The following is a 57,671-nucleotide window of genomic DNA, read 5'->3' as shown; positions in this document are numbered from 1 at the left end:
CGGGCCATGATCGGCACCTTCGCCGAACTGGTGCGCGCGACAGGCAACCCGCGGGTCGCGGACGTCGGGTGCGGGCCCGGACATCTGACGGCCATGCTGCACGAACTGGGCCTGGACGCCTTCGGGCTCGACCTCTCCTCCGGCATGGTCGACCACGCCCGGCGGGCCCATCCGGCGCTGCGTTTCCAGGAGGGGCGGATGGAGTCCCTGCCGATCGAGGACGGCGCGCTCGGTGGCGTACTGGCCCACTACTCGATGATCCATACCCCGCCGGTGGAACTCCCGGCGCTGCTCGCCGAGCAGGTACGCGTCCTGGCACCGGGCGGCCTGCTCCTCGTCTCCTTCTTCGGAACCGACGGACCGGAACCGGTCCGGTTCGACCACAAGGTGACGCCCGCCTACAGCTGGCCGGCGGACCGCCTCGCCCAACTGCTGACCGACGCCGGGCTCGTGCCCTTCGCCCAGCTGCTCCACGACCCCGCCTCCGAACGGGGCTTCCTCGACGCCCACCTGCTGGCCCGCCGTTCGTAGGACCCTGTCCCGCGATGCCCGCCGCGTCGTCGGCCCGGCGGGCACTCGCTCGTACTGCGGCGGGGGGAGTCCGGGGCGCCCGGGTGGCCACGCCCCGACACGGCGGTGGCACTTCGCACCGCGTTCGGGCCGGGTCCTGAACACTCGGGGCTCACGTCTCCGCCGGGGCATCCGGCGAGTCTGGACGTATCGGAGGACCCGACGGACCGCCGAGGCCTGCCCAGGACAGCGGGGCTCACAGGGTTTCCGTGACCGCGGCGGCCAGCCGGGCGGCGTCCTTCGCGTCATGGGCGCCGACGGTGAGCGCGCGCGGGGTGGCGCCGCGGTAGGCGGCCCGTCCAGGCTTCGGGTCGTCGACGACGCGGATGACGGGCCGGACCGCGGCTTCCGGGCGCTGGCCCAGCAGCTTGCCGAGAACGGCGGCGGTGATCCTCATGCCCCTGCCGACCTCACCGGCGAGGCTGGTGCGCACCAGACGGGCCGGCCCCCAGGTGAGGTAGGCGAGGTCCGGGTTGTCGTCGGTGGCGAGGATGCCGAGGAGTTCGTTGGCGCGGCGCTGCTGGGCGTTGGAGCGTTTCAAGGTGAACCCATGTGTCATCTCCAGGTCCGCGAAGTCCACGGCATCGGGCCGGGCGCCAGGGACGGCGGTGTTCACGATCACCGGCCGTCCGGACGCGCGCAGCAGCGGCGCGAGCCCGGTGACGAGCAGGTACTTGCTGAGGAAGAACAGCGCCCAGGACGCCTCATGTCCTTCGGCCGTGACCTGCCGGTGCCGCCGGATGAACGACGCGGCCAGCACCAGGGCGTCGACGCGCTGATGGTGCGCCCGCAGGTGACCGGTCACGCGGCGTGCGTCGGCGACCAGGGACAGGTCGGCCGCGATGAACTCGGCCCGCGCCGCCGCGGAGGGGTCCTCGCCGGTCACGGCCGCGACCAGCGCGTCGAACTTGCGGCGGCTCCGGCCGACGACCGTGACGCGGTCGCCCGCGGTGAGGTAGTGGCGGGCCAGGGCCGCGCCCATGCCGTCGGTGCCGCCTGTGATCACGATCGTTCGCATCATGGCTGTGCCTCCTCATACCGGAACACCTGTTCCGTTTGAAGATAGCAGCAACCGGAACAGGTGTTCCGAATCGCTATAGTGGAGGGATGCCACAGGACCGCAAGCAGCGGCGGGACGCCGCCGCCAACAAGGAACGCATCCTGGCCGCGGCGGGCGAGGCGTTCCGCCGGTCCGGCATGGCCGTGGACATGCGGGCCGTGGCCGCCGCGGCGGGTGTCGGCGTCGGCACCCTCTACCGGCACTTCCCCACCCGGGAACACCTCGTACGGGCCGTGACCGGAACCGACCTCGCCGCGCTCGCGCACGCGGCCCTGCCCGCCGGCAAGTCCGCGACGGACGGCCTCCGCGCGTTCTTCACCGCCACACTCGACGGCCTCGCCGCCAACCAGGCGATGATCGACGTACTGGCCGGCGGACCACCGTCGGACGCCGACCTTGAGCGATGCCTCACCCACCTCACCAAGATCGGTCAGGACGCCGTCGACCGCTCCCGCACCGACCGGACCCTCGCCCCCGATGTGACTCCTGAGGACATCGCCTACCAACTCCTCGGGCTCATCCGCATCGTGCAGCTGATGCCCGACGGCGGGCCGAGCTCGATCGACCACCAGGTGGAACTCGCACTCCGGGCACTCGCCGCGAACTGACCGCTCCGCGTCCCACGGCGTGGCCGGTGCGGCCGTCCCTCACACCGTCCGCACCGGATCGTCCAGCCACGCGGTCCCGCCCTCGGGGGTCACCGTGATCCCGAAGCGTTCGGCGGACGGGGAACCGTGGCCGGTCCACCAGCGGTGGGCGCCGGTGAGTTCGTCCCACAGGTGGCGCGGGTCGCTCTGGTGCACGGTGCTCCGGGCGACGCCGTCGGTGAGCAGGGCCGCGGCCCATGAGCGGTCGGTCAGTCCGTAGAGCCAGACGCTCACCGTGTCGCCCCGGCGGTCGCGGAGCAGCAGGCAGTCGGGGACGAGGAGACCCGCGACCGTCAGGAACGGATGCGACCACGGTTCCTCGAACCCGGCTTCCGACGCGGTCAGTCCGGTGGACGACGCGGTGGCGCCGCCCGGGAACCCGTCGGGCAGATACGCGCCCTGGTCGACCTGGACGCGCTGGGAGCGTGCCTTCATGAACTCGACCGGGGTGGTGAGATGGCCGCAGGCGGTGCGGCCGTCCTCGGCGACGACGAGGCGCACCAAGCGGTCGGCGGTGGTGAGGGACGAACCCCAGGGCATCACGATCAGCCCGCCGGGGACGGTCTGCTCCACCAGCGCGTACGGGACTTGGCGCAGTCCCGCCGTGATCACGGTCCGGTCGTACGGGCCTTGGTCCGGGTGCCCGAGGAGGCCGTCGCCGGTGAGGACCGTGGGATGCCGTCCCGCGCGGTCGAGGGCGGCCCGGGCGCTCGCGGCCACCGTCGCGTCGACCTCCACCGTGACGACGCGGTCCCCGCCGAGCCGGTGGGTGAGGAGCGCCGCGGCCCAGCCGGTGCCGGTACCGATCTCCAGGACCCGGTGGCCGTCGCGCACATCGAGGGCGGCCAGCATCTCCATGACGACGCTGGGCATGGACGACGACGAGGTCGGTACCCGTCCGGGGGCGGTCCCGGTGTGCCTGCCGTCGTCCCACTGGGTGGTGATGGGCACGTTGGTGGCCGCGGCGGCGTACCAGCGCGCGGGGTCGGCGTTCCGGTCGCACACGGCGCTCGTCCGGGACCCCATGTCGTACGGCCACATCACCTCGGGCAGGAACCCGGCCCGGGGGACCGCTTCGAAGGACGGCGCCCAGTCGGCGGTCAGGACGCCGCGTTCACGCAGTGTCCGGCCCAGCGCCGTCCAGTCGGAGCGGGCCCGCCGTTCCGACTCGTCGCCGGTCACTCGCCGTCGGCATCGGGGTCGTCGCCGACGTGTGCGTGGTGACCCATGCCGCTGCCCACTCCGTACCGAACCGTGCTGATCCGTCCCCCCTCACGATTCCTGGGCCCGGGGGATTCACGCTACGGAAGCCGGTGCCGACGGGACAGGGCGCGCGGAAGCACTTCAGCGCGGCGTACCTCACGCCCCACGACACCGTGCCCGAATCGCGGAAGGCGCACCGCCCCGGTCACCCGCCGCCGCCCCGGGCACCCGCCCCCGCCTCGGCCGCCCGCCGCCGCCCCGGTCACACCGCCCCGTCACCCCCCACCACCCGGTCACCGGGTGGTGCCGAGGCGGCCGTCCCGCAGCGCCGTGACGAAGCCTGTCGTCGGCAGACGGCTCAGCAGCAGCGCGGGGCCGAAGGGGTTCTTGCTGTCGCGTATCGCCGTGGTGTCGGGGGCGAGGACCGCCAGTTCCACGCAGTTCGAGCCGCTGTCGGAGTACGAGGACCTCCGCCAGCTCACAGCGAGCGCGGCGGCGTTCTCAGCATGGCTCATGGCCCTTCCTTATCTCGGCGATGAGCCCCACGGACGCCTCGACCGACTCGGCGGCGGACGTGAGCCGCTGCACGGCGTCCCGGTACATGGCCACCTTGTCCGGCTCCTCGATGTACAGGGCGGCCGTCAGGCTCTCCGCGTGGACCACGTCGAGATCGGCGTGCGTACCGAAGCCGAGGATGCTGAACGAGCCCATCTGGCCCGCGTGCAGGGGCGCGTCGGACCGCAGGATCTGGATGTTGACGTTCGCCCGGCGGCCCATCGCGAGCAGCTTGCCGAGCTGCTCGTACATCACGCCGTTGCCCGGGACGCCGGAGCGCAGGGCCTGTTCCGAGATGATCGCCCACAGGGCCAGCGGCTGATCGCGGGTGAGGACGGCCTGCCGGGCGAGGCGTACCTCGACCAGCGCGTCCACCCGGGCCTCGATCGCCTCGGTCATCGCGGTCGCGCGGATGATCTCGCGGGAGTACTCGGCGGTCTGGAGCAGCCCGGGAATCACCCCCAGATGCCAGGTCGAGACGGACTCCGCCTCCGCCTCCAGACTGATCAGGTCCTCGTAGACGGGGGACAGCACGCCCCGGTAGGAGTGCCACCAGCCGCGCTGGGTGTTGTCCTTCGTGAGGGTGACCATCGCGGCGCGCAGCTCGTCGGTCACGTCCCGGCCGAGCGTCGCGTAGAGGTCGAGCAGGGCTTCCACGTCGGTGGCCTTCGCCGAGCTGCGGGCGGTCTCTATCCGCGACAGCTTCGAGGTGATGAACCCGCCTTTCGACCGCTCCGCCACCTCGTCGAGGGTGAGATCACCGCGCAGGGCACGCAACTTCGCTCCGAGCCTGCGCCGACGCACCGTGGGCGCACTCACAGGGCCCCCTTCCGTCCGGTCGATTGCCGGACAGTGTGCCGTGCCCCGTGATCCCCTGTCATCCGGCGTACCCCGGGCCGGGACGACCGCGGCGCGCGCCGTGCGGATGCTTCCGCGCGCTGGTGCGCCGGGGGTTGGCGGACGGTGATGGTTCGGAGCGTGACGGTTCAGACGGTGACGGCGGGGCGCGAGCGGCGGAAGACGAAGGCGGCGAGGACACCGCCGACGAGCCCGAACAGATGACCCTGCCAGCTGACGCCGGAGTCGGTGGGCAGCACGCCCCACAGGAGTGAGCCGTAGAACACGGCGACGACCACGCCGATCACGAGATCCCACGGTCTGCGGTCCACGAAGCCGCGCACCACGAGATAGCCGAAGAGCCCGAAGACGACACCGGAGGCGCCGAGCGTGACGGTGTTCTCCGGGGAGGTCAGCCAGACGCCCAGCCCGCTGGTCACGATGATCGTGAGGACCACGCCCGCGAAGACGCCGAGCCCGGCGAGGGCGGCGAGGAACCCGAGGATCAGCAGCGGCACGGTGTTCGACGCGAGATGGTCCCAGCCGCTGTGCAGGAACGCCGCCGGGACGACGTCCCACAGCTCGCCCGCCGCACGCGGGGATATGCCGTGATCGTCCAGGGAGTGGCCGAGCGCGGTGTCGACCGCTTCCAGCAGCCACAGGAACGCGACCCATACGGCCATCAGTTTCACGGCGGACACGGTGCCGCGCGCGGAGCTGTTCCGTAGTGCGCCGAGTGCCATGACGGCCTCCCCGTGTTCGTCGTAGTTCGTCGTGGTCCGCACCCCGCCCGCCCACCGCGAGCTCCCCAGCCCCTCCAACGCGCGAGGACCCCCGGGTGTTCCGCCGACCTGCGCCGACCTCCGTCCGCGCCCGCCGACAGGACCCGCGCCGGGACGGCGCCCCGGGGCACGCCCCGGGACCGGCCGGGCGGCCGGCGGGGAATCCGGGGGAGAGCGGGGGCGCCGGTGGGTACGGAATGTGCCACGTGCCGCTTCGCGAAGGGAACATCCGTGCCTGCATCGCAAGCAGTTCCACCCACGCAGTCCGTTCTGTCGCCCCTGACCGCGTCCGCCCTGTTCCTCGTCGTCACCGTCGACGACGGGGGCGAGGAAGCCGTACGGGAGCTGCTCGCCGACCTCGCCGGACTGGAGCGTTCGGTCGGCTTCGGGTATCCGGGCGGGGGCCTGAGCTGTGTCGCCGGGATCGGGTCCGCCGCCTGGGACCGGCTCTTCGACGGGCCGCGCCCCGCCGCGCTGCATCCGTTCACCGAGCTGGCGGGCCCCCGCCATCACGCCGTCGCCACCCCGGGCGACCTGCTGTTCCATCTGCGCGCCACCCGCCAGGACCTGTGTTTCGCGCTCGCCGCGCTGATCATGGAGCGGCTGCGGGACGCGGTCACCGTCGTCGACGAGACGCCCGGCTTCTCCTACTACGACAACCGGGATCTGCTCGGTTTCGTGGACGGTTCGGAGAACCCGGTGGGCCTGGCCGCGGCCGACGCCGTCGTCGTCGGGGACGAGGACCCGGACTTCGCGGGCGGCGCGTACGTGATCACCCAGAAGTATCTGCACGACCTGGCCGCCTGGAACGCGCTGCCGGTGGAGACCCAGGAGCTGATCGTCGGGCGGCGCAAGTTCGACAACGTGGAGCTGGATCAGCCCGGTTCCCATGTCGACCTCAACACGATCACCGACCCGGACGGCACCGAGCGGGAGATCCTCCGCGACAACATGCCCTTCGGCCGCCCGGGGAGCGGGGAGTTCGGTACGTACTTCATCGGGTACGCGCGGACCCCGGAGGTCACCGAGCGGATGCTGCGGAACATGTTCCTCGGGTCCGGGCCCACCAGCCACGACCGCATCCTCGACTTCTCCACCCCGGTCACCGGGAGCCTGTTCTTCGCCCCGGCCGCGGGCTTCCTGGAGGACCCGCCGGGACCCCCGGCGAAGGGGGCGGGGGCGGATGCCCCGCCGGAGCGTTCCCCGGGCGGCTGAGCGTCCGCGCCCCGGCCGGTGGGGGCGGGTCCGGGGCCGCGCGCCCCGGGCCCGTACCGCGCACACGGCGTCGCCGGGCGCCGGATAGGCTCGAAGGTGTGGAGCAGCTTGAGAAGAACCGGCGCCGCCCGTGGATCGTGGGTGTCTCGGGCGCGTCGGGCACGCCGTACGCCGCGTCGCTGCTGCGGGCCCTGCTCGCGGCGGGCGAGAGCGTCGACCTCGTGGTGTCACGGGCCTCCCGGCTGACCCTGCTCGACGAGACGGGGATCGCGTTCCGGGACGCCCACTGGCGCACGGATCTCACCCAGTGGCTCGTGCGGGGCGCCGACGGCAAGCCGGACACGTACCCCCCGCCCGCGCTGGACGACGTACGGTACTGGGCCGCCGGTGATCTGGCCGCCGGGCCGTCCTCGGGGTCGTACCCGGCCCAGGGGATGATCATCGTGCCGGCGTCCACCGCGTGTGTCGCGGGGGTCGCGCTCGGGCTGTCCAAGGATCTGCTCCAGCGGACGGCGAGCGTCACCCTCAAGGAGGGCCGCCCCCTGATCGTGGCGGTCCGGGAGACCCCGCTGAACGGCCAGACCCTGCGTCATCTGGTGACCCTGGACGACGCGGGCGCGGTGGTCCTGCCGGCGTCGCCCGCGTTCTACGCGGGCGCCACCCATATCCAGGACCTGGTGGACTTCGTCGCCGGCCGGGCCCTCGACGCGGCCGGGGTGCCGCACGGGCTGTACCGGCGCTGGGAGGGACAGCTCGGGGGAGGCACGCGCACCTCCTGAACCCCGGGCCCGCCGGACCGGCGCCGGGCGTACGCCGGGCGCGCCCCCCGATCCGCGCGTCCCGTCCCGGTGCCCCGTCCCGCCGCCTCACTTCGCCCAGCCAGTGGGATTCGCAGGGTGTCTGGCCCGCTTACCTTTGATGTTGGACATAAACTCGCGGCACTGCTGAACAATGAAAGGCTCGGATCTATGGACGCCGTGGACAGGCAGCTCATCCAGGCCCTGCGGGAGAACGGCAGGGCCTCGTACGCCGAACTCGGCCGGCTCGTCGGCCTCTCCGGCCCCAGTGTGACCGACCGGATCAACCGGCTGGAGGCCGCCGGGGTCATCACGGGGTACCGGGCGACCGTCGACTCCGCCTCGCTCGGTCTCGGGGTCACCGCCCTGATCGGTATCTCGCTGTCGGACGCCGCCGACCACGAGGACGTGGCCCAGCGGCTGCGGGACCTCGGCGAGATCGAGGACTGCTGGTTCATCGCGGGCGACGACTCGTTCATGCTCAAGGTCCGCGTCGGTGACGTCGACGGCCTGGAGAAGACCATCCGGCGGCTCTCGGGCACCAAGGGAGTGTCCCGGACCCGCACCACGATCGTGCTGTCCACCAAGTGGGAGAACCGGGTCGGGGACCTCCCCGAGGAGCTCTAGGCGTACGGTTGAGCGCGTCCGCGAGGAAGACGACCGAGGCACGGCAGGGAAGAGGCAGAGGCAAATGGACGTGGGCCTGAAGCGCGAGCTGGAGGCGAAGGTCTTCGCCGGGGAGCGGCTGAGCCGCGAGGACGGCATCGCGCTGTACGCCTCCGACGACCTGGCCTGGCTCGGCGGGCTGGCGCACGAGGTGCGCACCCGCAAGAACGGTGACGTGGTCCACTTCAACGTCAACCGGCACCTCAACATGACCAATGTGTGCACCGCGTCCTGCGCGTACTGCTCCTTCCAGCGCAAGCCGGGGGAGAAGGACGCGTACACGATGCGCATCGAGGAGGCCGTGAAGCTGGCCAAGGCGATGGAGGGCGAGAACCTCACCGAGCTGCACATCGTCAACGGCCTCCACCCGTCGCTGCCCTGGCGGTACTACCCGCGTTCGCTGCGCGCCCTCAAGGAGGCGCTGCCGAACGTCGGGCTGAAGGCGTTCACGGCCACCGAGATCCATCACTTCGAGACGATCTCCAAGCTGACCGCGAGCGAGATCCTGGACGAGCTGATCGACGCGGGCCTCGAATCGCTGACCGGCGGCGGCGCGGAGATCTTCGACTGGGAGGTCCGCCAGCACATCGTGGACCACCGCACCCACTGGGAGGACTGGTCCCGAATCCACCGGCTCGCCCATGAGAAGGGGCTGAAGACGCCCGCGACGATGCTCTACGGGCATATCGAGGAGCCGCGTCACCGGGTGGACCATGTGCTGCGGCTGCGGGAGCTCCAGGACGAGACCGGCGGCTTCCAGGTCTTCATCCCGCTGCGCTACCAGCACGACTTCGTGGACATGAAGGACGGCAAGATCCGCAACCGGCTCCAGGCGCGCACCTCCATGGCGACCGGCGCGGAGGCGCTGAAGACCTTCGCGGTGTCCCGGCTGCTGTTCGACAACGTGCCGCACGTGAAGGTCTTCTGGGTCATGCACGGTGTCCAGACCGCGCAGCTCGCCCTCCAGCACGGCGCCGACGACATGGACGGCTCGGTCGTCGAGTACAAGATCACGCACGACGCCGACAACTTCGGTACGCCGAGCAAGCTCACCCGTGACGATCTGCTGGAGCTGATCCGGGACGCCGGGTTCCGGCCGGTGGAGCGCAACACCCGGTACGAGATCATCCGCGAGTTCGACGGCCCCGAGGCGGACCGCCGGGAGTCCCCGCAGCCGATGCGGGTGTGAGTCCCGGGCCGGACAGAGCGGTGTTCCGGCGGCGCGCACCCGGCTGAGGGCGCGCGCGGCCGGAGTGCTTCACTGATATGCGGCCATTGTCGGAACGGAAGAGTGGGATACATGCTCCGCTACACACTGATGCGCCTCGGGATCTTCGCGGGCTGCTTCGCGGCGGTCTGGGGGCTCAGCTACGCGGGTCTGCTGCCGCAGGGGCTCGGCAGCTCCAACGGGCTGTGGCTGCTGCTGCTGGCCATGGTGCTGTCCGCGCCGATCAGCTTCGTGGTGCTGCGCAAGCAGCGGGACTCCGCGTCCGTGCAGATCGCCGCGCGGGTGGACCGGGCGAAGGCGGGGTTCGGACGCAGTGCGAGCCAGGAGGACCTGGCGGACGAGGCGGGGTCCGGCCCGGGCGGTGCCCGAGCCGGAGGGTGAGCCCTCCGGGGGCGGCCGTCCGAGTCCTACCGCCGCCCACCCCTCCCGGCCCCCTTCGCCCGCGCCCGTAGGTTTCCTGTACTGGACGTACCTGTCCCCGCACAGGCGGTTCGTGGGTGCGCAGTTCCCCGCGCCCCTGGATGCTGCCCCCTTGCGGTCGCTCTTCGGGTGCGTGCCGGCCCTCGTCTTTTGCGCAGTTCCCCGCGCCCCTTTGGGGCGCCCCTTGCTGTCGTCCGTTGTCTGCGGACCATCCTCCTCGTGCAGTCGCCCTGCCCCGACCCGAAGGACCGACAGGGTGCGCCCCAAAGGGGCGCGGGGAACTGCGCGAAAACGGCGAGCGACGGCACAGGAACGAAGTGCGTCCAGCCGGACGGACCTGGGAAGCGCAAGCGAAGGCGACCCGCGGGGAACTGCGCACCCACGAACGACCCGCACAGGGACAAGCGCGTCCAGCCGGACGGAGCTCGGGAGCGCGAGCGAAGGCGATCCGCGTGAGGTGGGTCTCAGTCCCGGCGGGGGGATCGGGGCTCCGGGCGGTGGACGGGGCGGGGGCGGCTTGAATCATGTGGTGTGTGTCCGGGGGGTGTTGGGGACCATGAGGGCATGACAACGAGAGCGGGGACCCCTCCATCGGGGTCAAAGCGGGTCTTTGAGGGCCTCAAAGTACAAGTGTTAACGTGCTCGGCATGAAGTCCGCAGCCGCGCGCCCCTCCGTCATGGGATCCGTGCCCATGACCGCCCTGAGCGTCCCGCTCGTGGCGCGCCTGCATGTCGACCTCTGCCGCTGTCTGTCGGCGGCCTGTCGCCGCCCCCCGCGCGCGGCCTGCCGTCGTTCCTGACCCCCGGACCGGACCACCGTCCCACCCGTCAGGACCCGCACCACGACGCGTCCCGCGCCCTTCCCCCGAAGGCTCCCGGGATCTCTCCGTACCGCCCCAGGGCCACGCCGCACCCTGATCCGTCCCGCACCCCCCGTTCACCCCCCTATGGAGTGTGTCCACGTGTCCGTCCCCGCCACGAACACACAGCCGAAGCCGGCCCGCCCGGCCACACGGCTGCTCAAGGTGCCCTTCTGGGCGCAGATACTTCTCGGTCTCGTCCTCGGTGTCGTCCTCGGCTGGGTCGCCCGCGAGTTCGACGTCTCGTGGCTGCTGACCACCCTGGAGAAGGTGGGCGGCATCTTCATCGGGCTGCTGAAGCTCGCCGTCGGCCCGCTGGTGTTCTTCGCCATCCTGGTGTCGATCACCAACCTCCGGAAGGTCAACAACGCCGCCCGGCTGGCCTCCCGCACACTCCTCTGGTTCATGATCACCTCGCTGATCGCGGTGGCGATCGGCCTGTTCATCGGCCTGGTGACCAACCCCGGCTCCGGCACCGGCCTCACCGCCGACGACGGTGGCAAGCCCAAGGTCACCGGCTCCTGGATCGACTTCCTGACCGGTATCGTCCCGACCGACGTGATCACGCCGTTCACCGACCTGAACGTCCTCCAGATCGTGTTCATGGCCGCCGTCGCCGGTATCGCCGCCCTCAAGCTCGGTGAGCGCGCGCAGCCGATCCTGAGCCTCAGCGAAGCCGTCCTCGAACTCCTCCAGAAGGCCCTGTGGTGGGTCATCCGGCTGGCCCCGGTCGGCACCGTCGGCCTCATCGGTGTCGCCATCGCCACCTACGGCTGGGACCTGATCGGCGACTACGCGGTCTTCACCGCCGACGTCTACATCGGCTGCCTCATCGTGCTGTTCGGTGTGTACCCGGCGCTGCTCGCGCTGGTCGCGAAGGTCAACCCGGTCCACTTCTTCAAGGGTGCCTGGCCCGCGATCCAGCTCGCGTTCGTCTCCCGCTCCTCCGTCGGCACCATGCCGCTCACCCAGCGCGTCACCGAGCGGCTCGGCGTCCCCAAGGAGTACGCGTCCTTCGCGGTGCCGTTCGGCGCCACGACCAAGATGGACGGCTGCGCCGCGATCTACCCGGCCATCGCCGCCATCTTCGTGGCCGAGATCTTCAAGGTCGACCTGACCATCGCGGACTACCTGCTCATCGCGTTCGTCTCGGTGGTCGGTTCCGCCGCGACGGCCGGTCTGACGGGCGCCACGGTCATGCTGACCCTCACCCTGTCCACCCTGGGCCTGCCCATGGAGGGCGTCGGTCTGCTCCTCGCCATCGACCCGATCGTCGACATGATCCGCACCGCCACGAACGTCGCGGGCCAGGCGCTCGTGCCGGTCCTGGTCTCGGCGCGCGAGAAGATCCTGGACCACGACGCGTACACCACGGCGTCCGCGTCCCCCATCGACGAGGACCTCTCCTCCGACGCCCCGGCCGACCGCACCCCGGCCCCGGCCGTCGCCTGACCCACCCGGCCACCAGCCACTCACCACACGGGGCCCGCCGTCCACGGCGGGCCCCGCGCGGTGTTTCCGGGGGCGATTTCCGGCCACCTGTACAGCCCGGGAACGATACGGACCAAGATCGTAGGCTTGGCTGCGCGAAGCCGGTGGGGAGAGGGCGGGCATGGAACGAGAAGGCGGACACAGCACCGGTACCCGTACGGGCCCGAGCCTCGGTACGGGCCCGAGCCTCGGTACGGGGCCGAGCCTCGGTACGGGGCCGAGCCTGGCTACGAGGCCGAGCCTCGGTACGGGGCCGGTGGGCCGGCCGGGCGTGGGCACCGGTGCCGGTGCCGGTGGGACCACAGGTACGGGTACGGGGGCCCGGGCTTCGGCGGCGCGTGCCGGTGAGGCCGGACCCGTCCGGGGCGGAGGCGCGCTGCCGTCGGGCCCGACCGCGCCGAACCGGCGGGGCAGACGGATGCCCCGGGCCGTCCGCGAGCGGCACATGCTCGACGCCGCCGTGCGGGTCTTCGGCCGCCAGGGGTACCGCGCCGCCGCGATGGACGACATAGCGGAGCTCGCCGGGGTCCCCCAGCCGCTCGTCCACCTCTATCTGCGCTCCAAGGAGGACCTTTTCGTCGCCTGCGTCCGCCGGGAGGCGGGTGCGCTGCTGGCCGCCGTGCGAGGCGGCGTACGAGCCGGTGATCCCGCGGAGCGGCAGCTGCGGGACGGGTTGCACGCCTTCTTCCAGCACACCGTCCGCCACCCGGAGGGCTGGGCCGTCCTCCACCTTCACGCCCGTGCCCAAGGGGAATCCTCCGCGGACCAGGTCGTGGCGCTGCGCACGGAGCTCGTCGGGCTCGTCACCCGGCTGATCGTCTCGGCGGCGCGGGACGCGGGGGGCGCCTCGGCGCTCGGACGGCGTGAGGCCGTGGGGCTCGCCCAGGCGCTGGTGGGTGCGGCGGAGTCGCTCGCGGTGTGGGCGGGCGGTGACCCGTCCGTCACGGCCCGCGAAGCGGTGTCCACCCTGATGGACCTCACCTGGCCGGGCCTCGCCCCCCACCTCTCCCCGATACCCCCTTCACCCCCACACCCCCACCCCTGACGGTCCGCCTTCGCTGGCGCTTCCGAGGTCCGTCCGGCTGGACGAACTTATCCCTGTGCGGGTCGCCCGTGGGGTGCGCAGTTCCCCGCAGGTCGCCTTCGCTCGCGCTTCCGAGGTTGCCTGTGCTGGGCGTACTTGTTCCGGCACAGGTCGTTGGTGGGTGCGCAGTTCCCCGCGCCCCTGGGTGGTGCCCCCTTGCGGTCGCTCTTCGGGTGCGGGCCGGTCCTCGTCTTCGCGCGGTTCCCCGCAGGTCGCCTTCGCGTGCGCCTCTGGGTTCCTTGTGCCTGGCGTACTTGTCCCTGTGCCGTAGCTCGTGGGGTGCGCAGTTCCCCGCGCCCCTGGATGCTGCTCCCTTGCGGTCGCTCTTCGGGTGCGGGCCGGTCCTCGTCTTTTGCGCAGTTCCCCGCGCCCCTGGGGGTTCCCCACCTGGGCGTACCTGTTGCCGTGCGGGTACGTCCGTGGGTGCGCAGTTCCCCGCGCCCCTGGGTGGTGCCCCATTACGGTCGCCACTTCGGGTGCGGGGCTGTCCTCGTCTTCGCGCGGTTCCCCGCGCCCCTTTGGGGGCGCCCATCTGGGGCTGTCGTCAGGGTGCGGGCTGTCAGCAATCGGGGCCGGGGTTCAAACCTCCCTCCTCGTGCAGTCGCCCGGCTGCGGGAGGGGGTGGGCGGGAATCTCTGCCCGCAGACTCCGATGCTCTTCAGTAGGGCAAGGGGGACGTCGTACCGAGCGCGTTGGATCGAGGACGGAGAATCCCGACCGGCACCGACCCGAAGGACCGGCAGAACGCGCCCCAAAGGGGCGCGGGGAACTGCGCGAAAACGACGAGCGACGGCACAGGAACGAAGTACGCCCAGCCGGACAGACCTCGCAAGCGCAAGCGAAGGCGACCCGCACAGGAACGGAGTGCGCCCAGCCGGACAGACCTCGGGACCGCAACCGGGGGCGACCCCGGGCGACCCACCAGGCGGGGTGCGCCCCCGCGACCTATCGTGGAAACGAGTGCACCTTCTCCAGAAGGGGCGCACCATGCGCGTACGCTCAGCCGCGGCCACCCTCACCGTGACCGCCGCCCTGCTGGCGCCGGCCCCCGCCGTCTCCCCCTCCGCCTCGTCCGCCCAACCCGACCTGCGGCCCTTCTACAGCCAGCACCTCAGGTGGACCCCCTGCGCCGACCTCCCGATGAACCCGGAGGACATGCGCTGCGCGCACGTGACCGTCCCCCTCGACTACGCCGCCCCCGGCAAGGGCACGGTCAGCATCGCCCTGGCCCGTATCGCGTCCACCTCCGCCCACCCCCGGGGCTCGGTACTGCTGAACTTCGGCGGGCCGGGTGACCCCGGCATCGTCACCCTCGCCGGGTTCGGCCGGACGTTCAACGACCTCACCGACGCGTACGACGTGGTCACCTTCGACCCGCGCGGGGTGGGGCGCAGCTCACCCGTGACCTGTGGCAACGTCCCCCGTCCCGTTTTCACCGGCACCGATCCGGCGGCCCTGCTGAAGAAGGCCGACACGTACTACGACGAGTGCCTGCGCGCCTCCGGCCCCGTCCTCCCGTATGTCGGCACGATCAACGCCGCCCGGGATCTCGACGTCATCCGCGACGCGCTGGGCGACGACAAGCTCAACTATCTCGGCTTCTCGTACGGGACCCGGCTCGGCGCCGTGTACACGGGGGAGTTCCCGCACAAGGTGGGGCGGATGGTCCTCGACGGTGTCGACACCCTCACCGAATCCCTCGCCGAACAGGGGCTGGTGATCGCCGAGGGCCGGCAGACCGCGCTCGACGACTTCGCGACCTGGTGCGCGGGCCGGTCGGACTGTGCCCTCGGCACCAACTCCCGTACCGCCAAGGAGAGCGTCGTCCGGCTGCTGCACCGGATCGAGGAACACCCCATCACCCTCTACGACGGCTCCCTGTTCACCGCGGAGGTTCTGGTCTCGGCACTCAGCGCCACCCTCTACAGCCAGGCCAACTGGCCCTCCCTGAACCGTGCCCTCACCACGCTCATCGACGACAACGACCCGATCCCCCTGCTGGCGACCTCGATGCCCGTGCCGGTCGCGTCGCTCCGCCCCCGGGACGTCGTCCCCGCCGACAACTCGCAGGTCGCGCTGACCGCCGTCAACTGCGCCGACGACCCGGACCGCCTCACCGCCGCCCAACTGTCCGATCCGGTCGCGTACGAACGTCTGCGTGCCGCCTACCTCAAGGCATCGCCCGTCTTCGGTCCCGCCCAGCTCGATCAGCTCCTGTTGTGCGCGGGCCATCCGAAGGGCAGCGACTACGTCCGGTCCGTCCATGACGTCGACACCCCGAAGTTCCTGCTCGTGGGCACCCGGGGCGACCCGGCCACCCCTTACCGGTGGACCGAGGAGACCGCCCGGCGTCTCGGTGACTCCGCCGTCGTCCTCGACAACCGCGGCGAGGGGCACGGCGGATACGTCTCCTCGAAATGCGTCAAACGGACCGTCGACACCTTCTTCCTCGAAGGTGACCTCCCGTCCTCCGGCCAGTCCTGCTCCGCCGAGCCCGTGCCCCCGGACGGCCCCACCGGCTGACCCGTCCGCCCCGGCCCGCGGGACGGTCCGGGACCGATGGGCCCAGCCGTCACGGGACACCGAACGCCCGCAGCACCCCGGTGGCGACGGCCGCGGTGAGCACCGTCACCGCGAAGGGCGCACCGCGCCACGCGAGCACCGCCGCCGCCCCGACCCCCAGCGGCCGGGCCCAGCCCGCGAAGGCCCCGGCCTCCAGGAGGGTGCCGGTCGCCAGCAGGGCCACGAGCAGGACCGCCGCCCCGCGCGCCAGCAGGGTCCTGGTCCGCTCGGACAACTCCACCCGGCCACGCAGGACCGGGCCCACCAGCCGGAAGGCGTAGGTACCCAGCCCGAGGGCCAGCACCGCCACCAGGGTCCCGCTCATCCGCCGCCCTCCTCACGGACGCCGGTCACCGCCGGGCCACCCCCTCCGGAGCCGCCCCCTTCGGCACCGGTCCGCTCCGTACCGGCCGCGTCACCGTTCCGCCCGTCGCCCGGGTCCTCCGGACGGGCCGTGCCGCCCTTGCCGCTTCTGCGGCGCGATGCCAGCAGCCCGGTGAGGGAGAGCAGAACCGGTATGCCCGCCGGGAACAAGGGAGTAGCCGCCAGGGCGACGGCGGCCCCGGCAGTCGCCGCCCTGGCCCCTGACCTGTCCGCGCGCAGGGCGGGAAGCACCAGGGCGAGGAGTACCGCGGGGTACGCGGCGTCCAGTCCGAGACGACCGGGGTCGCCCAGTGCCGTGCCCGCGAGGGCGCCCATGAGGACACCGGCGTTCCACACGGCGAACAGGGCGACGCCGGATATCCAGAACGCGGCCTTCCTGGCCTCCGGGCTCCGCTGGGACAGGGCGAAGGCGGCCGTCTCGTCCGTGACCAGATGGGCGCCGACGAGCCGGGCCGGCCAGGAGCGGCCCAGGGCGTCCGCGACCGCCAGACCGAACGCCGCCGTACGGGTGTTGAGCAGCAGGCCCGTGGCCACGGCGGAGACCGGGCCGCCGCCCGCGAGCAGGATGCCGACCGCGCTGAACTGGGCCGCGCCCGCGAAGACCAGCAGGGACATGGCGACCGGCACCCACAGCGGCAGCCCACCGGCCACCGCGATCGCGCCGAACGACATACCGACCACGCCGTCGGCCAGGCAGACCAGCGCGATGTCCCGCAGGAGCCGGGGCTCGGCGGTCGCGAGCCCCGTTCGGCCCGCACTGCTGAGTGTTCGGTATAGCGAACGCATGTCCCCATCGTGAGGGAGAGGTGTATCGTTCGTCAAGTCGAACGGGCGACTTTTTTGTCGAACGCCGAACGCCGAACGCCGAATGCCGAACGCCGATGCATCGAAGTACCGAAGTACCGAGCGCCTTGGAATCCCCCGGGCCGGTACGTGGAGGAAGACGGAGGCGTCAGCGCCATGGCCCAGCAAACCCCCACGCCCGCCGACGCCCCGCCCCCCGGCGCCCCCACCGGCACCCCGGTCCCCGCCGCACCTGCCTCCGCCTCCGCCCCCGCTCCCGCCGCCCCCGCCGCCCCCGGCCCCCCGCGTGCCCCCCTCGCGCACATCGCCGAGGCCCTGCGGCGGGAGCGCACCCGGCTGGAGGTGTCCCTGTCCGAGTTGGCCAAGCGCGCCGGGATCGCCAAGTCCACGCTGTCGCAGCTGGAGTCGGGCAGCGGCAACCCGAGCGTCGAGACCCTCTGGGCCCTGAGCGTCGCCCTGGACGTGCCGTTCAGCCGTCTCGTCGAGCCGGTCCGGACGACGGTGCAGGTCATCCGGGCGGGGGAGGGCCCCGCCGTACCCTCCGAACGTGCGGACTACGTCGCCACCCTGCTGTCGTCCAGTCCGCCGGGCGTCCGCCGTGATCTCTACTTCCTCCAGGTGGAGCCGGGCTCCCCCAGGGAGTCGGCGCCGCACATGTCCGGCACCGTCGAACATCTCGTCGTGGGCGCGGGCCGGGTCCTCGCGGGCCCGCGGGACGCGCCGGTCGAGCTGGGGCCCGGCGACTACGTCTCGTACCCGGGTGATGTACCGCATCTCTGCGAGGCGCTGGAGCCCGGCACCACTTGTGTGATGGTCATGCAGCACGGCTGACGGCCCGCGAGAAACACGAAAGGGCCGGGGCATCCCATGCCCCGGCCCGGCATGTCCGGCGGTCCGGTCCCCCGGCCCGCCGGTCGGTCAGACCCTCGCGAACCGCCACTCCTGCTGCTCCTTGCCGGAGCAGTGGGACTGGACGGCCTGGGCCCCGTCGCGCGGGTCGTCCCGGAGCACGGCGAGGCAGTGGCCGCTGTGCTCGACCTGGAGGGCGAACGTGTCGCCGGGGCCGGGGACCATGCGCCAGCGCTGGTTGGAGGAGCCCGTGCAGTCCCACTGGATCAGCTGGGCCTCCTCGGCGAGCGCGGCGCCGCGTACGTCCAGGCACTTCCCGCTGTTCACCGAGCGGATCTCGAACATGTCCGGGGCGGCCGGGGACACCGCCACCTCCCACGCCTGGTTGGGGGCGCCCAGACACGTCCACTGGACGACCGGGGCGTCGTTCTCGTGGGCGGACTCGGCGACGTCCAGACACTTGCCGCCGAAGGCCGACCGGATCTCGTAGGGGCCGGGCGGGACCTCGGCCGCCGACACGGGGGCCGACACCGCGGTCACCAGCGCTCCCGCCGCCAGAACTCCGCACAACAGGGAACGCACCCTCATACCGATCCTTCCGCTGAAACACGCCGGTCCGCCCCGCCCTGCCGGCGGAACGGACGTCTACCGGAGTGAATCTGGCACACCGGTGCCCGGCACAAACCGAAGGCGGACCCGGGGCGGAAGCGCGGGCCGGTGATGGCGCGGCGCGGGGCGCCCGCGCGCCGGTGCGGGGGGCCGCCCGCACGCCCCCGGCATGTCCCCGGGCACGCCGGAGCGGTACGGATACGTCCAGAGGCCGCCGGGGACCGCCCGCCCGGGGAGCTCCCGCGGACCCGCCCCCGGAGGGCCCGCCCTGACCGGGCCGACCGGAGCCGGGCCGACCCGGCGCCGCCCGGAAACGGGCAGGAGCCCCGCTTCCCGCCGCAGGCTGCGGGGGAGCGGGGCTCCTTGGGTACTGCTATCCGTTCCGAAGATCAGCTCCCGAGTGGCCTCGGGACCCCGATTTACAGCGGGGTGACGTTCTCCGCCTGCGGGCCCTTCGGGCCCTGCGTGACGTCGAAGTTCACGGCCTGGTTCTCCTCAAGGGAGCGGAACCCAGCCGCGTTGATCGCGGAGTAGTGGACGAAGACGTCGGGGCCTCCGCCTTCCTGGGCGATGAATCCAAAGCCCTTTTCGGCATTGAACCACTTCACGGTTCCGGTAGCCATAAGCCCTCCTTGGGCCAAAGGGTTGCCCTGCTCCAGAACCTGCTGTTGTAACAACTGCAAAAGTCTGAAAACGACAAAAGCCTGCGGGTCACATGCTCCGCAGGCTTTGTACTGCAAGGGAAACCAAACTGCAACTTGCGGCGAGCTTAGCACGAGGGCGCCCGAAAGCGATAGAGGCCAAGATCACGGCACCGGGATGTTTGAACCGGGGTGCCGACTCGGCGTACATGGCCGCCAATCGGCGGCAAACCGCCACGGCATAAGCCTGGCGCACACTCCGGGATAACGCCCCGGGTGCCGTCACCGTACCCGCTCGCCCCACTGCGTCCCGTACGGCGCCCCGGGAGCTAGCCTCACGATGTGGACAATTCTCCCGCGGAACCCCTGTCAGGCCCGGACGCCGCCGCTCGACGGGACCCTGACCGCACCCGGCCCCGGGTCGGACACATCCAGTTCCTCAACTGCGTACCCCTGTACTGGGGGCTCGCGCGGACCGGCGCGCTCCTCGATCTGGAGCTGACGAAGGACACCCCGGAGAAGCTCAGCCGGCGGTTGATCGAGGGGGATCTGGACATCGGTCCGGTGACCCTCGTCGAGTTCCTGAAGCACGCGGACGAACTGGTCGCGCTGCCCGACATCGCCGTCGGCTGCGACGGGCCGGTGATGTCCTGCGTGATCGTCTCCCAGGTGCCGCTCGACCAGCTCGACCGGGCCCGGGTCGCCCTCGGTTCCACCTCGCGGACCTCGGTGCGCCTGGCCCAGCTCCTGCTCTCCGACCGGTACGGCGTGCGGCCCGACTACTACTCCTGCCCCCCGGACCTCGGGGTGATGATGCAGGAGGCCGACGCGGCCGTGCTGATCGGCGACGCCGCCCTGCGCGCCCATCTGCACTACGCGCCCCGGCTCGGACTGGAGGTCCACGACCTGGGCGCGATGTGGAAGGAGTGGACGGGACTGCCGTTCGTGTTCGCGGTGTGGGCGGTGCGCCGGGACTATCTGGAGCGGCGGCCCGACATCGTCCGCAAGGTGCACCAGGCGTTCCTCGCGTCGCGTGATCTGTCGCTGGAGGAGGTCACGAAGGTGGCCGAGCAGGCGGCCCGCTGGGAGGCGTTCGACGCGGAGGTGCTGGAACGGTACTTCCGTACGCTCGACTTCCGGTTCGCCGGGCCGCAGCTGGCGGCGGTCGGTGAGTTCGCCCGCCGGGTGGGCGCGACCACCGGCTTCGCGCCGGATGTGAAGGTCGAACTCCTGACTCCGTGACGCCGCGTGTACGGACCGTGCGATGTGCGCGGTCCGATGTGCGCGGTCCGATACGCGTCGTGCGCGGTGTGTCGTGAACCGTGTGCCGTGCGTCGCGGCCGTCGGCGGCGGTTATCGGCGGGCGCCGACGGCAATGGCGGAGGGCCTCTATTCCCGGCCTTCCAAAGGTCACGCACAACGTCACGCACAACGTCACGGACAAGGCCACCGACAAGGTCACCGGCAAGGCCCGGCAGGTCACCGGCATGGTCGTCGGCCGTCGCGCCCGGGACGTTCCCCCGGTACCCGCCCGTGCCCTCCGTCGGGGTCACGGGCGGGCGTGATTCACGGACCCGCCCTGACGGCGGGGAATTCACCGGGACGGCGCCGGGCAATTACCTTTCCCGTTCCGTACGGGGTGCGGGAGCGGCGTCCGGGCCGGAATGCGTCGGGATTCCGGGGCGACCGGTTCGCGGCATCTGACCGGCTTACCCGGAACCGGCGGTGAGGGCGCGTCAGCGAAGGCCCGTCCCGTCGAGCGGTGGGGCCCGGACCGCCCGCCGGGGGCGGACGCCCGTCGTACCGGGGCCGGGCGCACTACCCTGCTTGGGGCGTAGCCATGTGTTTCTGGGGGGAGGCCACCGCCGTGCAGCCGGACACCGTGCGACCACTGGATTCCGACGAGCCGACCACCATCGGCCCCTACCGGCTGCTCGGCCGGCTGGGCGCGGGCGGGATGGGCCGGGTCTATCTCGGCCGCAGCGCGGGCGGGCGGACCGTCGCCGTCAAGGTGGTGCATCCGCACTTCGCGCTGGACGAGGAGTTCCGCGCCCGGTTCCGCCGGGAGGTGGAGGCCGCCCGGCGGGTCGGCGGCGACTGGACGGCGCCGGTCCTGGACGCGGACCCCACCGCCGCGGTGCCCTGGGTGGCGACCGGGTATGTCGCGGGGCCCTCGCTGGCGAGTGCCGTGGACGGACCGGACGGACCCGTCCCGCTGCCCCCGCACACGGTGCGGGTCATGGGCGCGGGGCTCGCCGAGGCGCTGGCCCGGGTGCACGGCCTCGGGCTGGTGCACCGCGATGTGAAACCGTCGAACGTCCTGCTCACCCTCGACGGTCCCCGGCTGATCGACTTCGGTATCGCCCGCGCCACCGACGGCACCGCGTCCCTCACCTCGACCGGTGTCTCCATCGGCTCACCCGGCTACATGGCCCCCGAACAGATCCTCGGCCGGGGTGTCACGGGCGCCGCCGACCTGTTCTCGCTCGGCGCGGTCCTCGCGTACGGCGCCACCGGCCGCTCACCGTTCCCCGGGGACTCCTCGGCCTCGCTGCTCTACCACGTCGTCCACGGCACCCCGGAGCTGTCCGGGGTGCCCGACGGGCTGCGGGACGTCGTCGCCGCGTGTCTGGCCAAGGACCCGGCCGACCGTCCCGGCGCCGGGGAACTCGTACGGCTGCTCACCCCGGAGGGACCCGCCCGGCCCGTGGCGGCGGGCTGGCTGCCCGGACCGCTGGTCGCCCAGGTCAGCAGGGCGGCCGTACGGCTGCTGGATCTGGAGGCGGCCGAGGTGGCCCCGCCCGCGACACCCATGGGCAGCCCGGCCTCGGGCGCCTCGTACGCGGGCCCACCGCCCGTCGGCGGGTCCGGGCCCGTGCCGTTCAGCAGCCCGTCCTTGGGCGCGCCCACCGGCGGCGGACCCGTCGCCCTCGGGGAGTTCGGCCCGCCGGACCCCTCGCTCATGGCCCGCCCGCCCGGTGCCGGAGCGGGCGGGGACGGGACCGCGACCCCCGGCCGGTTCTCGCTGACCCTGGCCGCCGCGCGGACCCGTGGCGCCGACGGCCGCGGCCGTCGGCTGAGCTGCTCGGTCGCGCTCGCCGTCGCGGGGGCCCTCGCCGCGGTGACGTTCGGGGCGCTGCTCATGCCCGGACTGCTGCCCGGCGACGACGGCGACCGCAAGGACGGCGGTATGGCCGATGGCGCGCGGCCGAGCGCCGCGGACCCTGCCGTGCCGGACCGTTTCCTCGGCACCTGGGAGGGCAGCGGGACGGGCCTGTCCGGCACCCTGCCGATGGGCACTTTTACCGTGACGGTCCGTCAGGGCGCCGAGGGGGCAGCGTTCGGTACGTTCCGGCAGGTCGACCCGATCGGCGGGATCTGCGAGAACGTCCTGATCCTGCGTGAGGCCGGGCCGGAGCGCGTCGTCGCGACGGGCCGCCCCAAGAAGTCCAACCCGCCCCAGTGCACGACCGGCGACCACGAGGTACGGCTCGAACCGGTCGGCGAGGGCGGCTTGTCCTACGCGTCGGACAACGCCCGCGCGGGCAACCCGACGGCCCGGCTCTCGAAGATGTCGTGACCCCCTACGGCCCGTGATCCCTGCGGCCCGTGACCTCCGCGACTCATGCCCCCTGCGGCCTGTCACCCCCACGACCCGTCACCGTGGGGTCCGTCACCGTCGGGTCCGTCACCGTGGGTGGTCCGTCAGGACGCGCAGGTGTCGACGCCGCGTCGCGTGGCCAGCTCGTACGTCTGCCACACGCCTGTGTCGCTGAGCCGCAGCCGGGTCTCGTAGTGGATCTGCGCGTCGGCGCCCGCCGGGGTGCGGTCGACCGCGCCGGTCGCGCGGTCCTCGCGGAACAGTTCCGACTCGTCGGCGCAGAACGACAGCGCGGCCGTGCCCTTCCCGGGGGCGTCCACGCGCGGGTCGGGCATCGCGAGTTCGGGCCGGTGGTAGCGGACGAAGCCGCTGCGGGACTCCCCGGCCCCGGCGACGCCCCGTACATGCGCCTTGGCGGCCGACAGGGCCCGGCCGGTGAAGTAGAACGCCAGCGCGTCGGTGTCGGTGCCCCCGCGCGCGATGGCGTCCAGTACGACGGTCTGCGCGTGGCCCGCGTCCGCCATCGCCCGGTCGCGGTCCGGGTCGTGGGCGCGCCAGAGTTCGAACCGCTCCACGAGGCCGGCGGGCAGGGTGAGGTCCGGCCGGGCCGTGGCACCCGTGCCGGCAGCGTCCTCGGCGGGGGTGACCGTGGCGGGTGCGGCTGGTGCCGAGGGGCGGTCCGACGGGGCCGGTGTACCGCTCCGGGCCGGGGCGGCGCGCTCACCCTCGTCCGTGGCGCCGCTCCCGCACCCCGTCAGCGACAGGGCCGCCGCCACGCCGAACGCGGCGGTTCCCCGCAACGCGCGGCGCTGTCCGCCCGGACCGGTCCCGGCTAACGTACGCATCTCTTGTGGCCCCGTTCCGAAGGGCTCCGGTACGGACCGGAGCGTGGTGGTCGATCTCGTGCACGGTGACGTCCCGTGGACGGCACCGGTTCCCGCGAGCGCGGTGGAACCGGTGGGCGGCGGGGTACGGGGCGTTCGGGCGTACGGGACGCCCGCGCGGGACGGTACGGACGCGGCACGCGCGCGTGCCGGACGGAGCACGACGAGCGGACCGGGGGTGGGGCGGGGTGAGCGGGGGGACCGTGCTGGTGACGGGGGCCGCGGCGGTGTGGGGACTGGCCGTCGGGGCGCTGCTGCCCCGGCCCGCCTACCGGCTGGCGGTGGACCCGGACGACGACTGGCACGACCACTGCCCGCACGGCGGTCCACTGGCCTCCGGCGGCCGGGGCTGGCTGGGTCCGGCGCGCTGCGCCGACGGCTGGTTCGGCCCGCGGACCCCGCTGGTCATGGCGGTCACGGCGGCGCTCTGCGCACTGCTCGCGGGCGCCACCGGGGCGCGGCCGGAGCTGGCCGTGTGGCTGCTGGCCGCTCCGGTCGGGGTGCTGCTCGCGCTGGTCGACCTGTCGGTCCGGCGGCTGCCCGATGTGCTGACCCTGCCGCTGGCCGGGGGCGCGGTGCTGCTGCTGGGGGCCGCCGCGCTGCTGCCGGGGCACGGGGGCCACTGGCTCGGCGCGGTCCTCGGCGCGGTGGCCGTGGGCGCCGGGTTCCTCGTCCTGTTCCTGGTGAACCCGGACGGGCTGGGCTTCGGCGATGTGAAGCTCGCGCCCGCCCTCGGGGCCGTCCTCGGCTGGTACGGCTGGGGCGCCGTGTTCGTGGGGACGTTCGCGGGGTTCCTGTTCGCCACGCTGTACGGGGTGGTGCTGGTCGTCCTCGGCCGGGCGACCCGCCGTACCCCCGTCCCGTTCGGCCCGTTCCTCCTCGCGGGCGCGCTGGTCGGCGTCCTGCTCGGCGGGTACGCGGGGTGACCGCCGCGCCGGACCGGGCCGACCGCCGCGCGGGACCGGGGTCGCGTCCCGTCCGGACCAGCCGGTACGAAGCGCTGTCACCGGCCTGACGTACGCTGGATCGGACCACCCACCCCCTGCCGAAAGGGACGACCCCGGTGACCGAGAAGGCCGGCCTTCAGCCCATCCTCGACCGCGCCGCGGCGGGTGGCCGTATCACCCCCGAGGAAGCCCTCGACCTGTACCGGGACGCTCCGTTGCACGCCCTGGGCTCCGCCGCCGACGCCGCCCGCCGGCTGCGCTACGCGGGGACCGAGCACATCGCGACGTACATCATCGAGCGGAACATCAACTACACCAATGTGTGTGTGACCGCCTGCAAGTTCTGCGCCTTCTACGCGGCCCCCAAGGATACGAAGAAGAGCTGGACGCGCGATCTCGACGACATCCTGCGGCGCTGCGCGGAGACCGTCGAACTGGGCGGCACCCAGATCATGTTCCAGGGCGGGCATCACCCGGACTTCGGCGTCGAGTACTACGAGAAGCACTTCGCGGCCATCAAGCAGGCGTACCCGCAGCTCGTCATCCACTCGCTGGGCGCCTCCGAGGTCGAGCACATGGCCCGGATCTCCGAGGTCTCCGTGGAGGAGGCCGTCACCCGTATCCACGCGGCCGGTCTCGACTCGTTCGCCGGGGCCGGGGCGGAGCTGCTGCCCGCGCGTCCGCGCAAGGCGATCGCCCCGCTGAAGGAGAGCGGCGAGCGCTGGCTGGAGATCATGGAGATCGCGCACGGCCTGGGCGTGGAGTCCACCTCCACGATGCTCATGGGCACCGGCGAGACCAACGCCGAGCGCATCGAGCACCTGAGCATGATCCGCGACGTACAGGACCGGACGGGCGGCTTCCGCGCCTTCATCCCGTACACGTACCAGCCGGAGAACAACCGGCTCAAGGGCCGCACCCAGGCCACCCTCTTCGAGTACCTGCGCATCATCGCCGTGGCCCGGCTCTTCTTCGACAACGTCGCCCATATCCAGGGCTCCTGGCTGACCACGGGCAAGGAGGTCGGCCAGCTGTCGCTGCACTACGGCGCCGACGACCTCGGTTCAATCATGCTGGAGGAGAACGTCGTCTCGTCGGCCGGGGCCAAGCACCGCTCCAACCGGCTGGAGATCATCGACCTGATCCGCAAGGCCGGACGCGTCCCCGCGCAGCGCGCCACCACCTACGAGCACCTGCTCGTGCACGACGACCCGGCGAACGACCCGGTCGACGACCGCGTCCAGTCCCACATCTCGTCCACCGCGATCGCCGGGGGCACCGCGCACCCCGAGCTCAAGCTCCTCGCGCCCAACTGACCGCCCGTGCTCACCCTGCACACCGGCCGGGCACTGGTCCTCTCCTGGGACGGCGGTACGCCTCTGCCCGGCGGCGCGGTCGCCGTCCAGGGGGACCGGATCGCCGCCGTCGGCACCCTGGACGAACTGCGCGCCCGGTTCCCGCAGGCCCGGGTGCGCAGCTGGCCCGGCGTGCTCGGGCCCGGCCGCACGCACGGCGGGGCGCTGCCCGCCGCGCCCTCCCCGCGGGAGCGGGTGCACGCCGTACTGAAGACGGGCGGTGTCGCGGTGACCGCGGGCGCGGTCACCGATCCGGCGCTGCGGGCCGCCGCCGCGCGCGCGGGTGTGCTCGTGCTCCCCGCCGAACAGCCGGTCGCGCTCGCGGAGTCCGGGCGCGCGGACCTCGCGGTGTTCGACGCGGACCCCGGCGCCCCCGGGCGCCCCGCCGCCGACGCGGAAGCCGTGGTCACGGTCTGCGCGGGCCGGATCGTGCACCGCAGACACTGAGCACCCCCGCCGAGCCCTGGGGGCGGCCCGGGCCGGAGCGGTCCCGGGGCTGCTGCCACAATGGGCCCGTGACCCGCGCATCCCTGGACAAGCAGCCGCACGAAGTCGCTTCGATGTTCGACGACGTCGCGGAACGGTACGACCTCACCAATGACGTCCTGTCCCTGGGACAGGACCGGATCTGGCGCCGCGCGGTCGCCAAGGCGGTCGACGCCCGGCCCGCGCAGCGGGTCCTCGACCTCGCCGCCGGTACCGCCACCTCCTCCCTGCCGTTCACCAAGGCCGGGGCGTACGTCGTGCCCTGCGACTTCTCGCTGGGCATGCTCCAGGTCGGCAAGCGGCGCCACCCCTGGCTGCCGCTCACCGCGGGCGACGCGACCCGGCTGCCCTTCAAGGACGACACCTTCGACGCGGTCACGATCTCCTTCGGGCTGCGCAACGTCCAGGGCACCGAGCGGGCGATGCGCGAGATGCTGCGGGTCACCCGGCCCGGCGGCCGGGTCGTGATCTGCGAGTTCTCGCACCCGACCTGGGCCCCCTTCCGCACCCTGTACACCGAGTACCTGATGCGGGCGCTGCCGCCGGTGGCCCGCCGGGTGTCGTCCAACCCCGACGCGTACGTGTACCTCGCCGAGTCCATCCGTGACTGGCCCGACCAGGCGGAGCTGGCGTCGATGCTGGGCGACGCGGGCTGGTCGCGGGTCGCGTGGCGCAATCTCTCGGGCGGTATCGCGACCCTGCACCGCGGCTTCAAGGACAGCTGAGCCCGTCCGGTTCCGCCTGTTCCGCCCGGTCTTCGTCCCCGCACCGCGCCTTCTCGCGCCGTTCGTCCGAACTTCCCGCCGCCCAGGGCTGTCTGAGGGGAACCGGTCGGCCGGAAGATGTGTCCGTTGAGTACGTGATGGCGCCCGACCACGGGCGCCGCACCTCTCGGTCCCGGACGACGGAGCGTGCTTTCATGGCGGCGTACTGCCCCTATTGCGGAACACCCGGCCCTGATGACGCCCGCTTCTGCATGAGCTGCGGTCGCGAACGCCCCCCGGTGCCCGGCGCACCGCCCGCCCCGTCCGCGCCACCGGGCCAGGCCCCGCCCACCGGAGCGATACCGGTACCGCCCCCGCCTACGGCCGCCCCGCCCGAGCCCGTCGCCCCACCAGCACCCACGACCCCGCCCGCACCGTCGTCCCCTCCAGCCCCGAAGTCCCTCACCGCCCCCACGACCGCACCACCCCCGGCGACCCAGCCCGCCCCGGCCGCCCCGGCCGTCCCGCCCGCTGCTCCGGCCCCGCAGTCACCGCCCGCACCCTCCGGCCCGCCCTCACCGTCCAGCCCGCCCTCACCCCCCGGCCCGCCCCCGCCCTCTGGTCCGCCTCCGTCGGGCGGACCGGCGACCGGACAGCACACGTACACCGCCTTCCCGCCCGGCCATGTGCTGCCCCCGCCGCCGCCCCCGCCCTCGAACGGCGCCGCGTTCCTGCGGCGGGCCCTCTCCGGGGACTGGAGCGGCGCGCTCCGGGCCGCCGTCTGGCCCCTGGTGTTCCTGACGGCCCTCGCCTTCGCCCTCGCCGTCCCCGGCTACGGACAGGACATGTCCGACGACGACGCGGTGGGCTTCGGCGACCGGTTCCAGATCACCCTCGCCCTCGTCCTCCAGGGGGTGGGCGGGGAGCTTGAGGCCGAGACCTCCCGGACCGACCGCTCCGACGACATCGGTCCCGGCGAGGACTGGGACAGCGCACAGCCCGGCGAGGACTCGTACGGCTACGAGCCCACCCTGTCCGAACAGTTGGGCGTGGCCACGAGCTCCATCGAGCTGATCCCGTTCACGGTCACCGTGGGCTGGCTGCTCACGCTCTACGCCGGACTGCGGCTGCTGCGCAACCGCGACCGGCGGCGGCTCGCGGCCGGCGCGACGGGGGCCGCGGCGCCCGGTACGGGACCGCCAGCCGGTCCCTGGGCCGGTGCCGCGCCCTGGACCAAGGGCGCCACCTCCGGACTTGAGGCGGCCCTGCGGGTCGGGCTGCTCGTCACCGCCGGAGTCCTCGTCCTCGCGCTGTTCGCGCAGCCGACCATCCAGGGCGTCGAGCTCTCCTCCGGGGTGCCGTTCGCCGTGCTGGGCGCCCTGCTGATGTCGGTCGTCCTGTCCGCCGTCGTGCTCGCCCGCGACGAACACACCGGCTGGCTCGCCGCCCGCCCCGGCCTCCAGGCCCTCACCCGGGCCTGCGGCACCGCCCTGCGGGCCATGACGTTCGCCCTCGCCCTCTGCTCGGTCGTCCTGCTGATCGTCTACACCCAGCTCGACGAGTTCGACGAGGGCGGCTCCCTGTACGGGGAGGACTTCCCCGCCACCCTGACCGTCCTCCTGCTCCTGCTGAACCTCGGCGTCGCCGGACTCGGACTGTCCTGGGGCGCCCCGGTCGAGGCGGAGTTCAGCTCCCGGCTGCGCCCCGAGGAGGAAGCGCTCGGGCTCTCCGAGCTGGGGGACCTGGTCGGTTCCTGGGCCGTCGCCGGGACCCTCGCGGTCGGCGCGGTGTCCGTACTGTTCCTCGGAGTGCTCGCCGCGCGGCGCCATGAGCGCCGCGCGGAACAACTCCTCGCGGGGGGACTGTTCCTGGGCCTGTTCCTGCTGCTCGCCGGGATCGGCGGCTACGGGATGACGCAGGGCGGGTCCTACCGGGGCGGGGAGACGATGCACGTGGGTACGGCGATTCCGGACGCGCTGCTGTTCGGCACGGTCTGGGTGGCGGGTGGGTTGCTGGCGGGCGCCCTGCTGGTCACCCTGCTGCGCCCCCCTACGGCTCCCCGCTGACGGCTGCGCCGCGCCTTCGCTCGCCCTTCTGAGGTCCGCCCGCCTGGACGCACGTGTCCCTGTGCGGGTACGTCCGGGGGTGCGCAGTTCCTCGCGCCCCTGGGGTTCCCCGCCTGGACGTACCTGTCCCTGTGCGGGTACGTCCGGGGGTGCGCAGTTCCCCGCGCCCCTGAGGTTCGTCCGGCTGGGCGCACTTGTTCCTGTGCGGGTCGTCCGGGGGTGCGCAGTTCCCCGCGCCCCTGGGGTGCTGCCCTATTACAGTGGCTTTTCGGGTGCGGGCCGTCCTCGTTTTTGCGCGGTTCCTCGCGCCCCTGAGGTCTGTCCGGCTGGGCGTTCTTGTTCCTGTGCGGGTCGTCCGGGGGTGCGCAGTTCCCCGCGCCCCTGGGTGGTGCCCCGTTACGGTCGTTTTTCGGGTGCGGGCCTTCCTCGTTTTGCGCAGTTCCCCGCGCCCCTTTGGGGGCGTCCGCCTGGGGCTGTCCGTCAGGTTGCGGGTGGGGTCAGGCTGCGGGGCGGCGTCAACCGGGGGCGGGGTTCAACCACACTCCTCGTGCAGTCGCCGGACTCAGCGAAGGGGGCGGGCGGGAATCTCTGCTCGCAGACTCCGATGCTCTTCAGTCGGACCACTGGACGTGTTACCGAGCGTGTCGGATCGAGGACGGAGAATCCCGACCGGCACCGACCCGAAGAACAAGCAGAACGCGCCCCAAAGGGGCGCGGGGAACTGCGCACAACCACCGAGCGACGGCACAGGAACGAAGGGCGCCCCGCCGGACCGACCTGGGAAGCGCAAGCGAAGGCGACCCGCGGGGAACCGCGCACCCCACGAACGACGGCTCAGGAACGAAGTCCGTCCCGCCGGACGGACCTGGGACCCACCCGGTCAGGGGATTGCTTCGACCTCGACGCCTCCCGGGGCCGGGTCGGGCCGCCGCGGCTCCCGTACCCCCGCACCGCCGTCGCCCTCGCCGGACGCCAGGTCGAACCATACGGTGACCGTCGCGCCCCGCGGCACCTCCACCCCGGCCGGCGGATACTGCCGCACCACGTACTCGACCACCGTCGAGACAAGATCGGGCCGGTCCGCCGCGGCGAGCAGCAATCCCTCGCTCTCCGCGACCTCACGCGCGTCCACCGCCATCAGACCGACGAAACGGGGCACACGTACATCCCGCGTTCTGGGTGCAATGCGCACATACTCACCCCCAGTCGTACCGGAAAGGGTAGCTCCAGCACCCGGCGCACCGGAACCGCCGCGACCCCCCGTACGCGGAGCGTGACCCCGCGTACCAAAGGGCGCGCGCGCCCTGGACGACGCGCGCCCTCGACCCTCCGTACGCCGCCGGTCACCCGCCCCCGGGCACCGCGCCGGAGGGCCGGGTCACAGCTCCAGCCGGAAGCAGTGCCCCCGCCGCCCCGTGGGCGTCGCGAAGGTCTCCACCCGTTCCATCCCGAGCCGCTCGGTCACCGCGAGGGAGCGGGCGTTGCGCGCGTCGACCATCGCCACGACGTGCCGCACCCCCGTGGCCCGTACCTCGTCGAGCCCGGCGAGCGCCGCCTCGGTCGCGTACCCCCGGCCCCAGTGGTCCCGCCCGAGCCGCCAGCCGATCTCCACCTCACCCACGGGCCCCCACGCGTGCGGCCACGGCTGCGCCCCGGTGAACCCGATGACCTCACCGGTGACGGGGCCGTCGGGGGCGTCGGGGGCGACCATCGTCCACAGGCAGAAGCCGAGTTCGGCGTGATGACGCCGTTGCCGGGCCGTCAGCTCCTCGTACACCGAGACCTCCGCCGACGCGCCCCCGTGGAACTCCATCACCTCCGGGTGGTCGAACACCCGGTGCCAGTGGTACGCGTCCTCGTGGGTGGGCACCCGCAGCCGTACGGCGGGCCGCGGGCGGTCCGGCGCGGCGGGCGCGGGAACCGCGGACCGGGAAGGGGCGGAGATGACGGACGCGGAGGGTGTCGCGGTGGTCGCGACGGGGTGCACGGGTTGGCTCACAGGGCGGCCCTTCAGCTCGCTGATCAGTACCGCCTCCTAGACTGCACTTGTCCAGTGCCGGTCGGCACGCAGAATTCCGAGTCCCGGGAGAACCCGTCGTGACCGAGCCCCTCTCCGAACACCACGCAGATGTGATCGTCGTCGGAGCCGGACCGGCGGGATCGACGACCGCGTACTACCTGGCCAAGGCGGGTCTGGACGTACTGCTGCTGGAGAAGACCGCCTTCCCGCGCGAGAAGGTGTGCGGCGACGGCCTCACGCCCCGCGCCACCAAACAGCTCGTCGCCATGGGCATCGACATCTCCGAGGAGGCGGGCTGGCTGCGCAACAAGGGCCTGCGGATCATCAGCGGGGGCGTACGGCTCCAGCTCGACTGGCCCGAGCTGGCCACCTTCCCGGACTACGGTCTGGTGCGCAAGCGCGACGACTTCGACGACCAACTCGCCCAGCAGGCGCAGAAGGCGGGCTCGCGGCTGTACGAGCGCTGCAACGTCGGCGCCCCGATCACCGACGACCGGACCGGCCGGATCACCGGTGTCGAGGCCAAGCTCGGCGAGGAGAAGACCCCGGTCACCTTCCACGCCCCGCTGGTCGTCGCCGCCGACGGCAACTCCACCCGGCTGTCGCTGGCGATGGGCCTGCACCGCCGGGAGGACCGCCCGATGGGCGTCGCCGTCCGGACGTACTTCACCTCGCCCCGGCACGAGGACGACTATCTGGAGTCCTGGCTGGAACTGTGGGACCGGCGCGGCCCGGTGGACCGGCTGCTCCCCGGCTACGGCTGGATCTTCGGGATGGGCGACGGCACGTCCAACGTCGGCCTCGGGGTCCTCAACACCTCCTCGTCCTTCAAGGAGCTGGACTGGCGCGAGGTACTCAAGGCGTGGTGCGCGTCGATGCCCGAGGAGTGGGGCTACACCGACGAGAACATGACCGGTCCGGTCCGGGGCGCGGCGCTGCCCATGGCGTTCAACCGCCAGCCGCACTACACCCGCGGACTGCTGCTCGTCGGTGACGCGGGCGGTCTGGTGAACCCGTTCAACGGCGAGGGCATCGCGTACGCGATGGAGTCCGGGCAGATCGCCGCCGATGTCATCGTGCAGGCGCACGCCCGCTCGACGGACGCCCAGCGTGAACTCGCGCTCCAGCGCTACCCGAAGGTCCTCAAGGACACCTACGGCGGTTACTACAACCTGGGCCGTGCCTTCGTGAAGCTCATCGGCAACCCGAAGATCATGCGGCTCGCGACCGAACGTGGCCTCACGCACCCCGTGCTGATGCGCTTCACCCTCAAGATGCTCGCCAACCTGACCGACCCCACCGGCGGCGACGCGATGGACCGCATCATCAACGGCCTCAGCAAGGTCGCTCCGCGCGCCTGACCCGCCCGCCCGGAGACCCGGCACACGGAAGGGCCGCCACCCCGAGGGGTGGCGGCCCTTTCCGCTGTACGAATCGTGCGGCGGTGCGGTGCTCAGAGCACCCGGACCGCGCCGTCGGCGGGGTAGCCCGACAGGTCCTGGATGACGACGCCCTTCGACGGGTTCGCCGCGTCCAGGTACTGGCCGTTACCGATGTAGACACCGGTGTGGTACGCGGAGCCCGCGCCACCCCAGTACAGGATGTCGCCGACCTGGAGGTTGGACGTGCCGACCTGGGTACCGGCCGTCGACTGCGTCTGCGAGGTGCGCGGGAGGTCGATCCCGGCCTCCTTGAACGCGGCCTGGACGAGGCCCGAGCAGTCCCACGAGTTCGGGCCCGTGCCGCCCATGACGTACGCGTCGCCGACCTGCGCCTTGAGGAAGGCGATGACGGAGCCGAGGTTGCCGCTCGCCGGCGCGGTGGTGCTCTCCGAGGAGGAACCCGTGGACGGGGCGCTGGTGCCCGTGGAGTCCGACGTGCCGGTGGACGGCGTGTCCGACTGCGGCGTGGACGTCGACGCGGGCGCGGCGGCCGTGGTGGTGGTGAGCGGGGCGCGCTCGGCGGTACGGGAGGCCCGCTCCGTCTCGGCGCGGCGCTCGGCCTCGGCCTTCGCCGCGCGCTCCGCGGCCTTCTTCTCGGCCTCGGCCTTGCGGACGGCCTCGGCCCGGTCCTTCTTGGCCTGCCCGGACGCCTTCTTGGCGGCCTGGTCCTGCTCGGCGCGGAGCTGCTCCTGCTGGGCCTGGAGCTCGTAGGCCGCGGCGGTGAGCTGGGTGGCACTCGCCGAGCGGGCGACCTGGGCCGAGAGGTCGGAGGTGAGCGTGGGCATTTCGATGGTCTCGGTCACGGGTGCGGCGGCGCTGGCCGATCCCGAAGCACCGGCCACGGCCAGGGTGCTGAGGACGCCACCGGCGACACCGGCACGCAGCTTGTTGCTGCCGCTGCGGCGGGGCTTCCGGTGGCTGGGTATGTGAGCGGTGTGGGACATGGGACAACCGCTATCAGGGTGCCACCGTTACCTTCAAGAAACGTGGTCTGCGCCACAGTTGCGGGCCACCCTGCGTGAATCCCGGGCGTGTCGGCTCTTATTGACGCCGTAACGGACAATACGGGCGTTGGTGATCATGCGTGTGATCACGGCTTTTCGTGGTTACGTCCGTATTGCCCCGCACCTACCACCCATCGATACGGTTGGCCAAGCCCGGCAATTCCCCCGGCCCCGCCGGTGTGGCGGAGGTCACGAGGGGATATCGCTACGGGCGGTTAGCGCCCAATGGGACCTTTTGTAGAAGTCTGCGCCAAAAAATGCGATACGAAACCTGACACAGCGTCACGCCTTCGCTCGCGCTTTCGAGGTCCCACCACTGGACGTACTTGTCCCCCCCCCACAGGCCACTCGTCGGGTGCGCAGTTCCCCGCGGGTCGCCCTTCGCTCGCGCTTCCCAGGTCTGTCCGGCTGGGCGCATTTGTTCCCGGTGCCGTCGCTCGGTGGGTGCGCAGTTCCCCGCGCCCCTGAGGTCGCGCCCCTTGCGGTTCCCGTGCGAGTGCGGATGGCCCGTGGTTGCTCGCGCAGTTCCCCGCGCCCCTGAGGTGCTGCCCCATCACGGTCGCTTCTTCGGGTGCGGGTCGCCCTCGTTCTTGCGCAGTTCCCCGCAGGTCGCCCTTCGCTCGCCCTTCGCTCGCGCTTGCCAGGTCTGTCCGGCTGGGCGTAGTTGTTCCCGGTGCCGTCGCTCGGTGGTTTCGCGCAGTTCCCCGCGCCCCTTAAGTGCTGCCCTCTTGCGGTCGCTTCTTCAGGTGCGGCTCGCCCTCGTTCTCGCGCAGTTCCCCGCGCCCCTGACGGGGCACCCCTCTCCTCGCGCAGTCGCGTTGCTGCGGGAGGGGGTGGGCGGGAATCTCTGCCCGCAGACTCCGATGCTCTTCAGCAGGGCAAGGGGAGCGTCCGACCGAGCGCGTTGGAGCGAGGACGGAGAATCCCGACCGGCCCCGACCCGAAGAACAAACAGAACGCGCCCCAAAGGGGCGCGGGGAACTGCGCAGAACCACCGAGCGACGGCACAGCAACGAAGTACGCCCAGCCGGACGGACCTGGGAAGCGCAAGCGAAGGCGACCCGCGGGGAACTGCGCAAAACCCACGAGCGACGGCACAGCACCGAAGTACGCCCAGCCGGACGGACCTAGGAAGCGCAAGCGAAGGCGACCCGCGGGGAACCGCGAAACCACCGAGCGACGGCACAGCACCGAAGTACGCCCGCCCGGGCAGACCTCGAAAGCCCAAGCGAAGGCGGATCGTGAAAACGGGCACGCACTCCCACCCCCGTCCACACGCACCTCACCCCCGTCCACACCCCACAGCCCCGCCGGCGAGGTGTGAACGCTCCACTATCAGCGCCCCGCGTCCAACGCGAATTTGCTGCACGCGCCCGCTCCTTGATATTGCAAACGCCCTCCCACCTGCACCGACGAGGCAACTTGTCACGTCTCGTAACCACCCCACCGCTTCGCGTACGAAGATCACCCCTCATCCGGCTTGGTGATCCTTCGCCGGGTGGTGGAGATCACAAAGGCGATCATGGACCCCGTGTCGCAGATCACAGACCCGCAGGCATAGGATGCACGGCAGTTGGGCTTGTGACCTGCTTCACATGAACACGATCTTGGGAACCGATCCGCGAGGGCTGCGGAGCGCCCCCCAAGGCCGGTGAGGCTCATGAGGCGCACGGAACCGAGGAGTTCCGTGGGGCTCATGGGACGGGTGGGGCGGGTGACGGGTTCGACGCCTCCCCGGCCCCGAGGCCGCGGGGGGACCGCCGAAGCAGTCAGTGCCGACTGAAGGGAGCGAGGAGCGGTGAACGCTTATGCGCCCATCCTCGTACTGGGAGCCCTCGGGGCAGGCTTTGCGATCTTCTCCGTGGTCATGGCCACGCTTATCGGTCCAAAGCGTTACAACCGAGCGAAGCTCGAAGCGTATGAATGCGGGATCGAGCCGACACCAACGCCTGCGGGCGGCGGACGGTTCCCGATCAAGTACTACCTCACGGCGATGCTCTTCATCATCTTCGATATCGAGATCGTCTTCCTCTACCCCTGGGCCGTCAGTTTCGACGCCCTCGGGTTGTTCGGGCTCGTGGAGATGCTGCTCTTCGTGCTCACCGTCTTCGTCGCGTACGCGTACGTATGGCGGCGCGGCGGCCTGGAATGGGACTGAAACCCGCGAGGGACAGAAGGGTCTAGGGGCCACCAATGGGACTCGAAGAGAAGCTGCCGAGCGGTTTTCTGCTGACCACCGTCGAACAGGCCGCGGGCTGGGTGCGCAAGGCGTCCGTCTTTCCCGCCACCTTCGGCCTCGCGTGCTGCGCGATCGAGATGATGACGACGGGCGCGGGTCGCTACGACCTCGCCCGCTTCGGCATGGAGGTCTTCCGCGGTTCACCGCGCCAGGCCGACCTCATGATCGTCGCCGGACGGGTCAGTCAGAAGATGGCGCCGGTACTGCGGCAGGTCTACGACCAGATGCCGAACCCCAAGTGGGTCATCTCGATGGGCGTCTGCGCGTCCTCGGGCGGCATGTTCAACAACTACGCGATCGTCCAGGGCGTCGACCACGTCGTCCCCGTCGACATCTATCTCCCCGGCTGCCCGCCGCGGCCCGAGATGCTGTTGGACGCGATCCTCAAGCTCCACCAGAAGATCCAGAGCTCCAAGCTCGGCGTGAACGCCGAGGAAGCGGCCCGCGAGGCGGAGGAGGCGGCGCTCAAGGCGCTCCCCACCATCGAGATGAAGGGGCTGCTGCGATGAGCGAGGGCAATGGCGTGAACCCCGACCGGGACCTCAACGAACAGAACCTGCCGGGGCAGCGCGGCGACCACGGCGAGGAGATCCGCGTCCAGCGCGGCATGTTCGGCGCCTCGGGCGGCGGTGACACCTCCGGCTTCGGCGGGCTGGTGCGCTCCGTGCGGCTGCCGGGCGCGGCGGTCCGCCCGTACGGCGGCTGGTTCGACGAGGTCGCCGACGAGCTGGAAGGGGCCCTGGAGGAACAGGGTCTCGTCCCGGAGAACGCGATCGAGAAGACCGTGGTCGACCGGGACGAACTGACCTTCCACGTCGAACGCGGCTACCTGGTGCGCGTCGCGCAGACCCTGCGCGACGACCCGGCGCTCCGCTTCGAACTGTGCACCGGGGTCAGCGGGGTGCACTACCCCAGCGACAAGGGCCGTGAGCTGCACGCCGTCTACCACCTGCGGTCGATCACCCACAACCGGCTGATCCGGGTGGAGGTCTGTGCCCCTGACAGCGACCCGCACATCCCCTCGCTGGTGCGGGTCTACCCGACCAACGACTGGCACGAGCGTGAGACGTACGACTTCTTCGGGATCGTCTTCGACGGCCATCCCGCGCTCACCCGGATCATGATGCCGGACGACTGGCAGGGCTTCCCGCAGCGCAAGGACTACCCCCTGGGCGGTATCCCCGTCGAGTACAAGGGCGCCCAGATCCCGGCTCCCGACCAGCGGAGGTCGTACTCCTGATGACCACTTCATCTGCGTTTCCCAGGGAAACCACCGAGGGCACCGTCTACACGGTCACCGGCGGCGACTGGGACGAAGTCGTCCAGACGGCGGCCAAGGCGGACGACGAGCGCATCATCGTCAACATGGGCCCCCAGCACCCCTCCACCCACGGGGTGCTCCGGCTGATCCTGGAGATCGACGGCGAGACGGTCACCGAGGCCCGCTGCGGGATCGGCTACCTCCACACCGGGATCGAGAAGAACCTCGAATACCGGACCTGGACCCAGGGCACGACCTTCGTGACCCGGATGGACTATCTGACGCCGTTCTTCAACGAGGCCGCCTACTGCCTCGCCGTGGAGCGGCTGCTCGGTATCGAGGACGAGATCCCCGACCGGGCGACGATCGTCCGGGTGCTCCTGATGGAGCTCAACCGGCTGTCGTCGCACCTGGTGTGCATCGCCACCGGCGGGATGGAACTCGGCGCCACCACGATCATGATCTACGGCTTCCGGGACCGGGAACTCATCCTGGACCTGTTCGAGTTGATCACCGGTCTGCGGATGAACCACGCGTACATCCGGCCCGGCGGACTCTCCCAGGACCTGCCGCCCGGCGCGGTCCAGCAGATGCGGGACTTCGTCAAGACGATGAAGAAGAACCTCCCCGAGTACGACAAGCTCGCCACGGGGAACCCCATCTTCAAGGCCCGTATGCAGGACGTGGGACATCTCGACCTCACCGGCTGCATGGCCCTCGGCGCCACCGGGCCCGTGCTGCGCTCCGCCGGACTCCCGCACGACCTGCGCAAGACGCAGCCCTACTGCGGGTACGAGACCTACGACTTCGAGGTCCCGACCACCGACACCTGCGACTCCTACGGACGCTTCCTGATCCGGCTGGAGGAGATGCGCCAGTCGCTGCGCATCGTCGAGCAGTGTCTGGACCGGCTGGAGCCCGGTCCGGTGATGGTCGCCGACAAGAAGATCGCCTGGCCCGCGCAGCTCGCGCAGGGGCCCGACGGACTCGGCAACTCGCTCGACCACATCAAGAAGATCATGGGCACCTCCATGGAGGCCCTGATCCACCACTTCAAGCTGGTGACCGAGGGCTTCCGGGTCCCCGCCGGCCAGGTGTACGCCGCCGTCGAGTCCCCCAAGGGCGAACTCGGGGTGCACGCCGTGTCCGACGGCGGTACCCGCCCGTTCCGGGTGCACTTCCGCGACCCGTCGTTCACCAACCTCCAGGCCATGGCGGCGATGTGCGAGGGCGGCCAGGTCGCCGACGTCATCGTCGCTGTCGCGTCCATCGACCCCGTGATGGGAGGCGTCGACCGGTGAGCGCCACACCTTCCGAGGTGAGCCTCGGGATGCCCCAGCTCCCCGCCCCCGACTACCCGGCCGACGTCCGTGCCCGGCTGGAGGCGGACGCCGGGGAGCTGATCTCCCGCTACCCGGACTCCCGCTCGGCACTGCTGCCGCTGCTGCACCTCGTCCAGGGCGAGGAGGGCCATGTCACCCGGACCGGGGTGCGGTTCTGCGCGGAGGTCCTGGAACTGACGACGGCCGAGGTCACCGCCGTCGCCACCTTCTACTCGATGTACCGGCGCAAGCCGGGCGGGGAGTACCAGGTCGGCGTGTGCACCAACACGCTGTGCGCCGTCATGGGCGGTGACGCCATCTTCGACACCCTCAAGGAACATCTGGGTGTCGGCAACGGCGAGACCACCGAGGACGGCAAGGTCACCCTCGAACACATCGAGTGCAACGCGGCCTGCGACTTCGCGCCCGTGGTGATGGTGAACTGGGAGTTCTTCGACAACCAGACCCCCGGCTCCGCGATCCGCCTCGTCGACGACCTGCGCGCGGGCGCCACCGTGGAACCCACGCGCGGGGCGCCGCTGTGCAGCTTCAAGGAGACCTCCCGCATCCTCGCGGGCTTCCCCGACGAGCGCCCCGGAGCCGTCGAGGCGACCGGCGGCGCCGGACCCGCGTCCCTCATCGGGCTGCGGCTGGCCAAGGGCGAGCCCACCGCGAAGGTCGTCTCACCGCGCACCGGCGGACCGGGCGGCCGGACCGCCGACGACCGGGCCCCGGAGGGCCGTACCCGCGCCGCCGAGCACCTCAGCTCGCACGACGCACCGCAGGACACCTCGGCGTCCGACCCGTCCCATCCGTCGGGTCCGGTCACCGGGAATGCCGGGGACCCCGGCATCACCGAGGAGGGGGAGTGATGACGTTGGCGCCGGAGATCAGCCACCACAATCCGGAGAAACTGCTCTCACCGGTCCTGTCGGCCTTCTGGGACGAGGAGAACTCCTGGTCCCTGGACGTCTACCGGCGGCACGACGGGTACGAGGGACTGCGCAAGGCCCTCGCCATGTCACCGGACGAACTCATCGCCTACGTCAAGGAATCCGGCCTGCGCGGCCGGGGCGGCGCGGGCTTCCCCACGGGCATGAAGTGGCAGTTCATCCCCCAGGGCGACGGCAAACCCCACTACCTGGTGGTCAACGCCGATGAATCGGAGCCCGGGACCTGCAAGGACATCCCGCTCCTCTTCGCCAACCCGCATTCCCTCATCGAGGGCATCGTCATCGCCTGCTACGCCATCCGCTCGCAGCACGCGTTCATCTATCTGCGCGGTGAGGTCGTCCCCGTGCTGCGCAGACTGCACGAGGCCGTGCGTGAGGCGTACGACGCGGGCTATCTCGGCAAGGACATCCTCGGCAGCGGACTGGACCTCGACCTCGTCGTCCACGCCGGCGCCGGCGCGTACATCTGCGGCGAGGAGACCGCGCTGCTCGACTCGCTCGAAGGCCGCCGCGGTCAGCCGCGACTGCGTCCTCCCTTCCCGGCCGTCGCGGGCCTCTACGCGTGCCCCACTGTGGTGAACAACGTCGAGTCCATCGCTTCGGTTCCCGCGATCCTGCACCGGGGCAAGGACTGGTTCCGCTCGCTCGGCAGCGAGAAGTCCCCGGGCTTCACGCTGTACTCGCTCAGCGGCCATGTCGCGGGCCCCGGCCAGTACGAGGCACCGCTCGGGATCACCCTGCGCCAGCTGCTCGACATGAGCGGCGGGATGCGCCCCGGCCACCGCCTCAAGTTCTGGACCCCCGGCGGCTCCTCGACCCCGCTGCTCACCGACGAGCACCTGGACGTCCCCCTCGACTACGAGGGTGTCGCCGCCGCCGGGTCGATGCTCGGCACCAAGGCGCTCCAGTGCTTCGACGAGACGACCTGCGTGGTGCGGGCCGTCACCCGCTGGACCGAGTTCTACGCCCACGAGTCCTGCGGCAAGTGCACCCCCTGCCGTGAAGGCACCTACTGGCTCGTCCAGTTGATGCGGGACATCGAGGCCGGCAAGGGCGTCATGAGCGATCTCGACAAGCTCAACGACATCGCCGACAACATCAACGGAAAGTCCTTCTGCGCCCTCGGCGACGGAGCCGCGTCGCCGATCTTCTCCTCGCTCCAGTACTTCCGTGACGAGTACGAGCAGCACATCACCGGTCGTGGCTGCCCGTTCGACCCGGCCCGGTCCACCGCCTGGGCCGACAACCCCGCCGACACCACGGAGGTGAACGCATGACGGTCACCACTGGCGCTCCCTCCGGGAGCTCGGGGGCGGCGGTCCCGCCCGAGGACCTCGTGTCCCTGACGATCGACGGCGTCGGCATCAGCGTGCCCAAGGGCACCCTGGTGATCCGTGCCGCCGAACTGCTCGGCATCGAGATCCCCCGCTTCTGCGACCACCCCCTCCTCGACCCCGCGGGCGCCTGCCGCCAGTGCATCGTCGAGGTGGAGGGCCAGCGCAAGCCGATGGCGTCCTGCACGATCACCTGCACCGACGGCATGGTCGTGAAGACCCAGATCACCTCGCCCGTCGCCGAGAAGGCCCAGCGCGGGGTGATGGAGCTGCTGCTCATCAACCACCCGCTGGACTGCCCGGTCTGCGACAAGGGCGGCGAGTGCCCGCTCCAGAACCAGGCCATGGCGGTCGGTTCGGCGGACTCCCGCTTCGAGGGGAGGAAGCGCACCTTCGAGAAGCCCGTACCGATCTCCACCCAGGTGCTCCTCGACCGTGAGCGCTGTGTGCTGTGCGCGCGCTGCACCCGCTTCAGCAACCAGATCGCGGGCGACCCGATGATCGAGCTGATCGAGCGCGGCGCCCTCCAGCAGGTCGGCACCGGCGAGGGCGACCCCTTCGAGTCGTACTTCTCCGGGAACACCATCCAGATCTGCCCGGTGGGCGCGCTGACCTCGGCGGCGTACCGGTTCCGCTCCCGGCCCTTCGACCTGGTGTCGTCGCCGAGCGTGTGCGAGCACTGCTCCGGCGGCTGCGCCACCCGCACCGACCACCGGCGCGGCAAGGTCATGCGCCGTCTCGCGGCGGACGACCCCGAGGTCAACGAGGAGTGGATGTGCGACAAGGGCCGCTTCGGGTTCCGCTACGCGCAGCGCCCCGACCGGCTCCAGCAGCCGCTGGTGCGCGACGCCGCGTCGGGTGAGCTGGAGCCCGCGAGCTGGCCCGAGGCACTGGACGCGGCGGCCCGCGGGCTCGCCGCCGCCCGTGGCCGTACCGGTGTGCTGACCGGTGGCCGGCTGACCGTCGAGGACGCCTACGCGTACAGCAAGTTCGCGCGCGTGGCGCTCGACACCAACGACATCGACTTCCGCGCGCGCGTGCACAGCGCCGAGGAGGCCGACTTCCTGGCCGCCCGGGTCGCGGGCCACGGCCGGGACCTCGACGGCGACGGTGTCACCTACCGCACGCTGGAACAGGCGCCCGCCGTGCTCCTCGTCGGCTTCGAGGCCGAGGAGGAGGCGCCCGGGGTGTTCCTGCGGCTGCGCAAGGCGTGGCGCACCCACGGACAGCAGGTGTTCGCGCTCGCCACGCACGCCAGCCGGGGTCTGAAGAAGGCCGGCGGCACGCTGCTGCCCGCCGCGCCCGGCACCGAGACCGAGTGGCTGGACGCGCTCGCGAGCGGGGTCGGTCTGGAGGCGGGCGGTGAGCGGGCCGCGGAGGCGCTGCGCGCCGAAGGGTCCGTGCTGGTGGTCGGGGAGCGTCTCGCCGCCGTGCGGGGCGGTCTGACGGCCGCCGTGCGGGCCGCGACCGCGACCGGCGCGCGGCTGGTGTGGATTCCGCGCCGCTCCGGTGAGCGGGGCGCGATCGAGGCGGGCGCGCTGCCGTCGCTGCTGCCGGGCGGCCGTCCGGCGACCGACCCGCGCGCGCGGCAGGAGATCGCCGTCGCCTGGGGGGTCGCCGAACTCCCGCACCGTTACGGCCGTGACACCGGGGAGATCGTGGAGGCCGCCGCCGGTGGTCTGCTCGGCGCGCTCCTGGTGGGCGGGGTCGAGGTCGCGGATCTGCCGGACCCCACGCGCGCGCGCGGCGCGCTCGACGGGGCGGGCTTCGTGGTCTCCCTGGAGCTGCGGCCCAGCGAGGTCACGGACCGCGCGGACGTGGTCCTGCCGGTCGCCGCGGTCGCGGAGAAGGCGGGCACGTTCCTCAACTGGGAGGGCCGGGGCCGTCCGTTCGAGGCGGCGCTGAAGCCCGAGCAGATGACGCGGCGGGTCGCGCCGACCGACGCGCGGGTGCTCCAGATGCTGGCCGACGCGATGGACGTCCATCTGGGTCTGCCGGATCTGCGCACCCTGCGCGGGGAGCTGGACCGCCTCGGCGGCTGGGACGGCCCGCGCGCGGGCGACCCCCTGGAGTCGGGGACGGCCCTGCCGCGACCGGCCGCCGGGGAGGCGGTCCTCGCCGGGCACCGGCTGCTGCTGGACCAGGGACGTCTCCAGGACGGCGACGACGCCCTGGCCGGGACCCGGCATCCCGCCGTCGCCCGGCTGTCGGCGACGACGGCGGCCGAGGCGGGCGTCAAGGACGGCGACGTCCTCGCGGTGACGGGTCCCGCCGGGAGCACGGCGCTTGTGCTGCGGGTGACCCGGATGCCGGACCGGGTGGTGTGGCTGCCGCTGAACTCGGCGGGCGCGGGTGTCACCGGTGACACCGGAGCGCGTCCCGGCGAACTCGTCCGTATCGGTCCGGCGGTGGAGCCGGTGTCACAGGAGGCCACGGAGGTGGAGTCATGACGCCCTCGACTCTGACACCGCTCGCCCTGGAGGACCTGTCGATGTTCGGCCGGGACCCCTGGTGGCTCGTGCTGATCAAGGCGGTGTTCTGCTTCGCGTTCCTGATGGTGACCGTGCTGTTCTCGATCGTGTGGGAACGCAAGGTCGTCGCCTGGATGCAGCTGCGGATCGGTCCCAACCGGCACGGCCCCTGGGGCATGCTCCAGTCGCTGGCCGACGGCATCAAGCTGATGCTCAAGGAAGACATCATCGTCAAACGCGCGGACAAGGTGGTCTACGTCCTCGCGCCGGTCGTGGCGGCGATCCCCGCGTTCATGGCGATCGCGGTGATCCCGTTCGGTCCCGCCGACAACCAGGTCTCCATCTTCGGCCAGCGCACCACGATGCAGCTGACCGACCTGCCGATCGCGATGCTGTACATCCTCGCGGTCGCCTCGGTCGGGATCTACGGCATCGTGCTGGCGGGCTGGAGCTCCGGTTCGACGTATCCGCTGCTCGGCGGGCTCCGCTCGTGCGCGCAGATGATCTCGTACGAGATCGCGATGGGCGCCGCGTTCGCGTCGGTGTTCCTGTACTCCGGTTCGATGTCGACCTCCGCGATCGTGGAGGCGCAGGCCGACCGCTGGTACGTGATCCTGCTGCCGGTGTCGTTCCTGATCTACATCGTGACGATGGTCGGGGAGACCAACCGGGCCCCGTTCGACATGCCGGAGTCCGAGGGCGACCTGGTGGGCGGCTTCAACACCGAGTACTCGTCCATCAAGTTCGCGCTGTTCATGCTCGCCGAGTACGTGAACATGGTGACGGTGTCGGCGGTGTCGGTGACGCTGTTCCTGGGCGGCTGGCGGGCCCCCTACCCCATCAGCACCTTCTGGGAGGGGGCGAACCAGGGCTGGTGGCCGATGCTCTGGTTCATCGTCAAGGTGCAGTTGCTGTTGTTCTTCTTCATCTGGCTGCGCGGCACCCTGCCCCGGGTGCGTTACGACCAGCTGATGAAGCTCGGCTGGAAGGTCCTCATCCCGGTCTCGGTGGTGTGGCTGATGCTCGTCGCCACCGTGCGGACCCTGCGCAACGAGAACTACGACTTCGCCGACATCGCGCTGTACGTCGGCGGCGGTGTCCTCGCGTTGCTGCTGCTGTCCGTCGTCGTGGACATCTACCGCGACAGAGGACGGGCCCGGGCCGCCGCCGAACAGGTCGTGGACCCGGTGGCGTTCGACCCGATGGCCGGCGGGTTCCCCGTACCGCCGCTGCCCGGTCAGGAGGCTCCCGCGGTGCCCCGCAGGCGTCCCCGCCGGGAGCGCGAGCTGATTGTCAGTGGCGGGCCGGATACTGCGAGTGACGGAGCTGTTGACGGAAAGGAGGCGTCCGAATGACTGAGCGATCCAAGGAGCCCGGCGGGACGGACGCGGCGAAGCAGGGGTTCCAGAACCCGGTCGCGGGCTTCGGTGTGACCTTCAAGGCCATGTTCAAGAAGCGGCTCACCGAGCAGTACCCCGAGCAGCCGAAGACCACGGCCCCCCGCTTCCACGGCCGCCACCAGCTCAACCGTCACCCCGACGGGCTGGAGAAGTGCGTCGGCTGCGAGCTGTGCGCCTGGGCGTGCCCGGCCGACGCCATCTATGTGGAGGGCGCCGACAACACCGAGGAGGAGCGCTACTCCCCGGGCGAGCGCTACGGCCGCGTCTACCAGATCAACTACGCGCGCTGCATCCTGTGCGGGCTGTGCATCGAGGCGTGCCCCACCCGCGCGCTCACGATGACGAACGAGTTCGAGCTCGCCGACAGCAGCCGCGCGAACCTGATCTACACCAAGGAGCAGCTCCTCGCCGGTCTTGAGGAGGGCATGGTCGACAGCCCGCACTCGATCTTCCCCGGCGCCGACGAGCAGGACTACTACAGCGGTCTCGTCACCCACGCCGCGCCGGGCACGATCCCCCAGCGGGCCGTGTCCAAGGGCGAGAAGCCGGACAGCGACGAGTCGGGCCGGGGCGGTGTGCCGGAGCCGTCGGCGCAGCGTCCCGGAGCGGCCCATCTGGGCGAGCGGAGCGGCTCATGAGCCAGCTCGCCGCCTACACCACGTCCACCGGTGAGTCGATCCAGTTCTGGGTGCTCGGCACGGTCGCGGTGATCGGCGCCCTGTGCACGATCCTGATGCGCCGCGCCGTGCACAGCGCGCTGTGCCTGGCCGGGACCATGATCATCCTCGCGGTGTTCTATCTCGCCAACGGCGCGTACTTCCTCGGCATCGTCCAGATCGTCGTCTACACCGGCGCGATCATGATGCTGTTCCTGTTCGTGGTCATGCTCGTCGGTGTGACCGCCGCGGACTCCCTCAAGGAGACCCTGAAGGGCCAGCGCTGGCTGGCCGCCCTGTGCGGTCTCGGCTTCGGCGCGCTGCTCATCGGCGGCATCGGCAACGCGTCCCTCACCGAGTTCACCGGGCTGGCCCAGGCCAACGCCGGGGGCAATGTCGAGGGCCTGGCCGCGCTGATCTTCACCAAGTACGTCTTCGCCTTCGAGATCACCGGCGCGCTGCTCATCACGGCGGCCGTCGGCGCGATGGTGCTCACCCACCGGGAGCGCACCGAGCGGGCGAAGACCCAGCGGGAGATGGCCGAGGAGCGGGTCCGCGCGGGCAAGCATCTCCCGCCGCTGCCCGCCCCGGGTGTCTACGCCCGGCACAACGCGGTCGACATCGCCGGTCTCCTCCCCGACGGCACCCCGTCCGAGCTGACCGTCAACCAGACGCTGCGCGCGCGGGGCCAGATCCGGGACGTGTCCCAGAAGGCCATGGAGGACCTCAAGGCCATCGAGGACCGTTCCACGGACCGCCTGGAGCGGCCCCGGTCCGAGGAGGCGTCGAAGTGAACCCGGTCAATTACCTGTATCTCGCCGCCCTGTTGTTCACCATCGGTGCCACAGGCGTCCTGATCAGGCGTAACGCCATCGTGGTGTTCATGTGCATCGAGCTGATGCTGAACGCCTGCAACCTCGCGCTCGTCGCCTTCTCCCGGATGCACGGCAACCTCGACGGACAGATCATCGCCTTCTTCACGATGGTCGTCGCCGCCGCCGAGGTCGTGGTCGGACTCGCGATCATCGTGTCGCTGTTCCGCTCCCGGCATTCGGCCTCGGTCGACGACGCCAGCCTGATGAAGCTGTAAGGGGACCCGGAACCGTGGAGAACCTGATCGCGCTGCTGGTGGCGGCGCCCCTGCTCGGAGCGGTGGTCCTGCTGTGCGGGGGCCACCGGCTGGACCGCGCCGGACATCTGCTGGGCACGCTCCTCGCCGGTGCCTCCTTCGTCATCGGCGCCGTGCTGTTCCTGGGCCTGCTCGGCCGTGACGCCGACGACCGGACCCTGCACCAGCACCTCTTCAGCTGGATTCCCGTCGAGGGCTTCCAGGCGGACATCGCCTTCCAGCTCGACCAGCTGTCGATGACCTTCGTCCTGCTGATCACCGGTGTGGGCACCCTGATCCACATCTACTCGATCGGCTACATGGAGCACGACGAGCGGCGCCGCCGCTTCTTCGGCTACCTCAACCTCTTCCTCGCGGCGATGCTGCTCCTGGTCCTCGCCGACAACTACCTGCTGCTGTACTTCGGCTGGGAGGGCGTGGGCCTCGCCTCGTACCTCCTGATCGGGTTCTGGCAGCACAAGCCCAGTGCCGCGACCGCCGCCAAGAAGGCGTTCCTGGTCAACCGGGTCGGTGACATCGGACTGTCCATCGCGATCATGCTGATGTTCACCACCTTCGGGACGTTCGCCTTCGGCCCGGTCCTCGGCGCCGTCGGGGACACCTCCGAGGGCACGCTCACCGCGATCGGCCTGATGCTGCTGCTCGCCGCGTGCGGCAAGTCGGCCCAGGTGCCGCTCCAGTCCTGGCTGGGCGACGCGATGGAGGGCCCGACCCCGGTCTCGGCCCTCATCCACGCGGCGACGATGGTGACCGCCGGTGTCTATCTGATCGTCCGCTCCGGCGCCATCTTCAACGCCGCCCCGGACGCGCAGCTCGTCGTCGCCATCGTCGGCGCGGTGACGCTGCTGTTCGGTGCGATCGTCGGTTGCGCCAAGGACGACATCAAGAAGGCGCTCGCCGGTTCGACGATGTCGCAGATCGGCTACATGGTGCTGGCCGCGGGCCTCGGCCCCATCGGCTACGTCTTCGCGATCATGCACCTGGTGACGCACGGCTTCTTCAAGGCCGGGCTGTTCCTCGGTGCCGGTTCCGTCATGCACGGCATGAACGACGAGGTCGACATGCGCAAGTACGGCGGGCTGCGCAAGTACATGCCCGTCACCTTCGTGACGTTCGGTCTCGGGTATCTCGCGATCATCGGCTTCCCGGGCCTGTCCGGCTTCTTCTCCAAGGACAAGATCATCGAGGCGGCGTTCGCCAAGGGCGGCACCGAGGGCTGGATCTTCGGCGGGGTCGCCCTGCTGGGCGCCGCCCTCACCGCGTTCTACATGACCCGCGTGATGATCATGACGTTCTTCGGTGAGAAGCGCTGGCAGCCCGACGCCGACGGCAACCCGCCGCACCCCCACGAGTCCCCGAAGTCCATGACGATCCCCATGATCATCCTGGCCTTCGGCTCGGTCTTCGCGGGCGCCCTGTTCAGCATCGGTGACCGCTTCCAGCTCTGGCTGGAGCCCGTCACCGGCGCCACCGAGCACGGCCACCCGCCGATCAGCGCCCTGACGGTCACCATCTCCACGGTCGTCGCGCTGGTCGTCGGCGCGGCGATCGCGTACGGCATGTACGGCCGCCGGCCCGTGCCCGTCGTCGCCCCGCGCGGCTCCCTGCTCACCCGCGCCGCCCGCCGCGACCTCCTCCAGGACGACTTCAACCATGTCGTCTTGGTCCGCGGCGGCGAGCACCTCACCCGCTCCCTGGTGTACGTCGACCACACCCTGGTCGACGGCGTCGTCAACGGCACGGCCGCCTCCGTCGGCGGTCTGTCCGGCCGGCTGCGCCGCCTCCAGAACGGTTACGCGCGCTCGTACGCGGTCTCGATGTTCGGCGGCGTGGCTGTCCTCATCGCCGCGACCCTGCTGATGAGGGCGGTCTGATACCGATGTCCTTTCCCCTGCTCACCGTGACGGCGGCGCTCCCGGCGATCGGCGCGATCGCCACCGCCGCCGTCCCCGCCGCACGGCGCACCGCGGCCAAATGGCTCGCGCTGCTGTTCTCCCTCGCCACCCTGGTCCTCGCCGCGATCGTCATGATCCGCTTCGAGCCGGGCGGCGACCGCTACCAGCTCACCGAGTCGCACTCCTGGATCAGCGACTTCGGGGTGCGCTACGAACTCGGCGTCGACGGCATCGCCGTCGTCCTCATCGGGCTCACCGCGCTGCTGATCCCGTTCATCATCCTGGCCGGCTGGCACGACGCCGACCCGCTGGAGGACAGCAACTCCCGCTGGCGGCCCACCCAGGGCTTCTTCGCCCTGATCCTCTCCGTCGAGGCGATGGTGATCCTCTCCTTCGAGGCCACCGACATCTTCCTCTTCTACATCTTCTTCGAAGCCATGCTGATCCCGATGTACTTCCTCATCGGCGGCTTCGGGGACCGTGCCCACGAGGGCGGCGACAAGGCGGCGGCGACCCAGCGGTCGTACGCCGCCGTGAAGTTCCTGCTCTACAACCTCGCGGGCGGGCTCATCATGCTCGCCGCCGTCATCGGGCTCTACGTCGTCGCCGGGAGCTTCTCGCTCCAGGAGATCACCGCCGCCCGTGCCAGCGGTTCGCTGGAGATGGCGACCAACACCGAACGGCTGCTGTTCCTCGGCTTCTTCTTCGCGTTCGCGGTGAAGGCGCCGCTGTGGCCGCTGCACACCTGGCTGCCCAACGCGATGGGCGAGGCCACCGCACCGGTCGCCGTGCTCATCACCGCCGTCGTCGACAAGGTCGGCACGTTCGCGATGCTCCGCTTCTGCCTGGGGCTCTTCCCCGAGGCGTCGAAGTGGGCCACCCCGGTCGTGCTGGTCCTCGCCTTGGTCAGCATCGTCTACGGGGCGCTGCTCGCCGTCGGCCAGCGCGACATGAAGCGCCTGGTCGCCTACGCGTCGATCTCGCACTTCGGGTTCATCGTCCTCGGCATCTTCGCGATGACGTCGCAGGGCCAGAGCGGCGCCACGCTCTACATGGTCAACCACGGCATCTCCACGGCCGCCCTGATGCTCGTCGCCGGATTCCTGATCTCCCGGCGCGGCTCGCGGCTCATCGCCGACTACGGAGGAGTCCAGAAGGTCGCCCCGGTACTCGCCGGGACGTTCCTGATCGGCGGACTGGCGACCCTCTCACTGCCGGGCCTCGCGCCCTTCGTCAGTGAGTTCCTGGTCCTGGTCGGCACCTTCGCGCGGTACCCGGTCGCCGGGATCATCGCGACCCTCGGCATCGTCCTGGCCGCGCTGTACGTCCTCGTCCTCTACCAGCGGACGATGACCGGCCCCGTGAAACCCGAGGTCTCCACCATGCCCGACCTGCGGGTCCGGGAGCTCGCGGTGGTGGCCCCGCTGATCGCGCTGCTCATCTTCCTGGGCGTCTTCCCGAAGCCGCTCACGGACATCGTCAACCCGGCGGTCCAGCACACCATGTCCGACGTCCAGCAGAAGGACCCCAAGCCCGAGGTGGAGGCGGCCAAGTGAACGCATCAGCCGTCCACAGCCTGTGGACAACGGCGGCCGAACCCGTCACCAAGATCGACACCCCCAAGATCGAGTACGGGCAGCTCTCGCCCATCCTGATCATCATCGCCGCCGCGGTGCTCGGCATCCTCATCGAGGCCGTCGTCCCGCGCAAGGCGCGCTACCACACCCAGCTCTTCACCGCCGTGGTGGCGCTGACCGCGGCGTTCGCCGCGGTCGTCGCCCTCGCGGCGAGCGGCTACGGCACCACCAAGGCGGGCATCGTCGCGATGGGCGCCGTCGCCGTCGACGGACCCGCCCTGTTCCTCCAGGGCACCATCCTGCTGACCGGCCTGGTCGCGATCTTCACCTTCGCCGAACGCCGCCTCGACCCCGCCACACACGGCAACCAGGTCGACTCGTTCGCCGCGCAGGCCGCGTCCGTACCCGGCAGCGACAGCGAGAAGGCCGCGGTCAAGGCCGGATTCACCACCACCGAGGTGTTCCCGCTCGCGCTGTTCGCCATCGGCGGCATGCTCGTCTTCCCCGCCGCGAACGACCTCCTGACGCTGTTCATCGCCTTGGAGGTCTTCTCCCTGCCGCTGTACCTGCTCTGCGCGCTCGCCCGGCGCAAGCGGCTCATGTCGCAGGAAGCGGCCGTCAAGTACTTCCTGCTCGGCGCCTTCGCCTCCGCGTTCACCCTCTTCGGCATCGCCCTGCTCTACGGCTACGCGGGCTCCGTGTCGTACGCGAGGATCGCCGAGGTCGTCGACGGCACCGTCGGGAAGATCACCCCGGCCCTCGCCGGGACCATGGGCAACGACGCGCTGCTGCTCGTCGGCGCCGCCCTCATCGTGATGGGCCTGCTCTTCAAGGTCGGCGCGGTGCCGTTCCATATGTGGACCCCGGACGTCTACCAGGGCGCGCCCACCCCCGTCACCGGGTTCATGGCGGCGGCCACCAAGGTCGCGGCCTTCGGCGCGCTGCTGCGGCTGCTGTACGTGGTGCTCCCGGGGCTGCGCTGGGACTGGCGGCCCGTGATGTACGCCGTCGCCATCCTCACGATGCTCGGCGGGGCGATCGTCGCGATCACCCAGACCGACATCAAGCGGCTGCTCGCGTACTCGTCGATCGCGCACGCGGGGTTCATCCTCGCGGGTGTCATCGCCGCGACGCCCGAGGGCGTGTCCTCGGTGCTGTTCTACCTCGGGGCGTACTCCTTCGTGACGATCGGCGCGTTCGCCGTGGTCACGCTGGTACGGGACGCCGGCGGCGAGGCCACGCACCTGTCGAAGTGGGCGGGGCTGGGGCGGCGGTCGCCGCTGGTCGCGGCGGTCTTCGCGGTGTTCCTGCTGGCCTTCGCCGGGATTCCGCTGACCTCCGGGTTCTCGGGGAAGTTCGCCGTGTTCAAGGCGGCGGCGGAGGGCGGTGCCGGGGCGCTGGTCGTCGTCGGTGTCGTGTCCTCGGCCGTCGCGGCGTTCTTCTATGTCCGGGTGATCGTGCTGATGTTCTTCAGCGAGCCGAACCCGGAGGGGCCGACCGTCGCGGTGCCGTCCGCGCTGACGTACGCGGCGATCGGGACGGGGGTCGTGGTCACGCTGGTGCTCGGTGTCGCGCCCCAGTACTTCCTCGACCTCGCCGGTCAGGCGGGAGTGTTCGTGCGCTGACGTTCCGTGTCGGCGGGGTGATCCGTGCCGGCGTGGCCGTCCGTCCTGGCCCGGTCCCTTCGGGGGCCGGGCCGTCGCGTTTCGCCTTCGCTTGCGCTTTGGGGTCTGTCCGGGTGGGCGTACTTGTTCCCTGTGCCGTCGCTCGGTGGGGTGCGCAGTTCCCCGCGCCCCTGGATGCTGCGCTGGTCCGTTGTTCTTCGGGTGCGGGCCGGTGCTCGTCTTTGCGCAGTTCCCCGCGCCCCTTTGGGGGTGCCCCTTGCGGTGGTCGTTCGGGTGCGGGTTTGTCCGTGGGGCGGAGGGTGTCCGCTGGCGTCGGGTACCGGGTGCGGGGTTGTGGACAAGTGGTTCGGGGTGTCGGTGGGGGCGCCTATGGTGGCTGGGGAGTACGGGGACAGACGGTGGGACGGGCAGAGGTGACCGGGGTGACGGACATGAGCGGCGTGGTCGCGGAGCGTGCGGGCGGGGCCGCGCTGGAGACCTTGCGGAGGGTCTTCGGGTACGAGGCGTTCCGGGGGGACCAGGAAGCGGTCATCGAGCATGTGGTGGCCGGTGGGGACGCCGTCGTGCTGATGCCTACCGGCGGCGGCAAGTCGCTGTGCTACCAGATCCCCGCGCTGGTCCGGCCGGGCACCGGGGTCGTCGTGTCCCCGCTGATCGCCCTGATGCAGGACCAGGTGGACGCGCTGCGCGCGCTCGGTGTGCGCGCCGGGTTCATCAACTCCACCCAGGACTTCGACGAGCGCAGGGTGGTCGAGGCCCAGTTCGTCTCCGGCGAGCTGGACCTGCTGTACCTCGCGCCCGAGCGGCTGAAGCTGAACTCCAGCCTGGAGCTGCTCTCGCGCGGCAAGGTCTCGGTCTTCGCGATCGACGAGGCCCACTGCGTCGCCCAGTGGGGCCATGACTTCCGGCCCGACTACCTCGCCCTGTCGGTGCTGGGGGAGCGCTGGCCCGACGTCCCGAGGGTCGCCCTCACCGCGACGGCCACGCACGCCACCCACCAGGAGATCACCGCGCGGCTCGGGATGCCCGACGCGCGGCACTTCGAGGCGAGCTTCGACCGGCCGAACATCCAGTACCGGATCGTGCCGAAGGCCGAGCAGCGCAAGCAGCTGCTGGCGTTCCTGAAGGAGGAGCACGCGGGCGACGCGGGCATCGTCTACTGCCTGTCGCGGGCGTCGGTGGACCGGACGGCGGAGTTCCTGGTGCGCAACGGCATCGCGGCCGTGCCGTACCACGCCGGTCTCGAAGGGCGCGTCCGCGCCGAGCACCAGTCCCGGTTCCTGCGGGAGGACGGCCTGGTCGTCGTCGCGACCATCGCGTTCGGTATGGGCATCGACAAGCCCGACGTACGGTTCGTCGCCCATCTCGATCTGCCGAAGTCCGTCGAGGGCTACTACCAGGAGACGGGCCGCGCCGGCCGGGACGGCCTGCCGTCCACGGCGTGGATGGCGTACGGGCTCAACGACGTCGTCCAGCAGCGCAGGATGATCCAGTCCAGCCAGGGGGACGACGCGTTCCGGCGCCGTGCCAGTGCCCATCTCGACGCGATGCTCGCCCTGTGCGAGACCGTCGAGTGCCGCCGGGGCCGCCTCCTCCAGTACTTCGGCCAGGAGCCGCAGACGGGCGGCTGCGGCAACTGCGACACCTGCCTGAGCCCGCCGGAGACCTGGGACGGCACGGTGGCCGCGCAGAAGGTGCTCTCCACGATCGTGCGGCTGGACCGTGAGCGGCGCGGGCAGAAGTTCGGCGGTGTGCACATCGTCGACATCCTGCTGGGCCGCAGGACCGCGAAGGTCATCCAGTTCGACCACGACCAGCTGTCGGTCTTCGGCATCGGTGAGGACCTGACCGAGGCGGAGTGGCGCGGTGTCGTACGCCAGCTGCTCGCCATGGAACTGCTCGGGGTCGAGGGCGAGCACGGCGCGCTGGTCCTCACGGAGGAGAGCGGGACCGTGCTGCGCGGCGAGCGCAAGGTGCCGCTGCGCAAGGAGCCCAAGCGCCCCACCACCCGTACCCCGGCCGCCGCCAAGGGCGAGCGCAAGCCCAAGGCCGTCGTCGATCTGGCGCCGGGGCTGCTGCCCGCCTTCGAGGCGCTGCGCGCGTGGCGTGCCGAGCAGGCCCGGGAGCAGGGCGTTCCCGCGTACGTGATCTTCCATGACGCGACCCTGCGGGAGATCGTGACGGCGTCGCCGTCCTCGGTCCGTGAGCTGGGCGGGATCAGCGGGGTCGGCGAGAAGAAGCTCGCCACGTACGGGGAGGGTGTGCTGGAGGTCCTGGCGGCCTTCGGTGACGGTCCGGGGCCGGGGGAGGAGCCGGTGTCCCCGGCCGCGCAGTCACCCGCGCCGACGCCCACCGCCAAGCCGGCCGCGTCGAAGCCGTCCGCCGCCAGGCCGGTCGCCGCGAAGGCGTCCGCCGCGAAGGCGTCCGCCCATGCCGCGGACGACGGGTACGACTGGAGTCGTGAGCCCGCCCCGGAGGACGAGCCGGAGCCCGAGGACCTGGGCTGGTAGTCGCGGGTCTGGCCGGACCGGCACCGGGCGCGTGGATGCCTTCCGCGGCCCGGCGGCCGGTCTCACGACCGGTGGCCCGTACGGTCACGACTGGTGGCCCGTACAGGGCGGTGCGCCGTTACGCGTCGCCCCCCACGACCCGGCCCCGGACCTCGCCGAGGCCCACCCGCGTACCGTCCGGGCCGGGGGCCCAAGCGGTCAGGGTGACCTCGTCCTTGTCCGCGAGGAAGGTACGGGGGCCGTCGTCGAGGGGCAGCGGGTCCCGGCCGTTCCACGTCAGTTCCAGCAGGGAACCGCGCTGGTCGGGGCGGGGGCCGCTGACCGTCCCCGAGCCGTAGAGGTCACCGGTGCGCAGCGAGGCGCCGTTGACCGTCATATGGGCGAGCTGCTGGGCGGCCGTCCAGTACATGGTGGCGAACGGCGGTTCGGAGACCACCTGGCCGTTGATGGCGACGGAGATCCGCAGGTCGTAGCCGTCGGGCTCATGGCCGCCGGGTTCGCCGGACGCCTCGGGGGAGTCGTCGAGGTACGGCAGCAGCGGATGGGTGCGTTCCGGCGGGGACACCCGGGCGCCCTCCAGCGCGTCGAGCGGGGTGATCCACGCGGACACGGACGTGGCGAAGGACTTGCCGAGGAACGGACCCAGCGGGACGTACTCCCACGCCTGGACGTCCCGGGCCGACCAGTCGTTGAGCAGGCACAGCCCGAAGACATGCTCCCGGAACTCCCCGAGACCGACCGGGGTGCCGCGCTCCGAGGGGGCGCCGACGACGAAGCCCACCTCGGCCTCGATGTCCAGCTTCACCGACGGCCCGAACACCGGCGCGGGATCGGTGGGCGCCTTGCGCTGACCCCGTGGGCGGACGATGTCGGTGCCGGACACGACGACGGTCCCGGAGCGGCCGTGGTAACCGATCGGCAGATGCTTCCAGTTGGGGGTCAGCGAGTCCTCGGCGTCCGGGCGGAAGATCTGCCCGACATTGCGGGCGTGGTGCTCGGACGCGTAGAAGTCGACGTAGTCCGCCACATCGAACGGCAGATGCAGCGTCACCTCCGACAGCGGGTGCAGCAGGGGCCGTACGGTCTCGCGGTACGCGGGCACCGTCACCCACGCGGTGAGCGCGCGGCGTACGTCGCTCCAGGCGGTGCGGCCCGCCGCGAGAAGGGGGTTCAGGGTGGGCCGGGCGAGCAGGGACACATAAGGCGAACCGAGGGCGGCGGCCACCGCGCCCGCGTCCAGGACATGGTCCCCGAGCCGTACGCCCACCCGGCGGCCGTCCACCGCCCCGGAGGACGAGCCGGAGCCGGGGGCGGGCGACGGACCGGACCCGGGCGACGGGCCGGGGGCGCCGGGGGCGGGGTCCGCGTCGGGGGTGGGCAGGGAGAAGACACCGTACGGAAGGTTGTGCGGACCGAAAGGGTCGCCCGCGGAGAGGTCGAAGGGGTCGCCCTGGGGACGGTCGAGCGGGGTCTGCTCGTGCTGGTCGGGCATCGGCTGCTGCCTCACTTTCCGTGTGGTTGGGGCACACGTTACGTCGGACACGCGAGCCGGGGCAGTGACTAAAGAGTTCGCAATGCCGGATTAAAGCGCGTTGCCGGACTCCTCGGTTCCGCCTCGCCGTCCCGTAGCGTCCTCGCAGGGAAACGCGGACCGGTCCGATCCGTGTCCTGGGGACGTTGTGGAGGGCCCATGGCCGGACGCACGACCGTGCCGTCAACAGCGGACCAGGACGTACCGCCCCTGCTCGTCAAGTTTGGCCAGTACCCGTCCCACCACGGTGGCCCGGGCGTGGTCCGCGGCCCCGGACGGTTCGGTGTCCCCGTGTGTGCCCGCGGCGGGGACCGGTTCCTCGTGGATGTCCCACGCCATCGCGCCGTGGCGCCCGCCCGCCTTGTCCGTCCGCCCCTGGGCGCGGTGTCCGCGGTGGTTCCGGCGGGCCGGGCGCCCCGGCTCCGGCGCCCGCCGGGCCGTGCGGGACACCGGTTCCACGCGCGCGTGACGGGCGTCCGGCCCGCGCGGCCGTGGTGAGGCAAGTCGCCGTCCTCAGGAGGGACTTCGTGAATCATCCGGTCGCAGTCGTCGGAGCCGGGCCGTACGGCCTGTCCACCGCCGCACACTTACGCGCACGCGGTCTGCCGGTGCGCGTCTTCGGCGAGCCGATGGCGAGCTGGCGGGCGAACATGCCCGCCGGGATGCTCCTCAAGTCGACGCCCGCCGCGTCGAACATCGACGCGCCCCGGCCGGGTCACACCCTGGCCGACTACTGCGCGGCGATCGGTGCGCGGCCCCTGGTGAGCGACGAGGACCTGGTCCCCGTCGAGACGTTCACCGCCTATGGAGAATGGTTTCAGCAGGAGTTGGTCCCCGAGCTGGAACGGGTACGGGTCGTCGCCGTCGAACCGCGCGGTGACACCTTCGAACTGAAGCTGGACTCCGGCGAGACCTGCGTGGCCCGCGCGGTCGTCGTCGCGACCGGACTGTCCTCGTTCACCCACCTCCCGCGCGAGCTGACCGGGGCGGCGCCCGACGGGCCCAGCCCGCACGGCCCGCTGTCGCACAGCTCCCAGCACACCGACCTGAGCGTGTTCGCCGGCAAGGACCTCGCCGTCGTCGGAGCCGGGCAGTCCGCCCTGGAGACGGCCGTGCTGGCCGCCGAGGCGGGGGCCCGGGTACGGGTGGTGGCCCGCGGCAAGGGCGCGGTGGACTTCGGGGACCCGCCCTGGGAGCAGCCGCGGCTGCGTCCCGTGTCGCCCTTCGGCCGGGCCTGGTCGCTGTACGCGCTCAGCTATCACGCGCAGCCGTACCGCTTCCTGCCGCCGCAGGCCCGCCACCATCTGGTCCGCCGGGTCCTCGGACCGCTGGGCGCCTGGTGGCTGCGGGAGCGGTTCGAGCGCTCGGTGACCGTGCGCGAGGTGCGGCGGGTCGTGCGTTCCGGGGTCGAGGGCAGCGGGCCGGACAGCCGTCCGCTGCTGGCCCTGGAGGCCCCCGCGGGCCGTATAGCGGCACGTATAGGGGAGCTCTCCGCCGACCATGTGATCGCCGCCACCGGCTACCGCGTCGACCTCGCCGCGCTGGACTTCCTCGGCCACTCGCTGCGCGCCCGGCTCGGGACGAGCCGGGGCACCCCGCTGCTGCGCGCGGGCTTCGTCTCCTCCGTCCCCGGCCTGTACTTCACGGGGCTCCCGGCGGCGGCGTCGTACGGGCCGGTGATGCGCTTCGTGTGCGGCACCCGGTTCGCGTCACCACGGTTGGCCGCGCATCTCGCGGCGGCCCACGGGTGACGGTGCGGTGCGGTGGTCGACGGGTGCGGGTACTGCGGTCGACGGGTACGGGTGCGGGTGCTGCGCTGGCGGTCACGGGTTGGGGTGCTGCGGCCGAGGGTGCGGGTGCTGCGGCGACGGGTACCGGTGCGGCCCACGGGTGACGGTGCGGTGTCGCACGGGGGCCGGTGCCGCCGGGCCCGGTCCGGGGGAGGGGCGGAGTGGTCCGGGGCCCCATTACCGTACGGAGCCCGTCCCGGTCATC

The 57,671-nt window shown here is 71.6% G+C and carries 49 protein-coding genes and 2 pseudogenes (1 of these 51 running past the window's edge); 36 read left to right on the top strand and 15 right to left on the bottom strand.

The genetic code is table 11. From position 1 onward, the window contains the following. Positions 1 to 531 carry the 3' portion of a class I SAM-dependent methyltransferase gene (locus AB852_RS28070; RefSeq protein WP_073792992.1) on the top strand. 99 nt of this gene lie to the left of the window's left edge, so 531 of the gene's 630 nt are visible here — the last part of the coding sequence; its start codon lies beyond the left edge, outside the window; it ends in the stop codon at positions 529 to 531. A 235-nt stretch (positions 532 to 766) separates the two neighbouring features. Here the strand turns inward: AB852_RS28070 and AB852_RS28065 are convergent, their stop codons facing one another. After that, positions 767 to 1,591, bottom strand: a complete 825-nt coding sequence (locus AB852_RS28065; protein WP_073792991.1) for an SDR family NAD(P)-dependent oxidoreductase — start codon at positions 1,589 to 1,591, stop codon at positions 767 to 769. Positions 1,592 to 1,677: 86 nt separating this feature from the next. Here AB852_RS28065 and AB852_RS28060 point away from each other — a divergent pair, with 86 nt between their 5' ends. Next, complete coding sequence (locus AB852_RS28060; protein ID WP_073792990.1) at positions 1,678 to 2,238, top strand: TetR/AcrR family transcriptional regulator; 561 nt, start codon at positions 1,678 to 1,680, stop codon at positions 2,236 to 2,238. A 39-nt stretch (positions 2,239 to 2,277) separates the two neighbouring features. Here the strand turns inward: AB852_RS28060 and AB852_RS28055 are convergent, their stop codons facing one another. The 4 genes from AB852_RS28055 to AB852_RS28040 all read right to left on the bottom strand — a co-directional run bounded on the left by AB852_RS28055 (position 2,278) and on the right by AB852_RS28040 (position 5,615). Then, the gene (locus AB852_RS28055) at positions 2,278 to 3,459 is read right to left on the bottom strand and encodes a methyltransferase domain-containing protein (protein WP_073792989.1); all 1,182 of its coding nucleotides are present in this window, start codon (positions 3,457 to 3,459) and stop codon (positions 2,278 to 2,280) included. Positions 3,460 to 3,773: 314 nt separating this feature from the next. Continuing rightward, positions 3,774 to 3,995 (bottom strand): DUF397 domain-containing protein, encoded by a 222-nt coding sequence (locus AB852_RS28050; RefSeq protein WP_073792988.1) that lies wholly within the window; start codon positions 3,993 to 3,995, stop codon positions 3,774 to 3,776. Then, positions 3,982 to 4,854 (bottom strand): helix-turn-helix domain-containing protein, encoded by an 873-nt coding sequence (locus AB852_RS28045; RefSeq protein WP_073792987.1) that lies wholly within the window; start codon positions 4,852 to 4,854, stop codon positions 3,982 to 3,984. The genes AB852_RS28050 and AB852_RS28045 overlap by 14 nt, the downstream gene beginning before the upstream one ends. 167 nt (positions 4,855 to 5,021) lie before the next feature. Beyond that, positions 5,022 to 5,615, bottom strand: coding sequence for a rhomboid family intramembrane serine protease (locus AB852_RS28040; protein ID WP_073793097.1), 594 nt, complete (start codon positions 5,613 to 5,615; stop codon positions 5,022 to 5,024). 270 nt (positions 5,616 to 5,885) lie between these two features. Here AB852_RS28040 and AB852_RS28035 point away from each other — a divergent pair, with 270 nt between their 5' ends. The 8 genes from AB852_RS28035 to AB852_RS27995 all read left to right on the top strand — a co-directional run bounded on the left by AB852_RS28035 (position 5,886) and on the right by AB852_RS27995 (position 15,938). Further along, on the top strand, positions 5,886 to 6,869 hold the full coding sequence (locus AB852_RS28035) for a Dyp-type peroxidase (RefSeq protein ID WP_073792986.1): 984 nt from the start codon (positions 5,886 to 5,888) through the stop codon (positions 6,867 to 6,869). A gap of 98 nt (positions 6,870 to 6,967) precedes the next feature. Beyond that, positions 6,968 to 7,648 (top strand): UbiX family flavin prenyltransferase, encoded by a 681-nt coding sequence (locus AB852_RS28030; RefSeq protein ID WP_073792985.1) that lies wholly within the window; start codon positions 6,968 to 6,970, stop codon positions 7,646 to 7,648. Between the two features lie 189 nt (positions 7,649 to 7,837). Further along, entirely contained in the window at positions 7,838 to 8,293 is a 456-nt protein-coding gene (locus AB852_RS28025; protein WP_073792984.1) for an Lrp/AsnC family transcriptional regulator, read from the top strand. A gap of 64 nt (positions 8,294 to 8,357) precedes the next feature. Then, positions 8,358 to 9,521 (top strand): aminofutalosine synthase MqnE, encoded by a 1,164-nt coding sequence (gene mqnE, locus AB852_RS28020; protein ID WP_073792983.1) that lies wholly within the window; start codon positions 8,358 to 8,360, stop codon positions 9,519 to 9,521. Between the two features lie 111 nt (positions 9,522 to 9,632). Then, a complete protein-coding gene (locus AB852_RS28015; protein WP_073792982.1) occupies positions 9,633 to 9,941 on the top strand; it encodes a DUF4229 domain-containing protein in 309 nt (102 codons plus the stop codon). 986 nt (positions 9,942 to 10,927) lie between these two features. Then, complete coding sequence (locus AB852_RS28005) at positions 10,928 to 12,292, top strand: dicarboxylate/amino acid:cation symporter (RefSeq protein ID WP_073792980.1); 1,365 nt, start codon at positions 10,928 to 10,930, stop codon at positions 12,290 to 12,292. Positions 12,293 to 12,452: 160 nt separating this feature from the next. Continuing rightward, entirely contained in the window at positions 12,453 to 13,376 is a 924-nt protein-coding gene (locus AB852_RS28000) for a TetR/AcrR family transcriptional regulator (RefSeq protein WP_425444192.1), read from the top strand. Positions 13,377 to 14,402: 1,026 nt separating this feature from the next. Next, entirely contained in the window at positions 14,403 to 15,938 is a 1,536-nt protein-coding gene (locus AB852_RS27995) for an alpha/beta hydrolase (protein WP_073793096.1), read from the top strand. 49 nt (positions 15,939 to 15,987) lie between these two features. Here the strand turns inward: AB852_RS27995 and AB852_RS27990 are convergent, their stop codons facing one another. Both AB852_RS27990 and AB852_RS27985 read right to left on the bottom strand, forming a co-directional pair. Then, complete coding sequence (locus AB852_RS27990) at positions 15,988 to 16,302, bottom strand: AzlD domain-containing protein (RefSeq protein ID WP_073792978.1); 315 nt, start codon at positions 16,300 to 16,302, stop codon at positions 15,988 to 15,990. Positions 16,303 to 16,439: 137 nt separating this feature from the next. Then, positions 16,440 to 17,147: pseudogene (locus AB852_RS27985) on the bottom strand (AzlC family ABC transporter permease); the annotation flags it as partial. Positions 17,148 to 17,321: 174 nt separating this feature from the next. On the opposite strand from AB852_RS27985, the gene AB852_RS27980 reads away from it, so the two are divergent. Then, the gene (locus tag AB852_RS27980) at positions 17,322 to 17,996 is read left to right on the top strand and encodes a helix-turn-helix domain-containing protein (RefSeq protein WP_079184971.1); all 675 of its coding nucleotides are present in this window, start codon (positions 17,322 to 17,324) and stop codon (positions 17,994 to 17,996) included. Between the two features lie 87 nt (positions 17,997 to 18,083). Here the strand turns inward: AB852_RS27980 and AB852_RS27975 are convergent, their stop codons facing one another. Further along, complete coding sequence (locus AB852_RS27975) at positions 18,084 to 18,602, bottom strand: RICIN domain-containing protein (RefSeq protein ID WP_079184970.1); 519 nt, start codon at positions 18,600 to 18,602, stop codon at positions 18,084 to 18,086. Positions 18,603 to 19,042: 440 nt separating this feature from the next. Next, positions 19,043 to 19,246, bottom strand: a complete 204-nt coding sequence (locus tag AB852_RS27970; protein ID WP_073792976.1) for a cold-shock protein — start codon at positions 19,244 to 19,246, stop codon at positions 19,043 to 19,045. 384 nt (positions 19,247 to 19,630) lie between these two features. On the opposite strand from AB852_RS27970, the gene AB852_RS27965 reads away from it, so the two are divergent. Beyond that, a complete protein-coding gene (locus AB852_RS27965; protein ID WP_073793094.1) occupies positions 19,631 to 20,506 on the top strand; it encodes a menaquinone biosynthetic enzyme MqnA/MqnD family protein in 876 nt (291 codons plus the stop codon). A 598-nt stretch (positions 20,507 to 21,104) separates the two neighbouring features. Beyond that, a complete protein-coding gene (locus AB852_RS27960) occupies positions 21,105 to 22,844 on the top strand; it encodes a serine/threonine-protein kinase (protein ID WP_245876949.1) in 1,740 nt (579 codons plus the stop codon). A 125-nt stretch (positions 22,845 to 22,969) separates the two neighbouring features. Here the strand turns inward: AB852_RS27960 and AB852_RS27955 are convergent, their stop codons facing one another. Continuing rightward, positions 22,970 to 23,710: a hypothetical protein gene (locus AB852_RS27955; protein WP_143201292.1), complete on the bottom strand. Its 741-nt coding sequence runs from the start codon at positions 23,708 to 23,710 to the stop codon at positions 22,970 to 22,972. Positions 23,711 to 23,937: 227 nt separating this feature from the next. On the opposite strand from AB852_RS27955, the gene AB852_RS27950 reads away from it, so the two are divergent. The 6 genes and pseudogenes from AB852_RS27950 (at position 23,938) to AB852_RS27930 (ending at position 29,307) form a co-directional block, all read left to right on the top strand. Beyond that, positions 23,938 to 24,675, top strand: a complete 738-nt coding sequence (locus tag AB852_RS27950) for a prepilin peptidase (RefSeq protein WP_073792974.1) — start codon at positions 23,938 to 23,940, stop codon at positions 24,673 to 24,675. A 137-nt stretch (positions 24,676 to 24,812) separates the two neighbouring features. Continuing rightward, entirely contained in the window at positions 24,813 to 26,012 is a 1,200-nt protein-coding gene (gene mqnC, locus AB852_RS27945) for a cyclic dehypoxanthinyl futalosine synthase (RefSeq protein ID WP_073792973.1), read from the top strand. A 6-nt stretch (positions 26,013 to 26,018) separates the two neighbouring features. After that, positions 26,019 to 26,498 carry an imidazolonepropionase-like domain-containing protein gene (locus AB852_RS27940; RefSeq protein ID WP_073792972.1) on the top strand — a complete coding sequence of 160 codons (480 nt, stop codon included), beginning with the start codon at positions 26,019 to 26,021 and terminating at the stop codon, positions 26,496 to 26,498. A 68-nt stretch (positions 26,499 to 26,566) separates the two neighbouring features. Beyond that, positions 26,567 to 27,262: a demethylmenaquinone methyltransferase gene (locus AB852_RS27935; protein ID WP_073792971.1), complete on the top strand. Its 696-nt coding sequence runs from the start codon at positions 26,567 to 26,569 to the stop codon at positions 27,260 to 27,262. A 137-nt stretch (positions 27,263 to 27,399) separates the two neighbouring features. Next, positions 27,400 to 27,525: pseudogene (locus tag AB852_RS41685) on the top strand (zinc-ribbon domain-containing protein); the annotation flags it as partial. A 402-nt stretch (positions 27,526 to 27,927) separates the two neighbouring features. Next, a complete protein-coding gene (locus tag AB852_RS27930) occupies positions 27,928 to 29,307 on the top strand; it encodes a hypothetical protein (RefSeq protein ID WP_073792970.1) in 1,380 nt (459 codons plus the stop codon). Between the two features lie 880 nt (positions 29,308 to 30,187). Here AB852_RS27930 and AB852_RS27925 read toward each other — a convergent pair. Both AB852_RS27925 and AB852_RS27920 read right to left on the bottom strand, forming a co-directional pair. After that, the gene (locus tag AB852_RS27925; RefSeq protein WP_073792969.1) at positions 30,188 to 30,499 is read right to left on the bottom strand and encodes a PASTA domain-containing protein; all 312 of its coding nucleotides are present in this window, start codon (positions 30,497 to 30,499) and stop codon (positions 30,188 to 30,190) included. A 186-nt stretch (positions 30,500 to 30,685) separates the two neighbouring features. After that, positions 30,686 to 31,252, bottom strand: a complete 567-nt coding sequence (locus AB852_RS27920; RefSeq protein WP_073793092.1) for a GNAT family N-acetyltransferase — start codon at positions 31,250 to 31,252, stop codon at positions 30,686 to 30,688. Positions 31,253 to 31,404: 152 nt separating this feature from the next. Between AB852_RS27920 and AB852_RS27915 the strand changes: the two genes are divergently transcribed. Beyond that, positions 31,405 to 32,688 (top strand): geranylgeranyl reductase family protein, encoded by a 1,284-nt coding sequence (locus AB852_RS27915; RefSeq protein WP_073792968.1) that lies wholly within the window; start codon positions 31,405 to 31,407, stop codon positions 32,686 to 32,688. 92 nt (positions 32,689 to 32,780) lie between these two features. Here the strand turns inward: AB852_RS27915 and AB852_RS27910 are convergent, their stop codons facing one another. Beyond that, the gene (locus tag AB852_RS27910; RefSeq protein WP_073792967.1) at positions 32,781 to 33,713 is read right to left on the bottom strand and encodes a C40 family peptidase; all 933 of its coding nucleotides are present in this window, start codon (positions 33,711 to 33,713) and stop codon (positions 32,781 to 32,783) included. A 1,858-nt stretch (positions 33,714 to 35,571) separates the two neighbouring features. Here AB852_RS27910 and AB852_RS27905 point away from each other — a divergent pair. The 15 genes from AB852_RS27905 (at position 35,572) to recQ (ending at position 54,145) form a co-directional block, all read left to right on the top strand. Continuing rightward, positions 35,572 to 35,931 carry an NADH-quinone oxidoreductase subunit A gene (locus AB852_RS27905; RefSeq protein WP_073792966.1) on the top strand — a complete coding sequence of 120 codons (360 nt, stop codon included), beginning with the start codon at positions 35,572 to 35,574 and terminating at the stop codon, positions 35,929 to 35,931. Positions 35,932 to 35,966: 35 nt separating this feature from the next. Continuing rightward, the gene (locus tag AB852_RS27900; RefSeq protein WP_073792965.1) at positions 35,967 to 36,521 is read left to right on the top strand and encodes a NuoB/complex I 20 kDa subunit family protein; all 555 of its coding nucleotides are present in this window, start codon (positions 35,967 to 35,969) and stop codon (positions 36,519 to 36,521) included. After that, the gene (locus tag AB852_RS27895) at positions 36,518 to 37,252 is read left to right on the top strand and encodes an NADH-quinone oxidoreductase subunit C (protein WP_073792964.1); all 735 of its coding nucleotides are present in this window, start codon (positions 36,518 to 36,520) and stop codon (positions 37,250 to 37,252) included. Before AB852_RS27900 ends, AB852_RS27895 begins: the two co-directional genes overlap by 4 nt. Continuing rightward, positions 37,252 to 38,574, top strand: coding sequence for an NADH-quinone oxidoreductase subunit D (locus tag AB852_RS27890; RefSeq protein ID WP_073792963.1), 1,323 nt, complete (start codon positions 37,252 to 37,254; stop codon positions 38,572 to 38,574). The genes AB852_RS27895 and AB852_RS27890 overlap by 1 nt, the downstream gene beginning before the upstream one ends. Then, positions 38,571 to 39,467, top strand: a complete 897-nt coding sequence (gene nuoE / locus AB852_RS27885; RefSeq protein ID WP_073792962.1) for an NADH-quinone oxidoreductase subunit NuoE — start codon at positions 38,571 to 38,573, stop codon at positions 39,465 to 39,467. Before AB852_RS27890 ends, nuoE begins: the two co-directional genes overlap by 4 nt. Further along, positions 39,464 to 40,825 (top strand): NADH-quinone oxidoreductase subunit NuoF, encoded by a 1,362-nt coding sequence (gene nuoF / locus AB852_RS27880; RefSeq protein WP_178391130.1) that lies wholly within the window; start codon positions 39,464 to 39,466, stop codon positions 40,823 to 40,825. Before nuoE ends, nuoF begins: the two co-directional genes overlap by 4 nt. Then, entirely contained in the window at positions 40,822 to 43,332 is a 2,511-nt protein-coding gene (locus AB852_RS27875) for an NADH-quinone oxidoreductase subunit G (protein WP_073792960.1), read from the top strand. Before nuoF ends, AB852_RS27875 begins: the two co-directional genes overlap by 4 nt. A gap of 11 nt (positions 43,333 to 43,343) precedes the next feature. Continuing rightward, entirely contained in the window at positions 43,344 to 44,708 is a 1,365-nt protein-coding gene (nuoH, locus tag AB852_RS27870) for an NADH-quinone oxidoreductase subunit NuoH (protein ID WP_073793091.1), read from the top strand. Continuing rightward, positions 44,705 to 45,391, top strand: coding sequence for an NADH-quinone oxidoreductase subunit NuoI (gene nuoI, locus AB852_RS27865; RefSeq protein WP_073792959.1), 687 nt, complete (start codon positions 44,705 to 44,707; stop codon positions 45,389 to 45,391). Before nuoH ends, nuoI begins: the two co-directional genes overlap by 4 nt. Beyond that, a complete protein-coding gene (locus AB852_RS27860) occupies positions 45,388 to 46,203 on the top strand; it encodes an NADH-quinone oxidoreductase subunit J (protein WP_073792958.1) in 816 nt (271 codons plus the stop codon). The genes nuoI and AB852_RS27860 overlap by 4 nt, the downstream gene beginning before the upstream one ends. Beyond that, the gene (gene nuoK / locus AB852_RS27855) at positions 46,200 to 46,499 is read left to right on the top strand and encodes an NADH-quinone oxidoreductase subunit NuoK (protein WP_019756142.1); all 300 of its coding nucleotides are present in this window, start codon (positions 46,200 to 46,202) and stop codon (positions 46,497 to 46,499) included. The genes AB852_RS27860 and nuoK overlap by 4 nt, the downstream gene beginning before the upstream one ends. 14 nt (positions 46,500 to 46,513) lie before the next feature. Next, entirely contained in the window at positions 46,514 to 48,412 is a 1,899-nt protein-coding gene (gene nuoL / locus AB852_RS27850; RefSeq protein ID WP_073792957.1) for an NADH-quinone oxidoreductase subunit L, read from the top strand. A 5-nt stretch (positions 48,413 to 48,417) separates the two neighbouring features. Beyond that, positions 48,418 to 49,989 carry an NADH-quinone oxidoreductase subunit M gene (locus tag AB852_RS27845; protein ID WP_073792956.1) on the top strand — a complete coding sequence of 524 codons (1,572 nt, stop codon included), beginning with the start codon at positions 48,418 to 48,420 and terminating at the stop codon, positions 49,987 to 49,989. Next, the gene (nuoN, locus tag AB852_RS27840) at positions 49,986 to 51,635 is read left to right on the top strand and encodes an NADH-quinone oxidoreductase subunit NuoN (RefSeq protein WP_073792955.1); all 1,650 of its coding nucleotides are present in this window, start codon (positions 49,986 to 49,988) and stop codon (positions 51,633 to 51,635) included. The genes AB852_RS27845 and nuoN overlap by 4 nt, the downstream gene beginning before the upstream one ends. A 431-nt stretch (positions 51,636 to 52,066) precedes the next feature. Continuing rightward, complete coding sequence (gene recQ / locus AB852_RS27835; RefSeq protein ID WP_073793090.1) at positions 52,067 to 54,145, top strand: DNA helicase RecQ; 2,079 nt, start codon at positions 52,067 to 52,069, stop codon at positions 54,143 to 54,145. A gap of 118 nt (positions 54,146 to 54,263) precedes the next feature. Here the strand turns inward: recQ and fahA are convergent, their stop codons facing one another. After that, positions 54,264 to 55,637, bottom strand: a complete 1,374-nt coding sequence (gene fahA / locus AB852_RS27830) for a fumarylacetoacetase (protein ID WP_073792954.1) — start codon at positions 55,635 to 55,637, stop codon at positions 54,264 to 54,266. Between the two features lie 222 nt (positions 55,638 to 55,859). Next, positions 55,860 to 56,126, bottom strand: a complete 267-nt coding sequence (locus tag AB852_RS27825; protein WP_143201291.1) for a hypothetical protein — start codon at positions 56,124 to 56,126, stop codon at positions 55,860 to 55,862. A 77-nt stretch (positions 56,127 to 56,203) separates the two neighbouring features. On the opposite strand from AB852_RS27825, the gene AB852_RS27820 reads away from it, so the two are divergent. Continuing rightward, positions 56,204 to 57,427, top strand: coding sequence for an FAD-dependent oxidoreductase (locus tag AB852_RS27820; protein ID WP_073792952.1), 1,224 nt, complete (start codon positions 56,204 to 56,206; stop codon positions 57,425 to 57,427). Positions 57,428 to 57,671 lie beyond the last annotated feature (244 nt).

The organism is Streptomyces uncialis, assembly GCF_001905345.1.
GTDB lineage: Bacteria > Actinomycetota > Actinomycetes > Streptomycetales > Streptomycetaceae > Streptomyces > Streptomyces uncialis.
Note: the sequence above shows the minus strand (reverse complement) of the source record. Positions and strands in the feature narration are given on the sequence as shown.

Excerpts from the sequence above, each read along its gene's own strand:
- AB852_RS28065 (WP_073792991.1), bottom strand. The coding sequence starts at position 1,591 with ATGATGCGAACGATCGTGATCACAGGCGGCACCGACGGCATGGGCGCG.
- AB852_RS28060 (WP_073792990.1), top strand. The coding sequence starts at position 1,678 with ATGCCACAGGACCGCAAGCAGCGGCGGGACGCCGCCGCCAACAAGGAA.
- AB852_RS28050 (WP_073792988.1), bottom strand. The coding sequence starts at position 3,995 with ATGAGCCATGCTGAGAACGCCGCCGCGCTCGCTGTGAGCTGGCGGAGG.
- AB852_RS28040 (WP_073793097.1), bottom strand. The coding sequence starts at position 5,615 with ATGGCACTCGGCGCACTACGGAACAGCTCCGCGCGCGGCACCGTGTCC.
- AB852_RS28025 (WP_073792984.1), top strand. The coding sequence starts at position 7,838 with ATGGACGCCGTGGACAGGCAGCTCATCCAGGCCCTGCGGGAGAACGGC.
- mqnE (WP_073792983.1), top strand. The coding sequence starts at position 8,358 with ATGGACGTGGGCCTGAAGCGCGAGCTGGAGGCGAAGGTCTTCGCCGGG.
- AB852_RS28015 (WP_073792982.1), top strand. The coding sequence starts at position 9,633 with ATGCTCCGCTACACACTGATGCGCCTCGGGATCTTCGCGGGCTGCTTC.
- AB852_RS28005 (WP_073792980.1), top strand. The coding sequence starts at position 10,928 with ATGGAGTGTGTCCACGTGTCCGTCCCCGCCACGAACACACAGCCGAAG.
- AB852_RS28000 (WP_425444192.1), top strand. The coding sequence starts at position 12,453 with ATGGAACGAGAAGGCGGACACAGCACCGGTACCCGTACGGGCCCGAGC.
- AB852_RS27995 (WP_073793096.1), top strand. The coding sequence starts at position 14,403 with ATGCGCGTACGCTCAGCCGCGGCCACCCTCACCGTGACCGCCGCCCTG.
- AB852_RS27990 (WP_073792978.1), bottom strand. The coding sequence starts at position 16,302 with ATGAGCGGGACCCTGGTGGCGGTGCTGGCCCTCGGGCTGGGTACCTAC.
- AB852_RS27980 (WP_079184971.1), top strand. The coding sequence starts at position 17,322 with ATGGCCCAGCAAACCCCCACGCCCGCCGACGCCCCGCCCCCCGGCGCC.
- AB852_RS27975 (WP_079184970.1), bottom strand. The coding sequence starts at position 18,602 with ATGAGGGTGCGTTCCCTGTTGTGCGGAGTTCTGGCGGCGGGAGCGCTG.
- AB852_RS27970 (WP_073792976.1), bottom strand. The coding sequence starts at position 19,246 with ATGGCTACCGGAACCGTGAAGTGGTTCAATGCCGAAAAGGGCTTTGGA.
- AB852_RS27960 (WP_245876949.1), top strand. The coding sequence starts at position 21,105 with ATGTGTTTCTGGGGGGAGGCCACCGCCGTGCAGCCGGACACCGTGCGA.
- AB852_RS27955 (WP_143201292.1), bottom strand. The coding sequence starts at position 23,710 with ATGCGTACGTTAGCCGGGACCGGTCCGGGCGGACAGCGCCGCGCGTTG.
- AB852_RS27910 (WP_073792967.1), bottom strand. The coding sequence starts at position 33,713 with ATGTCCCACACCGCTCACATACCCAGCCACCGGAAGCCCCGCCGCAGC.
- AB852_RS27900 (WP_073792965.1), top strand. The coding sequence starts at position 35,967 with ATGGGACTCGAAGAGAAGCTGCCGAGCGGTTTTCTGCTGACCACCGTC.
- AB852_RS27895 (WP_073792964.1), top strand. The coding sequence starts at position 36,518 with ATGAGCGAGGGCAATGGCGTGAACCCCGACCGGGACCTCAACGAACAG.
- AB852_RS27890 (WP_073792963.1), top strand. The coding sequence starts at position 37,252 with ATGACCACTTCATCTGCGTTTCCCAGGGAAACCACCGAGGGCACCGTC.
- AB852_RS27875 (WP_073792960.1), top strand. The coding sequence starts at position 40,822 with ATGACGGTCACCACTGGCGCTCCCTCCGGGAGCTCGGGGGCGGCGGTC.
- nuoI (WP_073792959.1), top strand. The coding sequence starts at position 44,705 with ATGACTGAGCGATCCAAGGAGCCCGGCGGGACGGACGCGGCGAAGCAG.
- AB852_RS27860 (WP_073792958.1), top strand. The coding sequence starts at position 45,388 with ATGAGCCAGCTCGCCGCCTACACCACGTCCACCGGTGAGTCGATCCAG.
- AB852_RS27845 (WP_073792956.1), top strand. The coding sequence starts at position 48,418 with ATGTCCTTTCCCCTGCTCACCGTGACGGCGGCGCTCCCGGCGATCGGC.
- recQ (WP_073793090.1), top strand. The coding sequence starts at position 52,067 with ATGAGCGGCGTGGTCGCGGAGCGTGCGGGCGGGGCCGCGCTGGAGACC.
- fahA (WP_073792954.1), bottom strand. The coding sequence starts at position 55,637 with ATGCCCGACCAGCACGAGCAGACCCCGCTCGACCGTCCCCAGGGCGAC.